Source organism: Lutimaribacter degradans (genome assembly GCF_023703375.1).
Classification (GTDB): Bacteria; Pseudomonadota; Alphaproteobacteria; order Rhodobacterales; family Rhodobacteraceae; genus Lutimaribacter; species Lutimaribacter degradans.
This window is the reverse complement of sequence record NZ_JAMQGO010000001.1, coordinates 450,380-506,213: the sequence shown is the minus strand read 5'-3', so window position 1 is coordinate 506,213 and position 55,834 is coordinate 450,380. Positions and strand designations below refer to the sequence as shown.

Annotated in this window: 58 protein-coding genes and 1 tRNA gene (2 of these 59 cut by a window edge); 31 read left to right on the top strand and 28 right to left on the bottom strand. The window is 64.0% G+C overall.

From position 1 onward, the window contains the following. From M8744_RS02500 to M8744_RS02475, 6 genes are all read right to left on the bottom strand, one after another. Positions 1–1,131: the 5' portion of a hypothetical protein gene (locus M8744_RS02500; RefSeq protein WP_251408894.1), read on the bottom strand. It extends 1,005 nt beyond the left edge of the window; the window shows 1,131 of its 2,136 coding nt (coding positions 1–1,131); the start codon lies at positions 1,129–1,131; the stop codon falls past the left edge of the window. A 176-nt stretch (positions 1,132–1,307) separates the two neighbouring features. Further along, entirely contained in the window at positions 1,308–1,730 is a 423-nt protein-coding gene (locus tag M8744_RS02495; protein WP_251408891.1) for a hypothetical protein, read from the bottom strand. Next, on the bottom strand, positions 1,730–1,879 hold the full coding sequence (locus M8744_RS02490; RefSeq protein ID WP_251408888.1) for a hypothetical protein: 150 nt from the start codon (positions 1,877–1,879) through the stop codon (positions 1,730–1,732). Before M8744_RS02490 ends, M8744_RS02495 begins: the two co-directional genes overlap by 1 nt. Before the next feature lie 230 nt (positions 1,880–2,109). Further along, positions 2,110–2,394: a hypothetical protein gene (locus tag M8744_RS02485; protein WP_251408885.1), complete on the bottom strand. Its 285-nt coding sequence runs from the start codon at positions 2,392–2,394 to the stop codon at positions 2,110–2,112. Continuing rightward, positions 2,381–2,854: a hypothetical protein gene (locus tag M8744_RS02480; protein ID WP_251408882.1), complete on the bottom strand. Its 474-nt coding sequence runs from the start codon at positions 2,852–2,854 to the stop codon at positions 2,381–2,383. The genes M8744_RS02485 and M8744_RS02480 overlap by 14 nt, the downstream gene beginning before the upstream one ends. 608 nt (positions 2,855–3,462) lie before the next feature. Then, a tRNA-Leu gene (locus M8744_RS02475) sits at positions 3,463–3,547 on the bottom strand. Between the two features lie 198 nt (positions 3,548–3,745). On the opposite strand from M8744_RS02475, the gene M8744_RS02470 reads away from it, so the two are divergent. After that, entirely contained in the window at positions 3,746–4,243 is a 498-nt protein-coding gene (locus M8744_RS02470) for a Hint domain-containing protein (protein ID WP_251408879.1), read from the top strand. A 64-nt stretch (positions 4,244–4,307) separates the two neighbouring features. Here the strand turns inward: M8744_RS02470 and M8744_RS02465 are convergent, their stop codons facing one another. Then, complete coding sequence (locus M8744_RS02465) at positions 4,308–5,846, bottom strand: NAD(P)H-hydrate dehydratase (RefSeq protein WP_251408875.1); 1,539 nt, start codon at positions 5,844–5,846, stop codon at positions 4,308–4,310. A gap of 172 nt (positions 5,847–6,018) precedes the next feature. Here M8744_RS02465 and M8744_RS02460 point away from each other — a divergent pair, with 172 nt between their 5' ends. From M8744_RS02460 to M8744_RS02445, 4 genes are all read left to right on the top strand, one after another. Next, positions 6,019–6,357 carry a P-II family nitrogen regulator gene (locus tag M8744_RS02460; protein WP_251408872.1) on the top strand — a complete coding sequence of 113 codons (339 nt, stop codon included), beginning with the start codon at positions 6,019–6,021 and terminating at the stop codon, positions 6,355–6,357. A 77-nt stretch (positions 6,358–6,434) separates the two neighbouring features. Continuing rightward, positions 6,435–7,838, top strand: a complete 1,404-nt coding sequence (glnA, locus tag M8744_RS02455; protein WP_251408868.1) for a type I glutamate--ammonia ligase — start codon at positions 6,435–6,437, stop codon at positions 7,836–7,838. Positions 7,839–8,008: 170 nt separating this feature from the next. Continuing rightward, the gene (locus M8744_RS02450; RefSeq protein ID WP_251408864.1) at positions 8,009–9,070 is read left to right on the top strand and encodes a hypothetical protein; all 1,062 of its coding nucleotides are present in this window, start codon (positions 8,009–8,011) and stop codon (positions 9,068–9,070) included. A 91-nt stretch (positions 9,071–9,161) separates the two neighbouring features. After that, on the top strand, positions 9,162–9,953 hold the full coding sequence (locus M8744_RS02445) for a lytic murein transglycosylase (protein WP_251408861.1): 792 nt from the start codon (positions 9,162–9,164) through the stop codon (positions 9,951–9,953). Positions 9,954–10,004: 51 nt separating this feature from the next. Here M8744_RS02445 and M8744_RS02440 read toward each other — a convergent pair whose 3' ends face one another. Beyond that, on the bottom strand, positions 10,005–10,730 hold the full coding sequence (locus M8744_RS02440) for a heme-dependent oxidative N-demethylase family protein (RefSeq protein WP_251408857.1): 726 nt from the start codon (positions 10,728–10,730) through the stop codon (positions 10,005–10,007). A 185-nt stretch (positions 10,731–10,915) separates the two neighbouring features. Here M8744_RS02440 and M8744_RS02435 point away from each other — a divergent pair, with 185 nt between their 5' ends. From M8744_RS02435 to M8744_RS02410, 6 genes are all read left to right on the top strand, one after another. Beyond that, positions 10,916–12,127 carry a bifunctional alpha/beta hydrolase/OsmC family protein gene (locus M8744_RS02435; protein WP_251408854.1) on the top strand — a complete coding sequence of 404 codons (1,212 nt, stop codon included), beginning with the start codon at positions 10,916–10,918 and terminating at the stop codon, positions 12,125–12,127. Between the two features lie 147 nt (positions 12,128–12,274). Further along, positions 12,275–13,582: an adenylosuccinate lyase gene (gene purB / locus M8744_RS02430; RefSeq protein WP_251408851.1), complete on the top strand. Its 1,308-nt coding sequence runs from the start codon at positions 12,275–12,277 to the stop codon at positions 13,580–13,582. A 143-nt stretch (positions 13,583–13,725) separates the two neighbouring features. Then, positions 13,726–13,884, top strand: coding sequence for a carbohydrate-binding module family 14 protein (locus M8744_RS02425; RefSeq protein WP_251408848.1), 159 nt, complete (start codon positions 13,726–13,728; stop codon positions 13,882–13,884). 71 nt (positions 13,885–13,955) lie between these two features. Continuing rightward, positions 13,956–15,023 carry a flagellar motor switch protein FliG gene (locus M8744_RS02420; protein WP_251408845.1) on the top strand — a complete coding sequence of 356 codons (1,068 nt, stop codon included), beginning with the start codon at positions 13,956–13,958 and terminating at the stop codon, positions 15,021–15,023. A 77-nt stretch (positions 15,024–15,100) separates the two neighbouring features. Further along, positions 15,101–15,979: a DMT family transporter gene (locus tag M8744_RS02415; RefSeq protein ID WP_251408842.1), complete on the top strand. Its 879-nt coding sequence runs from the start codon at positions 15,101–15,103 to the stop codon at positions 15,977–15,979. 26 nt (positions 15,980–16,005) lie between these two features. Continuing rightward, positions 16,006–16,878, top strand: a complete 873-nt coding sequence (locus M8744_RS02410) for a lysophospholipid acyltransferase family protein (protein WP_251410013.1) — start codon at positions 16,006–16,008, stop codon at positions 16,876–16,878. 4 nt (positions 16,879–16,882) lie between these two features. Here M8744_RS02410 and M8744_RS02405 read toward each other — a convergent pair whose 3' ends face one another. Further along, positions 16,883–17,596 (bottom strand): DUF1223 domain-containing protein, encoded by a 714-nt coding sequence (locus tag M8744_RS02405; RefSeq protein WP_251408839.1) that lies wholly within the window; start codon positions 17,594–17,596, stop codon positions 16,883–16,885. A gap of 204 nt (positions 17,597–17,800) precedes the next feature. On the opposite strand from M8744_RS02405, the gene acnA reads away from it, so the two are divergent. Then, on the top strand, positions 17,801–20,551 hold the full coding sequence (gene acnA, locus M8744_RS02400; RefSeq protein WP_251408836.1) for an aconitate hydratase AcnA: 2,751 nt from the start codon (positions 17,801–17,803) through the stop codon (positions 20,549–20,551). Between the two features lie 159 nt (positions 20,552–20,710). Here acnA and M8744_RS02395 read toward each other — a convergent pair whose 3' ends face one another. The 8 genes from M8744_RS02395 to M8744_RS02360 all read right to left on the bottom strand — a co-directional run bounded on the left by M8744_RS02395 (position 20,711) and on the right by M8744_RS02360 (position 27,074). Continuing rightward, positions 20,711–21,253, bottom strand: a complete 543-nt coding sequence (locus M8744_RS02395) for a DsbE family thiol:disulfide interchange protein (RefSeq protein ID WP_251408833.1) — start codon at positions 21,251–21,253, stop codon at positions 20,711–20,713. After that, a complete protein-coding gene (gene ccmD, locus M8744_RS02390; RefSeq protein ID WP_251408830.1) occupies positions 21,246–21,404 on the bottom strand; it encodes a heme exporter protein CcmD in 159 nt (52 codons plus the stop codon). Before ccmD ends, M8744_RS02395 begins: the two co-directional genes overlap by 8 nt. Beyond that, the gene (locus M8744_RS02385) at positions 21,401–22,132 is read right to left on the bottom strand and encodes a heme ABC transporter permease (RefSeq protein WP_251408827.1); all 732 of its coding nucleotides are present in this window, start codon (positions 22,130–22,132) and stop codon (positions 21,401–21,403) included. Before M8744_RS02385 ends, ccmD begins: the two co-directional genes overlap by 4 nt. A gap of 48 nt (positions 22,133–22,180) precedes the next feature. Next, entirely contained in the window at positions 22,181–22,837 is a 657-nt protein-coding gene (gene ccmB / locus M8744_RS02380) for a heme exporter protein CcmB (RefSeq protein ID WP_251408824.1), read from the bottom strand. Continuing rightward, positions 22,834–23,451: a heme ABC exporter ATP-binding protein CcmA gene (gene ccmA, locus M8744_RS02375; protein WP_251408821.1), complete on the bottom strand. Its 618-nt coding sequence runs from the start codon at positions 23,449–23,451 to the stop codon at positions 22,834–22,836. The genes ccmB and ccmA overlap by 4 nt, the downstream gene beginning before the upstream one ends. A gap of 135 nt (positions 23,452–23,586) precedes the next feature. Next, positions 23,587–24,822, bottom strand: a complete 1,236-nt coding sequence (locus M8744_RS02370; protein ID WP_251408818.1) for a sigma-54-dependent transcriptional regulator — start codon at positions 24,820–24,822, stop codon at positions 23,587–23,589. Next, positions 24,819–26,558: a sensor histidine kinase gene (locus M8744_RS02365; RefSeq protein ID WP_251408815.1), complete on the bottom strand. Its 1,740-nt coding sequence runs from the start codon at positions 26,556–26,558 to the stop codon at positions 24,819–24,821. The genes M8744_RS02370 and M8744_RS02365 overlap by 4 nt, the downstream gene beginning before the upstream one ends. Before the next feature lie 54 nt (positions 26,559–26,612). Continuing rightward, a complete protein-coding gene (locus M8744_RS02360; protein WP_251408812.1) occupies positions 26,613–27,074 on the bottom strand; it encodes an Lrp/AsnC family transcriptional regulator in 462 nt (153 codons plus the stop codon). Between the two features lie 298 nt (positions 27,075–27,372). Between M8744_RS02360 and M8744_RS02355 the strand changes: the two genes are divergently transcribed. Beyond that, positions 27,373–28,203, top strand: a complete 831-nt coding sequence (locus tag M8744_RS02355) for a ferredoxin--NADP reductase (protein ID WP_251408809.1) — start codon at positions 27,373–27,375, stop codon at positions 28,201–28,203. Positions 28,204–28,275: 72 nt separating this feature from the next. On the opposite strand, the gene M8744_RS02350 is transcribed toward M8744_RS02355, so the two are convergent. Further along, positions 28,276–29,109: a prolipoprotein diacylglyceryl transferase gene (locus M8744_RS02350; RefSeq protein ID WP_251408806.1), complete on the bottom strand. Its 834-nt coding sequence runs from the start codon at positions 29,107–29,109 to the stop codon at positions 28,276–28,278. Positions 29,110–29,362: 253 nt separating this feature from the next. On the opposite strand from M8744_RS02350, the gene infC reads away from it, so the two are divergent. After that, complete coding sequence (infC, locus tag M8744_RS02345) at positions 29,363–29,857, top strand: translation initiation factor IF-3 (RefSeq protein ID WP_251408803.1); 495 nt, start codon at positions 29,363–29,365, stop codon at positions 29,855–29,857. Positions 29,858–29,920: 63 nt separating this feature from the next. Continuing rightward, entirely contained in the window at positions 29,921–30,514 is a 594-nt protein-coding gene (locus tag M8744_RS02340) for an SAM-dependent methyltransferase (RefSeq protein WP_251408801.1), read from the top strand. A gap of 234 nt (positions 30,515–30,748) precedes the next feature. On the opposite strand, the gene M8744_RS02335 is transcribed toward M8744_RS02340, so the two are convergent. From M8744_RS02335 to M8744_RS02300, 8 genes are all read right to left on the bottom strand, one after another. Further along, on the bottom strand, positions 30,749–31,024 hold the full coding sequence (locus M8744_RS02335; protein ID WP_251408798.1) for a hypothetical protein: 276 nt from the start codon (positions 31,022–31,024) through the stop codon (positions 30,749–30,751). 15 nt (positions 31,025–31,039) lie between these two features. Further along, positions 31,040–31,828, bottom strand: a complete 789-nt coding sequence (locus M8744_RS02330) for an FAD binding domain-containing protein (protein ID WP_251408795.1) — start codon at positions 31,826–31,828, stop codon at positions 31,040–31,042. A 102-nt stretch (positions 31,829–31,930) separates the two neighbouring features. Then, positions 31,931–34,297, bottom strand: a complete 2,367-nt coding sequence (locus M8744_RS02325; protein ID WP_251408792.1) for a xanthine dehydrogenase family protein molybdopterin-binding subunit — start codon at positions 34,295–34,297, stop codon at positions 31,931–31,933. Between the two features lie 47 nt (positions 34,298–34,344). Then, positions 34,345–34,830 (bottom strand): (2Fe-2S)-binding protein, encoded by a 486-nt coding sequence (locus tag M8744_RS02320; RefSeq protein WP_251408789.1) that lies wholly within the window; start codon positions 34,828–34,830, stop codon positions 34,345–34,347. A 114-nt stretch (positions 34,831–34,944) separates the two neighbouring features. Beyond that, entirely contained in the window at positions 34,945–35,964 is a 1,020-nt protein-coding gene (locus tag M8744_RS02315) for a molybdopterin-binding protein (RefSeq protein WP_251408786.1), read from the bottom strand. Continuing rightward, a complete protein-coding gene (locus M8744_RS02310; RefSeq protein WP_251408783.1) occupies positions 35,961–36,920 on the bottom strand; it encodes an XdhC family protein in 960 nt (319 codons plus the stop codon). Before M8744_RS02310 ends, M8744_RS02315 begins: the two co-directional genes overlap by 4 nt. A gap of 99 nt (positions 36,921–37,019) precedes the next feature. Next, positions 37,020–37,613, bottom strand: a complete 594-nt coding sequence (locus M8744_RS02305) for a YeeE/YedE thiosulfate transporter family protein (RefSeq protein WP_251408780.1) — start codon at positions 37,611–37,613, stop codon at positions 37,020–37,022. A gap of 3 nt (positions 37,614–37,616) precedes the next feature. Next, entirely contained in the window at positions 37,617–38,168 is a 552-nt protein-coding gene (locus M8744_RS02300) for a YeeE/YedE thiosulfate transporter family protein (RefSeq protein ID WP_251408777.1), read from the bottom strand. Positions 38,169–38,278: 110 nt separating this feature from the next. Between M8744_RS02300 and M8744_RS02295 the strand changes: the two genes are divergently transcribed. After that, positions 38,279–38,884: a class I SAM-dependent methyltransferase gene (locus M8744_RS02295; protein ID WP_251408774.1), complete on the top strand. Its 606-nt coding sequence runs from the start codon at positions 38,279–38,281 to the stop codon at positions 38,882–38,884. A 26-nt stretch (positions 38,885–38,910) separates the two neighbouring features. On the opposite strand, the gene M8744_RS02290 is transcribed toward M8744_RS02295, so the two are convergent. Both M8744_RS02290 and M8744_RS02285 read right to left on the bottom strand, forming a co-directional pair. After that, on the bottom strand, positions 38,911–40,161 hold the full coding sequence (locus M8744_RS02290) for a vWA domain-containing protein (RefSeq protein ID WP_251408771.1): 1,251 nt from the start codon (positions 40,159–40,161) through the stop codon (positions 38,911–38,913). 79 nt (positions 40,162–40,240) lie between these two features. Further along, entirely contained in the window at positions 40,241–41,149 is a 909-nt protein-coding gene (locus M8744_RS02285) for an AAA family ATPase (protein WP_251408768.1), read from the bottom strand. A 209-nt stretch (positions 41,150–41,358) separates the two neighbouring features. Here M8744_RS02285 and M8744_RS02280 point away from each other — a divergent pair, with 209 nt between their 5' ends. From M8744_RS02280 to radA, 15 genes are all read left to right on the top strand, one after another. Beyond that, the gene (locus M8744_RS02280; RefSeq protein WP_251408764.1) at positions 41,359–42,390 is read left to right on the top strand and encodes a glycosyltransferase family 2 protein; all 1,032 of its coding nucleotides are present in this window, start codon (positions 41,359–41,361) and stop codon (positions 42,388–42,390) included. Next, positions 42,387–43,034, top strand: a complete 648-nt coding sequence (locus tag M8744_RS02275) for a sulfotransferase family protein (RefSeq protein ID WP_251408761.1) — start codon at positions 42,387–42,389, stop codon at positions 43,032–43,034. Before M8744_RS02280 ends, M8744_RS02275 begins: the two co-directional genes overlap by 4 nt. Beyond that, positions 43,034–45,421 carry a glycosyltransferase family 2 protein gene (locus tag M8744_RS02270; protein WP_251408758.1) on the top strand — a complete coding sequence of 796 codons (2,388 nt, stop codon included), beginning with the start codon at positions 43,034–43,036 and terminating at the stop codon, positions 45,419–45,421. Before M8744_RS02275 ends, M8744_RS02270 begins: the two co-directional genes overlap by 1 nt. A gap of 17 nt (positions 45,422–45,438) precedes the next feature. Further along, positions 45,439–46,482, top strand: coding sequence for a glycosyltransferase family 2 protein (locus M8744_RS02265; protein WP_251408755.1), 1,044 nt, complete (start codon positions 45,439–45,441; stop codon positions 46,480–46,482). Between the two features lie 126 nt (positions 46,483–46,608). After that, positions 46,609–47,595 (top strand): phosphoadenosine phosphosulfate reductase, encoded by a 987-nt coding sequence (locus M8744_RS02260; RefSeq protein WP_251408752.1) that lies wholly within the window; start codon positions 46,609–46,611, stop codon positions 47,593–47,595. Positions 47,596–47,636: 41 nt separating this feature from the next. Continuing rightward, a complete protein-coding gene (pyrC, locus tag M8744_RS02255) occupies positions 47,637–48,677 on the top strand; it encodes a dihydroorotase (protein WP_251408748.1) in 1,041 nt (346 codons plus the stop codon). Positions 48,678–48,758: 81 nt separating this feature from the next. Then, a complete protein-coding gene (locus M8744_RS02250) occupies positions 48,759–49,436 on the top strand; it encodes an orotate phosphoribosyltransferase (protein ID WP_251408746.1) in 678 nt (225 codons plus the stop codon). A 181-nt stretch (positions 49,437–49,617) separates the two neighbouring features. Further along, complete coding sequence (locus M8744_RS02245; protein WP_251408743.1) at positions 49,618–51,114, top strand: replicative DNA helicase; 1,497 nt, start codon at positions 49,618–49,620, stop codon at positions 51,112–51,114. 60 nt (positions 51,115–51,174) lie between these two features. Next, entirely contained in the window at positions 51,175–51,969 is a 795-nt protein-coding gene (locus M8744_RS02240) for a DUF1194 domain-containing protein (protein ID WP_251408740.1), read from the top strand. 53 nt (positions 51,970–52,022) lie between these two features. After that, the gene (alr, locus tag M8744_RS02235) at positions 52,023–53,060 is read left to right on the top strand and encodes an alanine racemase (RefSeq protein WP_251408737.1); all 1,038 of its coding nucleotides are present in this window, start codon (positions 52,023–52,025) and stop codon (positions 53,058–53,060) included. Beyond that, positions 53,057–53,842: an MlaE family ABC transporter permease gene (locus M8744_RS02230; RefSeq protein ID WP_251408734.1), complete on the top strand. Its 786-nt coding sequence runs from the start codon at positions 53,057–53,059 to the stop codon at positions 53,840–53,842. Before alr ends, M8744_RS02230 begins: the two co-directional genes overlap by 4 nt. Positions 53,843–53,878: 36 nt before the next feature. Beyond that, the gene (locus M8744_RS02225; RefSeq protein WP_251408730.1) at positions 53,879–54,625 is read left to right on the top strand and encodes an ABC transporter ATP-binding protein; all 747 of its coding nucleotides are present in this window, start codon (positions 53,879–53,881) and stop codon (positions 54,623–54,625) included. A gap of 9 nt (positions 54,626–54,634) precedes the next feature. Next, a complete protein-coding gene (locus M8744_RS02220) occupies positions 54,635–55,021 on the top strand; it encodes a hypothetical protein (RefSeq protein ID WP_251408727.1) in 387 nt (128 codons plus the stop codon). Between the two features lie 10 nt (positions 55,022–55,031). Further along, entirely contained in the window at positions 55,032–55,478 is a 447-nt protein-coding gene (locus M8744_RS02215) for a paraquat-inducible protein A (RefSeq protein WP_434481344.1), read from the top strand. Positions 55,479–55,524: 46 nt separating this feature from the next. Next, positions 55,525–55,834, top strand: the start of a protein-coding gene (radA, locus tag M8744_RS02210; RefSeq protein ID WP_251408721.1) for a DNA repair protein RadA. The gene runs 1,055 nt beyond the window's last position; the window shows 310 of its 1,365 coding nt (coding positions 1–310); the start codon lies at positions 55,525–55,527; the stop codon falls past the right edge of the window.

Genomic DNA, 55,834 nt, shown 5'->3' with positions numbered 1-55,834 from the left:
GTTCCGCGAAAGCGGCGGACGCAGGTCCGTCTTTCCGTCAATTACAAGCTGGCAAGCCTCTGCCAGCAGTGATGCACCCGTGCCGGGGGCGGGCTTCGTCAGAAGGTGCGCGGGCACCACGTCGTCAATGATCGGGGAGACGAAGGGGGTAAGCAACAGGCCAATGAAGTTGGTCAATGATGCACCGGGATTGGCGATATTCTCAGCACGCGAACAACCATCAAACGGGAAGTCTGCGAACAGGTCCACCAGATAGGCCGCCGCGTCCTTCGCCGCCGCCTCATCCACCTTATCCACGGCGGGCACCGTAAGGTTGGGGTCCGGACAATAAAGCAAGCCCGATGCCTTATCATATCCCGGCGTCTGGATGAGCTTGCCGTCCTTGGTAAAGGTCGGAACCGTGACAATCTTTTCCAGCGGCGAAAGCGGCAACGCCGGGTCCGCAAAAAGATGCTCCGCAACTTCCTTCGGTGCTGCGGCGCTAACGTAATCGCTATCCCCCCGCGTCTTCCGGAAGGGGGCATGCATATTCAGTTCGTGATTGAACGACTTCTGAGTCAGAATCTCGATACGCGCCTCGCCCGTGGGCATTTCAGGAATACGGACGATTTCGGACCCATGGCGGAACAGTCGGGGCTTGCTACCCCGGTTGCCCTTTTCAAGACAATCGCGCCCATAGGACCAAAGGTCGTCAAAGCCGTTCACATCAATGACGTTATCATCTTCGCTCTTCATGCGCTTGCGACGCCGCGCCGCTGCCCGCTCGCATTCTGCAAGGTTACGCGCAGCGTCAAGAAAGTTGGACGTATACTCAGGCCAGTTTTCCTTGAGAATGCGCTTAACACGGCCCTTTTCAATGTCGCTCGCGCCCGCCGCATCAAGCTGGGCAAAAAGCAGCACAAGCTGATTGTCTGCCAGAGCCGTGATCTTCAGACGGCCCTTGGAGTCCCGCTTCGTCAGCCGTTCCATCGCGGCTTCCGGGTCCATCGCTTCTGCGTTGCTAACCTTCATAGCGTCGCTGCCAGTCAGCCGCTCGCGCAGCTTCCTCGCACCGGGCGACATACGCACCTTTCCAAGTGAAGGAAGCGGCGTCCCATCATCTTCGATCACGGAGTCTTCAAAATCACTCATACTGTCTTCTCCTTGCAGTCATTTCATTTTTCGGTCTCCTTTCTGGACTGTTCATTCGGCCCCATCCTGTGAGGCGACGGGCGGTGACAGAACAGACAACGTCACGGCCCCGTCCACGTTTTCGGTGGATTGATATGTGTAGTAGTTGCCCGCTAACGCGGGCCTTCACTAGTTCGCTAAGCCCCAGCGGCGCGCCATTCGCGCACAGCAGTTTCTGCCGCGCGCTCGGCAACGTTCCACGATGCGTCTTCATCCCAGCCACTGTGTAAGGCCATAAATGCCGCATCCCATGCAGCCGACTCCCCTGCACCCCTTAGGTCTTCTTCGTGCTCCTCTTCTGTCTCATTTGGATATGAGGGAAGAGCATAAGTCGCTGCGCCACCGGCAATGTCGGAGAGTGTGTCGCGGTAGGTATCGGCGGTGCGATAGAGGTCCTGCACCCATTCCACCGCACCCGGTGACATGTGGGGAAGCATGGCACGCCGCCACCACGGTCCTGCGTCAAACAGACTTGCCGCGAGGGGCATATCACCTTCGGCAAGCGCCGCTTCGATCTCTGCGGCGCGGGCCTGTACGCGCTTGGGATTACGACCGCCCATTATCCCGCCTCCCCAGCCAGTTCGGCAACCTTCCCGGCGAGGTGGCGCAAGGTTTCTGCCCGTTCCCGCGTGAGCGGGTAGAGTGCCAGATTTGCCATTTCATCGGTCAGGCGGATCAACCGCACTTCGTGTTCTTCGTTTGTCAACATTTAGTATGCCTCCTTCGATGTGGTGCCCCTAAATATCAGCGATTCTTCGTCTGGCAAGTGGGCATGGAATTCCGCACATCATACTGAAACTGAACTGAAATTCCCGTTTCCGCTTGAAGCTGAAAAAGCCACTTTCACGAAGCGCAGCTTCAAGCCGAATTTACACAAGATGTAGGCGGTTGGCGGGCGGCGTAACCTACGGACTGTCGCTGACTTGGAAACGGACCGTTCTAAGAGTAGTCGTCCACGACCTCTTCCATCTGTTCCGCGAAAACCTCCGGAAAGGTGAACTCGCCGGGGCGGCTGTTTCCAGCACCAATAGCCCACTGTTCGGGACAAGGCTGGAATCCTGCGCGCTTCAGGACGGCACGGGCGAGATGCGTTCCGAGAGTATCGGACAGCCATTCAAACGAAACGCGCATACCGCGACCGCGCGCCCGGCGGGCAAGGTCGCTGAGCTTATCGGCAAGCTCCTGTACGAGGTCATCATCGAAGGTGGCGTCAGACAGCGCCATGTCCATATCCCTTTGAGATTTCCCACTCAAAGCGCTGGGCAACCTGTTCCAAAACGAAGCTGTCTAGAGTGCCCGCGTCCCGCGCCATTGCCATCTTTCGTGCGCGGGGAATTTCTGCCAGAACCTCGTTCTTCAACCGCTCGCGCAGGTCGTCATCAGATGCTGCCAACGAGCGCTGCGACAGTTCGCAACGGCTGACCGCTTCGCGCGCCCAGCGCCCCCAACCGTTTGCGTCGGAAGGCAGTTCTACCACCGTAGCGCCCTCAAGATGCGCCAGCACTTCAGGACGCAGGATTACCTCCCGCACCAGCTTTTCTGCCATGATGGTTGAGAGACGGCTTCCATACTCCCGCGCAAGCGACAACGCCAAATTCTGCCGCACCTTTTCCAGCCTTTCAGCCTGCGGCTGCGTAAGGCCGCGCTCCAGATTTTCAACGTGATTCAGGTCGTAGGTGCCCATGGATAATTTCCCTTTTCAAAAAGTGAGCGGATGTAGAAAGTGTCCGTGAATCCCGCGTCCTTGACGCGCGGAAGGACAACGCTGATCGTGTAGAGCTTCTCCCTGCCACCGCCGTTAGCGCTAGGTGAAGCGAAGGCGCAAGGAAGCGGATAAGGTCGGTTCAGAAGGCGTCTCGCCGCATGATAAGAGATGCCAAGAGCCTCGCCGACCTGACTCGTGCTGAGCATGTCAGGCCTCATGTTTTATTGATGAAAGAAAGCGCCCCCGGCGCTTTGGACAGCACCCCCGATGCTGGCCTACTCTTCTATGATACCATAGGTTCGATGCCCGACCAAATCTGAGCGGTCAAACGGTTCAGGCCATTTGCAATGCTATTTGCGTGATGCGGCTTGTCTTGCCTTGGGAAGAAAAAGGCCCGCCGTTAGGTCGGAAGGCCTTTCCGCTGACGCAGGCCTAAGAAGCTCAGATGACGAGCGCCGCTACAGTCACGAGTCGGGGGCAACCATGCTGCTACAGCACCTGACTTTCGCGTAGCATAATTGTAGCAGTAGCAGATTTTCCAAAGAATCCAATACTCAGAGAGCCTGATTTTTTATTTTATTTCAACTTGGTGCGGGTGGAGGGACTTGAACCCCCACGCCTTGCGGCGCCAGAACCTAAATCTGGTGCGTCTACCAATTTCGCCACACCCGCACGACGCGCCGCCAGGCCCTTGATTTACAGGGCACAACGCTTGCGCCGCGCCCTCTTAGCAAACCGTGACGCGCGATGCGAGTGGAAAAATTGTTGCACAACCGGCCGGGGCAAAGCCCAGAAAAATCGCGACAACGGCGCAATTCTGCCTTAATGTGATGAAAAAAATCGAGGCAGTAACATAGCAGGATTAAGCCCATGGAACCGAAAACGGTCGGGCGTGAAACGGTCATTGACCGTTTGGCACGCGAAATCGAATTCTCTGGTCTTCTCGCAGGCGCCATTGTCATGACGCTCGACGGTGAAATACCCGTCGAACACTTGGCAGACGGTGACCGCATCATCACCCGCGACACCGGAATGTCGGTCATACGCAAATTGCGGTACAAGACCATCACCTGCGATGTCGTGTCGATCATGGCCGGATCGCTGGGGCACACCCGCCCCGAGCGTGATGTGACCATGCCGGCCGACCAGCGCATGCTGATCCGCGACTGGCGGGCCGAGGCGATCGCCGGCCAGAAACAGGCGCTGATCCCGGCGCGGCAACTGGTCGATGGCGAGTTCGTCTGCCTGCATGAAAAGCAGACCGTCACCGTCTACGAGATCGAGCTGGACCGCGCGCAGGTGATCTATGCCGACGGGCTGGAAATGGTCAGCTACATCCGGGCAGAAGAGTTGTCGCGCGTCGCCTGACCCCCGGCAGATTCACATGCGTTACCCGGGGCCGATGACAGGCACCGGGCTGCTCCCTTTCCGATCAAAGCCCCAACGCGCGGAACACTTTCGGCAATTGCTCGGGCAGATCCTCGGCGATCAGGCCGGGGCCGAAAACCCGCGCCGTTTCCACGTGCAGCCAGGCGGCGGTTTCCGCGGCCTCCATCGGGGGTAACCCCCGGGCCAGCAACCCGGTGATGAACCCGGCCAGCACATCGCCCGACCCGGCCGTGGCCAACCATGGCGCGGCGCGGTCGTAACAGGCGGCGTTCACGCTGCACGCCCCATCGGGCGCGGCGATCACGGTGTCGGGCCCCTTGAGCACCACCACGCAACCGGCGCGCCGGGCTGCCGCACGCGCGGCATCGAGCCGGGAAAAGACCGTGCCCTTTTCGCCTTGGGCGGTCAGCCTTTCGGCCAGGTCAGGAAACAGCCGTGCGAATTCGCCCGCGTGGGGCGTCAGCACGCAGGTTTCGTGCAACAAGGCGAATAACGGCGCGTGCTTCGCGACAAGCGTCAGCGCATCCGCATCCAGCACGCAGGGTCGCGCACTGGCCAAAGCCGCCCCTGTCAGCGCGGCCTTTTCATCACTCAAACCCAACCCCGGGCCAAGGCACAGCGCGTTGAGCCGCCGATCGTTCAGCATCCGGTCAAGCCCGGCGGCATCCTCGATCCGGCGCAGCATGACCGCGGTGACCTGGCTTGCCACTTCCATCTGCGCCGCACCGGGCACGCCCAGCGTGACCAGCCCCGCCCCGATCCGCAATGCGCCTCGCGCCGCCAGCCGCGCCGCGCCCGTGCGGCCTGCGCCGCCCGACAGGATAAGCGCGTGACCGCTGGTGTACTTGTGGCCGTGATCCGCCTTTCCAAGGCGACCACGCGGCCCTTGCACCAGGGTGGGCGCCGGTTCCACCACACCGGCCGCAAGGCCGATATCGCATACCACCAGTGCACCGCATGTTTGCGGCCCGTCCGCAAGGTAGTGACCGATCTTGGGCTTGTGAAATGTCACGGTCAACAAGGCCGGGAAGGCGCCGCCCAGGTCGCGGCCCGTCTCGGCCTCGATCCCGGTGGGAATATCCACGGCAACCGCCGGTTTTCCGTTCGTGATACAGTGCCGGGCCAGGCTGCGCCTGACCCCCTCCGCGTCTTGGCCGGCCATTGCGCGTGACAGGCCGATGCCAAAAACCGCATCAACCACCAGGTCGCAGCGCCCCCCGATCGCATCCGCGATTTCCCTGACATTCCAGGGGGCAGTCGTGCCAAGGGTTTGCCACCGCGCGTGGTTGCTGCGCGCATCCGGCGGCAGCTTTTCGGGGTCGCCATAAAGAAACAACGTGACCTGCCAGCCATGATCCGACAGCAACCGCGCCACCACGAAACCGTCGCCGCCATTGTTGCCCGGCCCGCACAGTACCACGGCGTGACCGGAGGCCGCCGCCAGCGCGGGCCATGCCTCGAACACCGCTTCGACCACGCCTCGCCCGGCACGTTCCATCAACTCCAGCCCGGTCACGGCGTCGCTGTCGATGGCGGCCCGTTCGATGGCGCGCATCTGCGCCGCGCTCAGTAATTCCGTCATGCCTGGCCCTTCCCGATTCAATAACGCCAACTTCCTGGGCGGTGCGCACAAAATTTAAGCAACTGCCTTGCCCGAAACGCACGCACCCGGCTGCCCGTGGCATATCCGATTGTCGCCCCAGACCGGAAGTGATCTGACCCTAACCCAAGACACGAGGGGCGAGGAGGCCGCGATGAAGAAAATCGAAGCGATCATCAAACCGTTCAAGCTGGACGAGGTGAAAGAAGCCCTGCAAGACGCAGGCATCCAGGGTCTGAGCGTGATCGAAGTCAAGGGCTTCGGCCGCCAGAAGGGCCACACCGAGCTTTATCGCGGCGCCGAATATGTCGTGGATTTCCTGCCCAAGGTGAAGATCGAGGTTGTCCTCGACGACGACCAGGTCGATGCCGCGATCGAGGCGATCATCGACGCCGCCAAGACCGACAAGATCGGCGATGGCAAGATCTTTGTCAGCCCGGTTGAACAGGCGATCCGCATCCGCACGGGCGAATCCGGCTCGGACGCCCTGTAACCGCTGCAACAGAATGTGGCGTAGGGCCAAGGGCCCCGCGCGCAACCCCAACTATCCAATGAAAGGGAAATACCGGTATGAGCAACACTGTTCTGACCATGATCAAGGAAGAGGACATCGAGTATGTCGACATCCGCTTCACCGACCCGCGCGGCAAGCTGCAGCATGTGACGGTGATGGCCGACCAGGTCGACGAGGATTTCCTCGAAGAGGGTTTCATGTTCGACGGCTCCTCCATCGCGGGCTGGAAGTCCATCGAGGCCTCGGACATGAAATTGATGCCCGATTGCGATAGCGCCTATATTGATCCGTTCTACGCCGAGAAAACGCTGTGCGTGCATTGCTCGGTTGTCGAGCCCGACACCGGCGAAGCCTATGACCGCGACCCGCGCGGCACCGCCGAAAAGGCCGAGGCCTACCTGAAATCTTCAGGCGTCGGCGACATCTCGTACTGGGGCCCCGAGGCCGAATTCTTCCTGTTCGACGACGTGCGTTTTTCCAACAGCATCAACAAGGTGTCCTACGAAGTCGACGCGCTCGACGCGTCGTGGAACACGGACACCGAGTACGAGATGGGCAACACCGGCCATCGTCCGGGCGTCAAGGGCGGCTATTTCCCTGTGAACCCGATCGACGACGGCCAGGACATCCGCAGTGAAATGCTCTCCACCATGAAGCGGATGGGCATGAAGGTCGACAAGCACCACCACGAGGTGGCCTCGTGCCAGCACGAGCTGGGGCTGATCTTCGGGTCGTTGACCCAGCAGGCAGACGAGCTGCAGAAATACAAGTACGTGATCCACAACGTGGCGCAGGCCTACGGCAAGACGGCCACGTTCATGCCCAAGCCGATCTACGGCGACAACGGCACCGGCATGCATGTCAACATGTCGATCTGGAAAGACGGCAAGCCGCTTTTTGCCGGCGACAAGTATGCCGACCTGAGCCAGGAAGCGCTGTGGTTCATCGGTGGCATCCTGAAGCACGCCAAGACGCTGAACGCCTTCACCAACCCATCGACCAACAGCTACAAGCGCCTGATCCCCGGTTTCGAGGCCCCCGTGCTGCGCGCCTATTCTGCCCGCAACCGCTCGGGCTGCGTGCGTATCCCGTGGACGGAAAGCCCCAAGGCCAAGCGCGTCGAGGCGCGTTTCCCCGACCCTTCCGCCAACCCCTACCTGTGCTTCGCGGCGCTCTTGATGGCCGGGCTTGACGGTATCAAGAACAAGATCGACCCGGGCGAGGCGATGGACAAGAACCTTTATGACCTGCCCGCCGAAGAGCTGGAAGGCATTCCCACCGTCTGCGGCTCGCTGCGCGAGGCCATTGACGCGCTCAAGGCCGATCACGAGTTCCTGCTGGCCGGCGACGTGTTCACCAAGGACCAGATCGACGGCTATATCGACCTGAAAATGGAAGAGGTCGAACTGTACGAGCACACGCCGCACCCCGTCGAGTTCGGCATGTATTACAGCTGCTGATCGCCGCACCGGCATGATTGGAAAGGGGGCGCCCGTCGGGGCGCCCCTTTTTTCTTGAACGGCGCGGGCAAATTCCATGAAAATGCGCCCGGTCTGCCACGCCGCCGCCTCGGTTGTGCAGCAGTCTTGCCAAACAAGAGCTGACCGAACGAGGGGCCCAGAGACTCGCAATGAGCCACGAACCCGATGCGGCGCTGACCGCACATCTGTTATACCCGCCACGGGCCGCGCTGCCCGAGACCGCCGCCTTCGCGGGGCGCCTGTCGCGCGCGGTGGAACGCTTCGGGCTGTCGCTGGACCACGAGACCGGCGATGAACCCGGCCTGCATTGGTTTCGAAATGCGCGGGTGTGCCTGTCACTGTGGCGTCACCAGCACCCCTGCCCGCCCGAGGCCCTGTCCGAGGCGCTGGACGCGCCCTACCTGGCCGTGAAATCGCCGCAACTGGCCGCCGATGTTGCAGCCCATGGCCAGCATATCGTGCTGCGTGTCGCCCCTGCGGCCGCGCCCGCGGACCCGCTGCCGTGGCATTTGCAACTGCTGTTGCTGCACCGCGCCCTTCTGGCGTTGAGCGAAACCTGCCCGCCCGCAGCGGTGCATATGGGCCTGTCCCGCATGTTGTTCACGCCCGACGAGATCGCGCAAACCCGCGACATGGCCCTGCCCCTGCCCCTGTGCCTTGCGCCGCTGCCCATCGCCGCGCCCGACGTGCCCGTGGTGGCGGGCATCCTGCCGCCGCTGGGGCTTGTTCTGCAGGGGGCCGAACGGTTTTGCGAAAAGCCGCTGGTGCTGGCCCCTTCGACCTTGGCGCTGGCCGACGGGTTCGCTTTGGCCGCGCGGCTTTTGCGCGATCACGCCGCGGGCCTGGCCCCGTTGCACGATGGCACGGTTCTGCACGATCCGCAGGCCGGCCCCATCCACCTGCGCCACAGCCCACCCGACACTGGCGCCGAGAAGGGCCGCATCCTGATCGGGCTGGGCGCGCCGCCGGATGACAGCGCATTGCGCGCCCGCCCCCTTTCGGCACAGGCCCTGCGACCGCAAGGGCCAAAGGCCCGTTCGTCGCCCCCCCGGCCCGGCGACAACCTGTTGAACAAGGCGGTTGGCCTGGCGCTGTCGCCCAACGGGCTGGTGGTGATTTTCGGCATTGCCGCGTTCCTTGCCATCAGCCACGGCGCCGCAAGCTGGATCGACTCACAGTCAGAAATGCTGCGCATGTCGCTGGAGCGTTAGCGGCCGACCGAACATCTTTGCGTGAAAGCGGGATTGGCGCTACCCTTGCAAGGTCAGTTGCCATTTTCCTTTTGCACAAGGGTTTTTCCACATGCGCCGATTTTTGTTTTCACTATTCCTGGTCGGCTTGTCATTGCCCGCGGCAGCCGCGCCCTGTGGCAACAGCGCGGCCGGGTTCGACGCCTGGAAGGCTGACTTTGCCACGACCGCGCAACGCGCGGGCGTCGGGCAACGCGGGCTGCAGGCACTGGCCAGCGCACGGTATGCCACCGGAACCATCGCGGCCGATCGCAACCAGAAAAGTTTTCGCTACAGCCTGGAAAAGTTCATGCAGATCCGCGGCGCGGCGACGATCGTCAGGCAGGGCCGTCAACGCAAGGCGCGCGACGCCCGTTTCTACGACGCGCTGGAAAAACGGTTCGGCGTGCCGGCGGGCGTGATCATCGCCATTCACGGCATGGAAACCGGGTTCGGGGGCTTCATGGGCGATAGCGCGGTCGTGTCGGCCATCGTGACGCTGGCCTATGATTGCCGCCGCTCGGATTTCTTCATCCCGCACGCGCTTGGTGCGCTGCAACTGGTCGACAAAGGGTCGATCACCGCGACGACACGCGGCGCCAAGCATGGCGAACTGGGCCACACCCAGTTTCTGCCGGGCAACGCGCTGAAATACGGGGTCGATGCCAATGGCGATGGCCGTGTCGATTTCTACGATCAGTCCGATGCGCTTGCCTCGACCGCGCATTACCTGCGTCAGAAAGGCTGGCAGCCCGGGCAACCCTATCACAAGGGCACGCATAATTACCGTGTGCTGAAGGAATGGAACGCCGCCTCGGTCTACCAGGAATCGCTGGCCATCATGGGCGCGCAGATCGACGGCTAGGCCCAGCTGCCCTGCCCCGCTCAAGGCTTTGGCGCCGCACCAGGCGCCCCGCTATCGCGCGACCACGATCGTATGGATGCCGAACACCACCGCGCGCGTTTCGTCCAGGCGCCAAAGGCTTTGCCTTTCGCTGCGCAGGAATTTCGCGTCAGCGCTGTGCCGTTCGGCGCGGCGGTCATTGGCGCTGCGCGGCTGGAACAGGGCGGGATCATCGTAATTCAGCGCGTTGCACCGCCAAAGCGGCCGCCCCGGGCGGATACCATCGAACAGCCGCTGCACCCGGCGCGCGATATTGTCGTCATAGACCGCCACGGGCTGGTGTATCGCGACGAGGGGGCGCATGAATTTCTCGGACAGTTTCCAGCTTGAGGGAAAGCACAGAACCGCGCCGGTCAAGAGGTGCTCGTCCTGGCCTTCCGGCTTTTGCATCAGGCAGAAATCCTGCTGCACCAACATCCCCAGCGTGCCAAGCGGATCGGCCCGGTTGATCGGCACCTCGACACCGTCGGGCCGGGTCACCCGGCTGGCGCCGACGGTATAATCGGCGCGCGCCGCCAACAGGCCCAGCACCACCTCAAGCAGTTCATCCGCCGCCGGCCTTGCGCTGTCATCGAGGGCCAGAACCTCGGCGCGGCGCGTGCGCAACAGGCGCGCCCGCTCGGCCATCTGCGCATCGAATGCATCGTCCACGATGATCCACTCATCGGGGGAAAGCGGCGCCACGCCCGGCAAGGGCTTGGGCGGCATTTCATGGGGGATATGGCTATTCAGGATCATGTCAAATGGATAGCGCCCCACCAAGGCAAGTGAAAGACCCAGCTTGTTCCAATTCTTGCCAAGCGCCCGGCGCGCAACGGGTGATCATTCCGGCTCACCATGGCGTGACGCGGCTGACACATGGGTTGCGCGCCATTGGTCCGCACCGCAGGTTGACCGCGTGGATGCAATCACAGGGGTCAGGCATGACGACAGAACGTATCAATTTCGAAGGTCATGGCGGGCACGACCTTGCAGCGCGGCTGGACATGCCCGATGGGCCGCACCTTGCCACCGCGCTATTTGCCCATTGCTTCACCTGCGGCAAGGATATCGTGGCCGCACGTCGCATCGCCACGCGCCTTGCGGCCATGGGGATCGCGGTATTGCGGTTCGATTTCACCGGGCTGGGCCATTCCGAGGGTGAATTCGCCAATACCTCGTTCAGCTCGAATATCGACGACCTGTTGCGGGCGGCCAATTACCTTGAAGGGCGCGGCATGGCACCTGGGCTGCTGATCGGTCATTCGCTGGGCGGAGCTGCGGTGATCCGCGCGGCCAGCCAGATCGACAGCGTAAAGGCGGTTGTGACGCTGGGCGCGCCGCATGATCCGGCCCACGTAACCCATAATTTCTCCGACGCCCTGCCCCGGATTGCCGAACAGGGCGCCGCCGAGGTCGATCTGGGCGGGCGAAAGTTCTGTATCGGCCGCGAATTCATCGAAGACGTACGCGCCGGGCCGCTCGACCAGGCGCTGGCAGGGATGCGCGCGGCGCTTTTGGTGATGCACGCCCCGCGCGACGCCGTGGTGGGCGTCGACAATGCCACGGCCATCTTCTCCGCAAAGAAACACCCCAAGAGCTTTGTCACGCTGGATGATGCCGACCACCTGATCACCCGGGCCGAGGATGCCGAGTATGCCGCCGGCGTGATCGCGGCCTGGTCCGGGAAATACCTGAACCTGCGCGCGCCCACCCCGCCACCGGGTGCGCCCGAAGGGATCGTGCGCGCCTCCGAGGCCGACGCGAACGGCTTTTTGCAAGACATCCAATCCGGCCCGCATCACCACGCCCTGGCCGATGAGCCGGTGGCCTATGGCGGCACCAACCGGGGCATGTCGCCCTACGGCTTCATGGCCGCGGGCCTTGCGGCCTGCACCTCCATGACGATCCGCATGTATGCGCGCCGCAAGGGCTGGCCGTTGGAGCATGTCTCGGTGGATGTCAGCCATGACAAGGTACACGCGCAAGACGCGGGCGGTGCCACGGGCGACAAGGTCGACCGCTTTACCCGGCGCATCAGGCTTGACGGCGAGCTGGACAAGGACCAACGCGCAAGGCTGCTGGAAATCGCCGATCGGTGCCCGGTGCACCGCACGCTCGAACGCGCCTCGTCCGTCAAGACCGAACTGGCCTGACGCGGCGCGGTCCGGCCTGTCTGCCCGGTGCAAACGGCAGTTTGGGCAACGGCGATATCGGCGGCAGACCGCCTTGTTGGCTTGTGCCCGCGCGGGCCGGGCGTTATGACGCACACGCATGAAACGTCCAAGCAAAGGCCGCTGCACATGATCCCCCGCTATTCCCGCCCCGACATGGTTGCCATCTGGGAGCCCGCCACCAAGTTTCGTATCTGGTACGAGATCGAGGCCCACGCCTGCGACGCGCAGGCCGAGCTGGGCGTGATCCCCAAGGAAAACGCCGAAGCCGTCTGGAAGGCCAAGGATGTCGAGTTCGACGTGGCGCGCATCGACGAGATCGAGGCCGTGACCAAGCATGACGTGATCGCCTTTCTCACCCACCTGGCCGAGATCATCGGCAATGACCAGGCGCGGTTCGTGCACCAGGGCATGACCAGCTCGGATGTGCTGGACACCACCTACAACATCCAGCTCACGCGCGCCGCCGACATCCTGCTGGCCGATATGGATGATCTTCTTGACGCGCTCAAGCGCCGCGCGTTCGAGCACAAGATGACCCTGCGCATCGGGCGCAGCCACGGTATTCATGCCGAACCCACCACCATGGGGCTGACCTTTGCGCGCTTTTACGCCGAGATGGACCGCAACCGCCTGCGCCTTCAATTGGCGCGCGAAGAGATCGCCTCGGGTGCGATTTCCGGCGCGGTCGGCACCTTCGCCAATATCGACCCCCAGGTCGAGGCGCATGTCTGCTCGATGATGGGGCTCAAACCCGAACCCGTCAGCACCCAGGTCATCCCGCGCGACCGGCACGCCATGTTCTTTGCCACGCTCGGCGTGATCGCCAGCAGCATCGAAAATATCGCGATCGAGATTCGCCACATGCAACGCACCGAGGTGCTGGAGGCCGAGGAATTCTTCTCCAAAGGGCAGAAAGGCAGTTCGGCCATGCCCCACAAGCGCAACCCCGTGCTGACCGAGAACCTGACCGGCCTTGCACGGCTGGTGCGCATGTCGGTTATTCCGGCGATGGAGAACGTGGCCCTCTGGCATGAGCGCGACATCTCGCACAGTTCGGTCGAGCGGGGCATCGGGCCCGACACCACCGTGACGCTGGATTTCGCGCTGACGCGCCTGACGCAGGTGATCGACAAGCTGGTGGTCTATCCCGACAACATGCTGGCCAACATGAACAAGTTCCGTGGGCTGGTGATGAGCCAGCGGGTCTTGCTGGCGCTGACGCAAGCGGGCGTCAGCCGCGAAGATGCTTATCGGCTGGTGCAGCGCAACGCGATGAAGGTCTGGGAAGACGGGAAGGATTTCAAGACCGAGTTGCTGGCCGATGACGAGGTGACCGCCGCGCTGTCGCCCGCCGAGATCGAAGAGAAATTCGACCTTGGCTATCACACCAAGCATGTCGACACGATCTTTACCCGCGTGTTCGGCGAGTGCTGAATTGACGGGCGCTTGCCGGGCCGACCCGGCCCTTTCGGCACGAAAGTTGCGCCGAAAATCGGCAAGCGCCCGGCGCATGTTTTGACGCGGGGGAAACCCGTGCTACTCTCTTTCCCGTTGCAAAAGCCAACAGGAGAGAACCCATGAAGATCAAGACCACCCTTGCCGCACTGGCCCTGATCACCGCGCCGGCGCTGGCCTCGGCCATGTGCTCCGACAAGACGCACCAGGCTATGTCCTGCGCCGAAGGCACCGTATGGGACAGCGCAAGCCAAGCCTGCGTGTCCCAGGTCAACAGCTGATCTGAGAACGCGACAAGGGTTTCTTTACGCCTGCACGCTTAACTGGCCCCCACAGCCAGTTAGGGACAGGCATGACCCAGTTGACGCCTTTCAAGACAGCGGCGCCCGGCCCTGAACGGCGGGCGCCGCACCTGACCCGCCGCCAGAAGGCGGCCATCGTGGTGCGTTTCCTTCTCAGCGAAGGCGCGCCCCTTACCTTGTCCGGTTTGCCCGACGACCTGCAAGCCGCGCTGACCCAGCAATTGGGGCGGATGCGCGTGATCGACCGCAAGACGCTGGCCGATGTAATCGCGGAGTTCGCCGACGAGCTTGAACAGATCGGGTTGAGCTTTCCGCGCGGCCTGCTTGGCGCGCTGAGCGAGCTTGACGGCAAGATCAGCGACCAGACCGCCGCGCGGTTGCGGCGCGAGGCCGGGGTGCGCCAATTGGGCGATCCCTGGGACCGGATCCGCGCGCTGGACGTCGCGCAGATCCAAGACCTGATCGACCGCGAAGCGACCGAGGTTGCGGCGGTCGTTCTGTCCAAGCTCGACACGCCGAAGGCGGCCGAACTGCTGGGCACCCTGCCGGGCGACCGTGCGCGGCTGCTGACCTTCGCGATTTCGCAAACCGAGGCGGTCACGCCCGACGCCGTCTACCGCATCGGCCTGTCGCTGGCCACGCAGCTTGACGACACGCCGGAAAAGGCGTTCGGCCTTTCGCCCGAGCGGCGCATCGGCGCGATCCTGAACCTGTCGCCCGCCGCCACGCGCGATGCGCTGCTGGATGGATTGGCCCAGGATGACAGCGCCTTTGCAGACCAGGTGCGCAAGGTCATCTTTACCTTTCCCGACATCCCGCAGCGCGTTGCCCCCATCGATGTGCCCGGTATCCTGCGCAGCGTCGACCAGCCCATCTTGCTGACCGCGCTGCGTTTTTCGACCGACCTTGACGGCCCGAACCAGGCCGCGGCCGCGCATTTGCTGGAAAATATATCGAAACGCATGGCCGACGGCCTGCGAGACGAGATGGCCGAGCTGCCCCCTGTCAGGCAAAAACCCGGAGAAGAGGCACAAAACGCCGTCATCGCCACCATCCGCCGCCTTGAAGATGCCGGTGAAATCACCTTGCTCGCCTCCGAGGAAGAGGAAGAGAGCTGACAGCCCACCGGCTGGACAGCCCCGGCCCGGCCCCGTAAAGCGTGGGGCATGACGCCAACAATTCAATCCAGCGCGCGATGACACGGATCGGCCCGAACGGTCAGGCCATCGCGCTGATGATCACCGCGATTTTCTTTTTCTCGGCGATGGATGCCACCGCCAAGGAACTGGCCCGCCATACCGGGCCGGTTCCGGCGATATGGGCGCGGTACGCGGGCCAGGCGACGGTGGTTCTGATCCTGGTGGCGCCGCGCCTGGCCACCGTGGCGCGCACACGCTACCCGTGGCTGCAACTGGCGCGTTCGGTTTTCCTGATGTTCGGTACCACTTTCTTTTTCTTCGGCGTGGCCAATATCGGCCTGGCCGAAGCCACGGCGATCATGGATATCAACCCGGTTCTGATAACCCTTGGGGCGGCCCTGTTTCTGAACGAAAAGATCGGAATGCGGCGCGCCGTCGGCATCGCCGTATCGCTGGTGGGGGCGCTGATCATCATCCGCCCCGGATCGGACGTGTTTTCCCCCTACGCGATCCTGCCGTTGGTGGCCGCGGTCAGTTATTCAGCCTACAACATCACCACGCGCTTTGTCGGCCGCAACGAAAGCCCGTGGACCTCGCTGTTATACACGGCGCTGTTCGGGGCGGTCATCTTCAGCGTCATCGTGCCCTTTTACTGGCAATCGCCCGGCCCCGCCGGATGGCGCCTGATGGCGATGCTGGCGCTTTTCGGCACCTTGTCGCAACTGTGCCTGATCAAGGCGTTGGGGCTTGGCGAGGCCAGCATGCTGGCGCCGTTTGCCTATGCCGGCCTGTTGTTCGCAACGATCTGGGGTATCTTGTTCTTTGACGAGTTTCCCGATCTCTGGACAATCCTTGGCGCCCTGTTGATCGTGGTGGCGGGTATTTATGTCTGGTATCGCGAAACATTCGGAAAACAAGCCCCTGACCGGTCATGACCTTGCCTGACACGCCCCCCCTGCGCATGCGACTGCGCTATTTCGTGACGAACCTCGCCCTGCGCGGGTTTTTCGGGCTGGCACTGGCGCTGCCTTATAATCGGCGCGTGCCGCTGATGGGTTGGCTGGCCGCGCGGGTGATCGCACCGCTTGCCGGCTGGCGCCGCCGGGTGCGCGACAACCTGGCCCATGTGCGGCCCGACCTTCCAAGGGCCGAGGTGTCGCGCCTGGCCCGCGCGGTACCGAACAATGCCGGGCGCACCCTGATCGAGATCTATTCGGGGGAAGAATTCGTCACGCGTGCCGCCCGCGCCCCGATCGAGGGGCCGGGGTTGCAGGCATTGGAGGACGCCCGCGCCACGGGACGCCCGGTGATACTGGTGACGGCCCATTTCGGCAATTACGACGTGGCCCGCGCGGCACTGATCGCGCGCGGGCATGACATGGGCTCGCTTTACCGGCGAATGCGCAACCCCTATTTCAACGCCCATTACGTGCGCTCGATCAGCGCCATAGGCACGCCGATGTTCGAACAGGGGCGGCGCGGCATGGTGCAGATGGTCAAGCATCTAAAGGCGGGGGGCGTTCTGGGTGTGCTGACCGACCTGCACGTCTACGAAGCGCCTGAACTCATTTTTTTCGGCAAGCCGGCGCGCACATCGCTGGTGACCGCGGAGTTGGCCCTGAAATACGACGCTCTGCTGATCCCCACCTTTTCGATCCGGCAGCCGAACGGGTTGGATTTCATCGTGCGTTTGGAGGCCCCCATACCGCATTCGGATGCCAGGACCATGACGCAAGAGGTCAATGACCGGCTTGAGGCGCTGGTACGCGCGCACATGGATCAATGGTTCTGGATACACCGCCGCTGGAAGAACGCCGGCGACACCGCACCCTGACAGGTTAGCGCAGAATCGCCGCCGCCTCGATCGGGCCCGGCCCCTTGCGCTGGATCAAGACCACCGCCGGGTGATTGCCCGGCGCCGGCACGCTGAGCGTCAGGGGGGTGTGCCCGTCCCATTCTGCCAGTTGTTCCCATTCATCCACGATATTGGAATAGGTCAGGCGCTTGCCCGTGTTTTCGCCGCGGGTGATTTCCACCGTTTTCTCGGGAAGGTAGCGCACGAGTTGCACAACGAAATCCGTGCGTGCCGCCGTCGTGGCGTGGGCTTCTATGCGCAGGTCGCCGTTGCTGTTGCGGCTCAGGTTAAGCTGGACGGGCCGCGCGCGCTCGGCATGGGCGCCGATCAGGTCGGCCACGTCCATCGGATGGGTACCCACCACGTGATCGCTGCCATCTATGATCATTTGCGGCGTGTAGACGCTGCGCCGCCCCCCGGCCACGGCATAGGCCTTTTGCCGGGCGGAAAAGCGCGGATCGGCGAACACGTCTTTCCAGCCGATGTAGTCCCAGTAATCGACATGCAACGCCAGCGCGATGACATCGTCGCGGGCCGACAGTTCTTTCAGCAGCTTGTCGGCGGGCGGGCAGGATGAACACCCCTGCGAGGTGAACAGTTCAACCACGACAGGGTGTTCGGATGATTGCGCCGAGGCACCCGTAGCCCCCAGCGCGGCCAGTGCCGCGACCGCGAAAGCTTTTAACGTCAGTCTCATGCCAATCCCATAGTTGCCTGCTTGCGCGACATTAGGCAAAAGCATCTGAAATAACCAATCAAGCCTTTGCGAGAGCAAGGTGACAGCTTTTCGCCGTTTTTTGTGTGCAATGGTATACATTTTACCGCATCCCCTCTTGATCGGGTCCCCCCGATGCGGCAGAAGCAAGCCAGCCAAGTTTTCGCCAAGAGCACGGAGGCGCATATGCCCATCACTGTCGGACAAGACACCGCCAAGACCCGCAAGACCCTGACCGTCGGCGACCAAAGCGTTGCCTATTACTCGATTCCCGCCGCCGAGGCCGCCGGCCTTGGTGATTTTTCCAAGCTGCCCGCCGCGCTGAAGGTGGTGCTTGAGAACATGCTGCGCTTCGAGGATGGCAAGACCGTCAGCGTCGACGACATCAAGGCCTTTGCCGAATGGGCAGCCAAGGGCGGCAAGAACCCCCGCGAAATCGCCTATCGCCCGGCGCGCGTGCTGATGCAGGATTTCACCGGCGTTCCCGCCGTGGTCGACCTGGCCGCAATGCGCGACGGCATCAAGGCGCTGGGGGGCGACGCACAAAAGATCAACCCGTTGAACCCCGTCGACCTGGTCATCGACCACTCGGTCATGATCGACGAGTTCGGCAACCCCCGCGCCTTCCAGATGAACGTGGACCGCGAGTACGAGCGCAACATGGAACGTTACCAGTTCCTGAAATGGGGCCAGGGCGCGTTCAACAATTTCCGGGTGGTGCCGCCGGGCACCGGCATCTGCCACCAGGTGAACCTTGAATACCTGTCGCAAACCGTCTGGACCGACCAGGACCAGAACGGCGAAACCGTGGCCTACCCCGACACGCTGGTAGGCACCGACAGCCACACCACCATGGTCAACGGCCTGGCCGTGCTGGGCTGGGGCGTGGGCGGCATCGAGGCCGAGGCCGCGATGCTGGGCCAGCCCGTGTCGATGCTGATCCCCGAGGTCGTCGGCTTCAAGCTGACGGGTGCCATGACAGAAGGCACAACCGCCACCGACCTGGTGCTGAAGGTCGTGCAGCTGCTGCGCCAAAAGGGCGTTGTCGGCAAGTTCGTTGAGTTCTACGGTGAGGGGCTGGATCACCTGCCGCTGGCCGACCGCGCGACGATCGCGAACATGGCCCCCGAATACGGTGCAACCTGCGGCTTTTTCCCGATCGACGATGAAACCCTGCGCTACCTTCGCCAGACCGGCCGCGACGAAGACCGGATCGCCCTGGTCGAAGCTTATGCCAAGGAAAACGGTTTCTGGCGCGCGGCGGATTACGACCCGGTCTATACCGACACGCTGGAGCTGGACATGGGCGACGTGGTGCCGGCCGTTTCCGGCCCCAAGCGCCCGCAGGATCACACGCCGCTGACGCAGGCCGCGCAAAGCTTTTTCAACGTGGTTGCCGAATACCGCGGCGAGGACGAGGGCCGCGCCGCCAACGAAATGGCCGCCGAGGGCCCCACGCCCGACGCGCTGATCGACCCGCGCAAATCGTACCCCGTCAAGGGCGAGGACTACGAGATCAAGGATGGCTCGGTCGTGATCGCCTCGATCACCTCGTGCACCAACACCTCGAACCCCTACGTGATGATCGGCGCCGGCCTGGTGGCCCGCAAGGCGCGTGAACTGGGCCTGAACCGCAAGCCCTGGGTCAAGACATCGCTGGCTCCTGGCAGCCAGGTGGTCAGCCAGTACCTCGAGGCCGCCGGCCTGCAAGAGGACCTGGACGCCATCGGCTTCAACTTGGTGGGCTACGGCTGCACCACGTGCATCGGCAACTCGGGGCCGATCCAGCCCGAGATTTCCGAAGCCATCGCCGAGGGCGATATCGTTGCCTGTTCGGTGCTGTCGGGCAATCGCAACTTCGAAGGCCGGATCAGCCCGGATGTGCGCGCCAACTACCTGGCCTCGCCGCCGCTGGTGGTGGCCTATGCGCTGGCCGGCGACATGAATGTCGACCTCACGACCCAACCGCTGGGCGAAGACAGGAACGGCAACCCCGTCTACTTGAAAGACATCTGGCCCACCCAAAAGGAAATCGCCGACCTGGTCGAGCAAACCGTCACCCGCGAGGCGTTCCGCTCGAAATATGCCGACGTCTTCAAGGGCGACGAGAAATGGCAGGCGGTCGAAACCTCCGAGGGCGAGACCTATGACTGGCCGGCCGCCTCGACCTATATCCAGAACCCGCCCTATTTCCAGGGCATGGGCCGCGATGCCGGCACCATCAGCAACATCGAGGGCGCCCGCATCCTCGCGGTTCTGGGTGACATGGTCACCACCGACCACATCAGCCCGGCGGGCAGCTTCAAACCCGACACGCCGGCGGGCAAGTACCTGACCGAGCACCAGGTGCCCGTGCGCGAGTTCAACTCCTACGGTTCCCGCCGTGGCAACCACGAGGTGATGATGCGCGGCACCTTCGCCAATATCCGCATCAAGAACGAGATGCTGCACGGCGTCGAAGGCGGCTATACCAAGGGGCCCGACGGGCAGCAGACCTCGATCTACGACGCCTCGATGGCCTACCAGGAACAGGGCACGCCGCTGGTGGTGTTCGGGGGCGAGCAATACGGCGCCGGCTCCAGCCGCGACTGGGCGGCAAAAGGCACCAACCTGCTGGGCGTCAAGGCGGTGATCGCCGAGAATTTCGAACGCATCCACCGGTCGAACCTGGTGGGCATGGGGGTCATCCCCTTCGAGTTCACCGGCGGTGACACACGCACGACCCTGGGTCTGACCGGCGATGAAACCGTGTCGATCAGCGGCCTCGACAATGTCAGCCCGCAAGACGAGGTGCCGTGCGAAATCACCTATGCCGACGGCACGGTCAAGACGATCACGCTGAAATGCCGGATCGATACGGCGGTGGAAAAGGAATACGTGGAAAACGGCGGCGTGCTGCATTTCGTATTGCGCAACCTGGCCAAATCCGCGGCCTGATCGCACCGAAACCGGGCCATGCAAGGGGCGCCCCGAACGGGCGCCCCTTTTCGCTTGCCTGCAACCCGCCGGTTTCCGGTGCGCCCGAGCCCCACCCCTTGCGGGATGGCTGGCGGGGCGCGCCCTGGCGCAGCCAACAGCGCCGCGTGCCCTCCAGGCTCAGTTGCCGGCGCGCGCCGCCTCGATGGCCGGCATCAGCGTTGTCTCCATCACCCGCTGGGTGACGGGCCCGGCATGGCGCGCCACGATCACGCCGTTGCCATCGATCACATAGGTTTCGGGCACGCCGTAAACACCCCAGTCCAGCGCCATGCGCCCCTGCGCGTCAGCGCCGATCGCCGTGTAGGGATCACCCAGCTCTTCCAGAAATTTCAACGCGTTGCCGGGCTTGTCCTTGTAATTGACGCCATAGATCGTCACCCCCTGCTGCGCCAGTTGCTCGAGGTTCGGATGCTCAACCCGGCAGGGCGCGCACCAGCTGGCCCAGTAATTTACCAAAACGACCTCGCCGCTGCGCAGGTCGGCATCGCCAAAACCAGGCTTGCCCTCCAGCGGGGTCATCGCCACCGCCGGGGCCGCGCGGCCCGCCAGTGCGGTTGGCAACTGGTCGGGGTCTTCGCGGCCCATGCCAACATAGAACATCACCGCCAGCGCCGCGAAAATCAGCGGCGGTGCCAGCATCATCGGTTTCAGGTTACCCATTGCGACGTATCCGTTTCTCGACCTCGTCCAGTTCGGCGCGCACGCGGCGCGCGCGCATTACCGACATGGCGACCAGCGCCACCAGCAGCACGATCGACACCGCGTAGGACGACAGAACCGCCTCGGCGTATTTTCCAAGCTCAGGCATCATTGCAGACGCTCCCGTGCCAACAAGGCGCGCATCCGGCGCGCGCGGATTTCGGTCTGGGTACGCAGGAAAACCAGCGCGATGAACAAAAGCACGAAACCCGCGATGCTGACCAGCAGCGGATGATAGAACACGTCGGCCACGTTCTTTTCCTTGTCCAGGCTCAACGAAGCCCCCTGGTGGAGCCCCTGGTTCCAGAAATTCACCGCGTAGCGTGACAGCAGCGCAAAGACCGACCCGACAAGGCACAGCACGCTGGTCAGATCGGCGGCAGTGTCGTCATTCTCGATCGCCGCCCACAGCGCCATGTAGCCCAGGTAGAACAGGAACAGGATCAGGAACGAGGTCAACCGCGGGTCCCACGCCCACCAGGTGCCCCACATGGGCTGTCCCCAGATCGCGCCGGTGGCCAGCGCGATCACCGTCATCACCGCGCCGATCGGGGCGGCGGCGCGCGCGGCCAGCGCGCTCACATGGTGGCGCCGCACGATCCAGATCAGCGAGGCGACCAGCATCATCAGCCACGCGTTGATCGCCATCAGCGCGCTTGGCACGTGCAGGTAGATGATCTTGACGGTCGATCCCTGCCGGAAATCCTCGGGCGTGAAGAAAAAGCCCCAGATCAGCCCCACGGCCAGGCAAACCACCGCCATGCCGGAAATCCACGGCAGCACCCTGTCCGTGGTTTGGATGAACTTCTTGGGGTTCGCATATTGCCAGATCGACGCCATCTTTTCCTCTCCTACCCGCGCACCGTGGGCGCGCAAGTCACATCTGTGTCACCGCAGGTTCACCCGCAATACCGCAGCCGACGCAAAAGGCAAAAGCGCGATGGTGCCGCAGGTGATCCCGGCCAGCATCAACAAGGGCGTGCCATTGTCCATGCCCTCTGCGCCGCGCCGCGCGGCCTCGGCCCCGAAAATCAGCGTTGGCACGTAAAGTGGCAGCACCAGCAGGCTCATCAACAGCCCGCCCCGCTTGAGACCCACGGTCAACGCCGCGCCGAAAGTGCCCACCACGCTCAACGCCGGCGTGCCCAACAGCAACGACAGGATAAGCGGGGCATAGCCCTCGAACGGCAGGCTCAGCAGCACGCCCAGAACCGGCGCCGCCAGAACCAGCGGCAGCCCCGTGGTCAGCCAATGCGCCAGCGCCTTGATGCTGACCGCGGCTTCCATCGGCAGGGGCGAGGTTACCAGCAGGTCCAGGCTGCCATCTTCCCAATCCAGCGCAAAGATGCGGTCCAGCGACAACAGGCAAGCCAAAAGCGCCCCCAGCCACAAGATGCCCGGCGCGATCGCGGCAAGGCGCCCGGTCTCGGGGCCGACGCCGAAGGGCACCAGGACCACCACGATCAGGAAAAACGCCAAGCCCAGGCCAAACCCGCCGCCCGCCCGCGTGCCAAGGCGCAAATCGCGTATCAGCAGGGCCTTCACAGGAACGCTCCATCGAAATCGTCGGCGGCGGGGGCCTTTGCGCGGAACCCGCCCAGTTCCAGCAGCCGCGCCTCGGCCAGGCCAAGCTCGATATGCGTGGCCAGCAGCGCCATTCCCCCCTCGGCCAGGTGCGCGCGCACCGCGGCCGCGAACATCGCCACTGCATTCACGTCGAGCGACACGGTGGGCTCGTCCATCACCCAGACCGGCCGCCCCGTCACCACCATCCGCGCCAGGCCCAGCCGCCGCTTCTGCCCGGCCGACAGGTTCCCCGCCAGGCGGTCGGCCAGCGGCCGCAGTTCGAACGCCGCCAGCGCCGCGTCCACGCGGTCGGTGGCAAAGACATCGGCCCAGAATGTCAGGTTCTCGCGCACGCTCAACGTGGCCTTGATGCCATCGGAATGCCCGGCATAGGCCATCGCCTCGCGGTCCAGCCCGACGGTTCCGGCCAGCGGCGGCTGCAGGCCGGCCACCGTGCGCAACAGCGTGGTCTTGCCGATGCCGTTGGGCCCGCGCAGAACCAGCGCCTCGCCCGACGCGACGGTAAAGCTCACGCCCTCCAGAACGGGTACGCCGCCGCGCGCGACGGCCAAGTCTGTTACATGCAAATCCATGCAGCCCGCTTACCCCATCCCGCGGCCAAGGCAAAGCGACAAGGCGGCGCAGACCGCTCTTGCGCTCTCGGGGACGCGTCGAAAAGGTCAAAGACCAGCACACCCGCCTCGCGCGGCCCCCGCAGCACGGCCATCCTAGCGGAAATTCCCCGGCTTCAGCCCATGGCGCGCCAGCTTGTCATAGAATGTCTTGCGCGGCAGTTTCAGCCGCTTGGCGGCCTCGGCGGCGCGGCCCTCGGCGCGGCGCAGCGCCTCGATCAGAAGCGAGCGTTCGACCTGTGCCATCTGTTCGGCCAGGCCCAGCCCGGTGTCGGCCTGCGCGCCGTCATCATCGCCCTCGAGCCCCAGGGCAAAGCGCATCGCCGCGTTCATGAGCGCGCGTGCGTTGCCGGGCCAGTCGCGCGCCATCAGCCGCGCGATCACCTCCTGGCCGATCTCGGGCGGGCGCAACCCCGCCTGCTCGCAGGCCTGCGCGACGTAGTGGCGAAACAGCACGGGGATGTCATCGGGCCGTTCCGCCAGGCTGGGAATGCGCACGCGCATCACGTCGAGCCGGTAAAACAGGTCGGGCAGGAACTTTCCCTCATCGCTCAGAGCCTGGAGATTGGCGGTCGAGCCCGCCACCAGCCGCGCCTCCAGCCCTGCCTCGATCCGCTGGTAGGCGGCGAATTGGGTGGCGCGCGGCAGGTTGCCCACCTCGTCAAGGAAAAGCGCGCCACCCACGGCCTCGGCGCAGGCCGCGTCAAAGCCCCGCGCATCCAGCCCCGCGGCCGCGCGTTTGACAAAAGCCCCCTTGGCCCGCGACGAACACAGGTGCACCACCTCGGCAACCTTGGAAATGCCGCTGCCCGGCGGGCCGCTGACCAGAACTTCGGCTTCCGATTGCGCGACCAGCCGCACGCGGGCGCGCAGATCTTCGGCCAGGGCGGAATGGCCGAACAACATGCGTGCCGCCGCATCGCCCGAATCGAGCTGGGCCTTCAGGCGGCGGTTTTCCAATATCAAGGCGCGGGTCTGCAACGCGCGCTCGATCGTCGCCAGAAGGTCGGCGGGCGGGCATGGCTTTTCAAGGAAACCGAACGCCCCCTGCCCCATCGCGCGCACCGCCATGGGGATATCGCCTTCCCCCGTCAGCAAGATCACCGGCAGATCGGCATCCACCTTGTGCGCATGATCCAGCAGGTGAAACCCGTCACGCCCCGGCATGCGGATATCCGACAGAACGATCCCGTCGAATTCGCGGGTGATGGCATCCTTTGCCTCGATGAACGAGCCGGCGGTAATCGGCGCCAGGTCCGCCAGTTCCAGCGTCTGCGCCAGCGCCGCGCGCACCGATGCGTCATCGTCAACCACCAGCACCGAGCGGGTCATGCGGCTTGCTCCTTTTCGCTCCAGGGGTCGAGCTCGACCGTGAATACCGCGCCATCTTCGGCGTTCGCGCCGCGAATGTTGCCGCCGAAACTTTGCACCAGCCCGTAAGAGATAGACAGGCCCAGCCCCATACCTTGCGCCGCGCCCACGGCCTTGGTGGTATAGAACGGCTCGAATATCCGGTCGGGATCGGCGATTCCGGGCCCTGTATCACGGATCTCAACGCAGACCGGGCGGCCCGAATACAGGGTGATGCGCACCCTTTTTTCGGGGCTTTCGGCCATGGCATCGGCGGCGTTGCCGATCAGGTTCACGATAACCTGGCCCAGCCGCACCTCGCCGCCGCGGACCCAGACCGGCCCGTCGGGCGCGGCCCATTCCAGCGCGATGCCATCACCGCGCAGGCGCGCCGCGCTCAGGTCGATGGCGCTGTCGATGACGGCCTTGATATCGACGCGGCCCATCGGTTCGCTTTCGTTGCGTGCAAAGGCGCGCAGGTTGCGGATGATCCGCGCCATGCGTGCGGCCAGGTCGCTGATACGGCCCAGATTCTCGGCGGCCACCTGCGGTTTGCCACGCGCCACGAAGGCCGCACCGTTATCGGCATATTGCTGAATCGCCATCAACGGCTGGTTCAATTCGTGGCTGATTCCCGCGCTCATCTGCCCCAGCGCCGATAGCTTGCCCGCCTGCACCAGTTCGTCCTGTGCGCGTTTCAACGCCGCCTCGGCGGCCACGCGTTCGGCCACTTCGCGGCGCAGCCGATCGTTGGCGGCGCTCAACGCGCTGGTGCGCGCGGCCACGCGCGACTCCAGCCGCCGGTTCGCCACCGCCAGCACCCGCCGCCGGCCCACCAGCCAGAACAGGATCGCGCCAAAGGCCAGCAGCATCGCCGCAAGCGACGCCGCTTGCAGCGCCGCCAACCGCCGCGCCGGCCCCACGTCGATCAGCGCCTGTGCAGTCATGCCGATCACCGGCAGGTCGCGCGACAGGTGCAGCGCGCGGGCAGGCACATAGGGCGACCAATCCTCGATCCAGACGGTGTGACGCCCGACCGAACGGGTGGCAAAGCTGGTCGCCTCGCCACTGGGCGGGCGCAGCCCGTCGGTGCCGTCACGGCCCGCCTTTTGCCAGAACAGCAGTTCCGAGCGGTTGGTGATGAAGACCTGCCCCGCGCGATCGGTAAAGAACACCGCCGGGCGCGCGCCGCGCCACTCGGCCTCGACCCTGTCGATATTGGCCACGACCACCAGCGCCCCGCGGGTCTTGCCATTCGTGTCGAACCGGGGGGCGCCAAAGTAGTAGGCGCGGCGCCCGGTGCGGGTGCTGACCCCGTGCTCTTCGCCCAGGGCGCCCTGTCGGGCGCGGCGAAACACCGGCCGGTTCGCCATGTCGGTGGGCTCGGTTTCGTGGGCCGAGGCGACGATCTGCCCGGCCTCATCCAGCAGCAGAACGTCCAGCGCGCCGGTCTTGTCGGCTGCCTTGAGCAGCAGGTCGCGCGGCGCCGGCCCGTCAAGCGCGGGGTGGTCGGCGGTGAGGGCCGCCATCTGCTGGTATTGCTGCAACTGCCCGGTCAGGCGGTCGGCGGCCAGTGTCAGGTCGGCCATACCCCGCTGCGCCAACTGGTCGAGCGCCTGGCGATAGCCATAGGTCCAGGCCCCAACCGTCATCCCGGCGACGATGGTCAGGAACAGGCCCAGGGCAATATTCGTCTGGACAGGGCGGCGTGCGGTCATGGCCTGTCTTTACCCCCTGCGCAGGCCCCTTGACCAGAGAGGATGACACCCGCCTCAGACCGGCAGGATGGTGGTCGACTTGATTTCCTCCATCGACAAAAGCGCGGTGACATTGTGCACCTTCACCTCGGAAATCAGCGCCTGGTAGAAGGCGTCATAGGCACGGGCATTGGCCACCCGCACCTTCAGGATATAGTCGATATCCCCCGCCAGCCGGTGCGCCTCGAGCACTTCGGGGCGGTTTTGCAGCGCGCGCAAGAAATCGGCCTGCCAGGCCGCGTCATGTTCGGCGGTGCGGATCAGGACGAAGAAACACGCGTCGAACCCAAGTTTCTCGGGATCCAGGACAACCGTCTGCGGCCCCATGATCCCGGCTTCGCGCATCTTGCGAATCCGGTTCCAGACCGGCGTTTTGGACGAGCCGACCTGCCGGGCGATCTCGTCGAGTGACTGGCCCGCATCCTGCTGGAGGGCGCGCAGGATCTTCTTGTCGGTGTCATCAAGCCTGTGCGACATGTGCGATCTCCGCTACCGGGGCATGCGATCTGCATGCAACGTGTTTCCAAGGGTTTACGGGTTTCACGGCCCGCTCAAGAACCTTGTTCCGCATATAGCCACGCAAAGACAGGAAATACAGAACGATTTCCCGGTGACAGCACGATGAATGTCACCCACCAAGAGCCACGCGGAAAAATTTATGTTTGCATACAAACAATTTTCTGCCACGTTAATGGCCGAAACCGCTTTCTTCTGATATGGATCAAAGCTAAGCCCCGAATATCGGTTTAGCCCGCGATCAACCGCAACGAATGAGATGAGTGCCGTGACAGACACCGCAGCAGCGCCCGCCGCAAAAACTCCGACCCTGCCCGACGCCCAGACCGTGACCGAGGTCAAGCACTGGACCGACCGGCTGTTTTCCTTTCGATGCACGCGCCCCGCATCGTTGCGCTTTCGCTCGGGCGAATTCGTGATGATCGGCCTGATGGGCGACAATGGCAAACCGCTTTTGCGGGCCTATTCCATCGCCTCGCCCAGTTGGGACGAAGAGTTGGAGTTCTATTCGATCAAGGTGCCCGACGGGCCGCTGACCAGCAAGTTGCAACACATCGAGCCCGGCGACCAGATCATCCTGCGGCCCAAGCCTGTGGGCACGCTTGTGCATGATGCGTTGCTGCCGGGCAAACGCATCTGGTTCTTTGCCACTGGCACGGGCTTTGCGCCCTTCGCCAGCCTGCTGCGCGACCCGCAAACCTACGAGGACTACGAAGAGGTCATCATCACCCACACCTGCCGCGAAGTGGGCGAGCTGGAATACGGCAAAGAACTGATCGACAGCATACGCCAAGACGAGTTGCTGGCCGAACTGATCGGTGAAGGCTTTGCCGACAAGCTGCGCTATTACCCGACTACGACCCGCGAAGAGAGCCCCAAGATGGGCCGCATCACCGACCTGATGCGCAAGGGCGAAGTGTTCGAGGACCTGGGCGTTGCACCGCTCAGCCCGGAACACGACCGGGCCATGGTGTGCGGCAACCTGGCGTTCAACCTTGAAATCAAGGACATGCTGGAAGAGTACGGCTTGCAGGAAGGCGCCAATTCCAACCCCAAGCACTACGTGGTGGAAAAAGCCTTCCTGGACTGATCCAAAGGCCCCAGGCATGAAAAGGGCCGCCCCATGGCGGCCCTTTGCCGTTTCACCCGTTGGCGTTTGGGGTTACAGGCCCATCGCGTTGCGGACCTGGTCCAGCACGTCTTTCAACGTGTCCGGGTTGCCCTGCGCCTGGTCCAGCGCGTTTTTCAGCAGCGTTTTCTGCGCATCGCCAATCGAAGAATTGTCGATCATCTCGGCCACGCGCTCCATGTCGAAGCCGTCAACCGTCAGCAGTTCTTCGGCTTCGCTGGCGGGCGTGTCGGTCGCGGCCTCGACATCGCTTCCTGTTTCGGCCGCGGCATCGCCTGCCTGTTCCATGCTGTCAGTGGCGCTTTCAACCGCGTCGCCGGTAGTTTCGGCCGCATCGCCCGCCGTTTCGGTGGCCGTGTCCAGGCTTTCTTCCATGGTGTCCTGCGCGGCCTCGGTGGCGGTATCGACGGTTCCAGTCGCGGCATCGGTTGTCGCGTCGGCGGCATCGCCGGCAGATTCCGTGGCTTCGCTGGCAGCGTCCTCGGTGGCGTTCATCGCGTCTTCGGCAGCGTTTGTCGCGCCTTGCGTGGCCGCGTCGACAGCGTCCTGCGCGGCCTCGGCGGCGTCCTTTGCGGTTTCGGTCGCCGCATCGACGGCATCACCCACGGCCTGCCCGGCGGCCTCGGCCGCGGAATCGACCGCCTCGCCTACGGTTTCGGCAGCGTCGCTTGCGGCATCTGTCGCGCCTTCAGCGGCCTCTTCGGTCGCATCCGCAGCGTCGTCAGCGGCGCTGGCCGTTTCGTCCACTGCTTCGCTTGCCGCTTCGCGCCCGGCATCGGCGGCCTCCTGCGGGCTCTGCCCGGAAAAAAGGAAATACCCGCCTATCGCGACGACCCCTGCCAGCACGATCCAGATCACGTTCTTCATTGCTTTACCCCTTCGATGTCGCATTCGCGGCAAGTGGCCGCGATCCATACAAGTGCCAGATGTGTCCCATAGCTCAAAGCCACAAGGCGAAAAGACACGAATTTCGGCCCAGATTGGCCGATTGCTGCTTGCAGAGAGCCCATGCCAAGGCTACTTTCTGAGTTCGAAAAATATGACGTGAACAGCCGAAAGGACCAACACCATAGCCCGCAGACCTCACAACGCGCCGCCCACCCGTGACACCGGCCCCCGGGTGAACGAGCGCATCCGCGCCCCCGAGATACGCCTGATCGGCGCCGATGGCGACAATGTCGGCGTCGTCAGCCCCGAGCAAGCGATGCAAATGGCCGCAGATGCCGGTCTGGACCTTGTCGAGATCTCGCCCAATGCCAACCCGCCCGTGTGCAAGATCATGGATTACGGCAAGTTCAAATACGAACAGCAAAAGCGGGAATCCGAGGCGCGCAAGAAACAGAAGGTCATCGAGGTGAAGGAGGTGAAGTTCCGCCCCAACACCGATACGCATGACTACGAAGTGAAGATGCGCAACGTGGTGCGGTTCCTGGAAAGCGGCGACAAGGTAAAGGTCACGCTGCGGTTTCGCGGACGCGAGATGGCGCACCAGGGCCTTGGCCGCGAACTGCTGGAACGCGTGGCCGAGGACGTCAAGGAAATCGGCAAGGTCGAGAACATGCCGAAAATGGAAGGCCGCCAGATGATCATGATGATCGGTCCGGTGACCAAGTAAACCTGCCACGATCGGCAAACGCGCCCCGCCCCTTGGCGGGGCGTATGCGTTAAGGGGCACGCCATGTGGGAAGACCGCTTCAACACGCCCGATTACGTTTTCGGGACAGCGCCCGCGCAATTCCTGCGCGATCACCAGGATTGGCTGGTGACCGGGCACAGCGCGCTGTCCGTGGCCGATGGCGAAGGGCGCAATTCGGTGTTCATGGCCCAACAGGGGCTTGACGTGACCGCCTTGGAATACGCGCCCTCGGCCATCGAAAAGGCGCGAAAGCTCGCCGCCCGGCACGGCGTCCGCGTCGATTTCCAACAGGTTGACGTGCTGGCCCATGACTGGCCCGACAGCTATGACCTTGTCGTCGGTATCTTCATCCAGTTCGTCGGCCCAACCGACAGGGCCCGCCTTTTCGACGGGATGCAGCGTAGCGTCAAACCCGGGGGCGTGATCATGCTGCACGGCTACACGCCCAAGCAGCTTGAGCATGGCACAGGCGGCCCGCCCCATGCCGAGAACATGTATACCCCCGAAATCCTCGCTGCCCATTTCGATGGCTGGGAGGTCACGGAAAACCGCACCTACGAACGCGAGGTGCAAGAGGGGCGCGGCCATTCCGGCATGTCGGCGCTGATCGATTTCATCGCGCGCAAACCCGGCTGATCCGCGTCACGCCTTCCAACCGGGCACATGCAGGTCACGGCCGGAACGAGCTTTCTTTATTCGGTCGCCATGCGCTCTTTCCCGTCACCGGCAACGCGCACCCAGACAAGTACGCCGCCATGCTCGAGCTGTTGCGGGTGATGGTCCTTGGGATGCGCTCCACGCGCCGGGCCAGTAGCCTGGCCACGACGGCAGCCGGATCACGGCCAATGGCAATCGCCGCAACCGACGCGATCAACCAAACAGCGTATCGTCGCAACATACGAGCCATGACAGACCCCCTCCCGCAATCGCGCCCTCGAATTTACTCATCGCTTCTTCCAACATGAAAGAGGCGCGCGGCGCGCAGGGATCATCCTTAAGACCCCTGCCCTGCCAAAAGGCCAGCCCCGGCTTTGCCTCGATCGCCGCGCGACTGCCGCGAAGGCTGATGCCATGCCTGGTCCGGCCCACGCCGCCCCGGTAACGGAAAACCCGGCGGAAAAGCCCGCCGGGTTCGGTTTCTTCCATCGGTGTGACGTGCCGTCAGGCCGCAGCCTCGACCGCCCTTTTGGTCATAACCACCACCAGGTGCGCGCGATAGGCGCCCGATCCGTGCAGATCGCCGATCATGCCATCGGCCGGTACGCTCAACCCGTCCAGCGCCGCGGCCGAGAAATCGCCCGAAAGCGCCTGTTCAGCCTCGGTCCAGCGGAACACACCCTCCTCCGACGCGCCGGTGACGGCCACGCGCACGCCATCGGCAAATTTCGCCACGAACACGCCCACCAACGCGAAACGCGAGGCCGGTTGCTCGAACTTCATGTAGGCGGCTTTTTCCGGCACGGGAAACCGCACCTCGGTGACGATCTCGCCCTCGTCCAGCGCGGTGGTGAACATCCCCTGGAAGTAGTCATCCGCCGCGATCTCGCGGTGATCGGTCACGATGGTCGCGGCACTGGCCAGCGCCGCCGCCGGGTAACAGGCGGCCGGATCGTTGTTGGCCAGGCTTCCGCCGATGGTGCCGCGATTACGCACGGCCGGGTCGCCGATGCCCGCGGCCAGCGCCGCCAGCGCCGGATAGTCACCCGCCTCTGCGGCCACCACCGCGTGCGGCGTCGCGCCACCCACGCAAACCGCGCCGTCATCGCCCCTGCAGACGCCCTGCATTTCCGAAATGCCTGTCAGGCTGACCAGCTTCGACGGCATCGCAAGCCGCTGTTTCAACGTCGGGATCAGCGTCTGCCCGCCTCCCAGTGCCTGCGCGTCCTCGTCCTTGAGCGCGGCGACCGCGTCGGCGATGCTGCCCGGTTTCTCGAAATCGAATGCGTACATTCCGTTCTTCCTTGTCCTCGAAAAGAAAGACCTGCGGCCTTCCTCTTGCTGAAAATACCCCGGGGAGCGCGAGGGGCTGGCCCCTCGCTCCCCGCCATGACCTTAGCCGTTCATCACGGCCCAGACGCGCGACGGCGACAGCGGCATGTCGATATGTGTGACATCCGTCTTGCCCGCGCGTTGCAGCGCGTCGACCACCGCGTTGACCACCGCGGGCGGGCTGCCGATGGCCCCGGCCTCGCCACAGCCCTTCACGCCCAGCGGGTTGTGGGTGCAGGGCGTCTGGCACGAATGGTCCACCTCGAAGAACGGCATGTCATCGGCGCGCGGCATCGCGTAATCCATGTACGAGCCTGTCAGAAGCTGGCCGTTCTCGTCATAGGCCGCACCTTCCAGCAACGCCTGGCCTATTCCCTGGGCCAGCCCGCCATGGACCTGCCCCGAAACGATCATCGGGTTGACGACATTGCCGAAATCGTCGGCTGCCGCGAAGCTTTCGATCGTGACCTTGCCGGTTTCCGGGTCCAGCTCGATCTCGCAGGCATAGGCGCCCGCCGGGTAGGTAAAGTTGCTAGGGTCGTAGAAGGCGGTTTCCTCCAGCCCCGGCTCGATATCCTCCAGCGGGTAGTTGTGCGGCACGTAGGCTGCCAGGGTCACGTCGCCCCAGGCCACCGATTTGTCGGTGCCCGCCACGGAAAACGCGCCGTCTTTCAGCTCGATATCCGCCTCGGACGCCTCCAGCAGGTGGGCCGCGATCTTCTTGGCCTTGTTGATGACCTTTTCGGTCGCCCGCACCATGGCCGAGCCGCCCACCGCCAGCGAGCGCGACCCGTAGGTGCCCATGCCCATGGGCACCTTGGATGTATCGCCATGCACGATCTCGACCATCGATTCGTCGATGCCCAGCATCTCGGCGATCACCTGTGGAAAGGCGGTTTCATGGCCTTGGCCGTGGCTGTGGCTGCCGGTCATCACGGTGATGCCGCCGGTGGCGTTGACCCGCACGGTGGCGCTTTCGTAAAGCCCCGCGCGCGCGCCAAGCTGGCCAACCAGGTTAGACGGCGCGATGCCGCAAGCCTCGATATAGCAATTGACGCCCAGTCCACGCAGCTTGCCGCGCTTTTTCGATTCTTCGGCGCGCGCCTCGAACCCGTCGCGGTCGATCATTTCCAGCAGCTTGTCCATCGTGGCGTTGTAATCGCCGGTGTCATATTCCACCGCCACGGGCGTGGCATAGGGGAACTCGGTGATGAAATTCTGCCGCCGCAGCTCGATCGGGTCCACGCCCAGCTCGCGCGCGGCCTTGTCGATCACGCGCTCCAGCTGGTAGGTGGCCTCCGGTCGGCCCGCGCCGCGATAGGCATCGACCGGCACCGTGTTGGTAAACACCGCCTTCACGTTCACGTAGATCAGCGGCGTCTTGTAATTGCCCGCCATGAGCGTGCCGTGCAGCCATGTGGGCACCGAGGGCGCGAAGGTCGAAAGATAGGCGCCCATGTTCGCGTAGGTTTCGGTGCGCAGGGCGGTAAAGTTGTTGTCCGCGTCCAGCGCCAGCTCGATCTTGGTCACGTGATCGCGGCCATGGGCGTCGGACATGAACGCCTCGGACCGGCTTGCCGTCCACTTGACCGGCCGGGCCAGTTGCCGCGCGGCATAGGTGCAAAACGCCTCTTCTGCATAGTGAAAGATCTTGGTGCCGAAACCGCCACCCACGTCAGGGGCCACCACGCGCAGCTTGTGCTCGGGGATGCCCAGAACGAAGGCCCCCATGAGCAGGCGGATCACGTGCGGGTTCTGGCTGGTGGTGTAAAGCGTCGAATCGTCGGTCGATCGGTTGTAATCGCCAACGGCCACGCGCGGCTCCATAGGGTTGGCGACAAGGCGCTGGTTCACCAGCTCCAGCGTCGTGACATGCGCGGCCTTATCGAAGGCCTCGTCAACGGCTGGCTTGTTCTCCTCGACAAAGCCCCAGTCGTAGCAAAGGTTGTTCTTCAGGTCGTCATGCACCTTGGGCGCACCGTCCTGCAAGGCGGCCTTCATGTCGACGACGGCGGGCAGGTCCTCGATATCCACCTCGATCGCCTCGGCGGCATCGCGGGCCTGTTCATAGGTTTCGGCCACCACGGCGGCGATCGGGTCGCCCACGTGGCGCACCTTGCCCTGCGCCAGCACCGGGTGCGCGGGCTCCTGCATCACCTCGCCATGCTTGTCGGTCACCTGCCAGCCGCATGGCAACCCCCCCATGCCTTCGAAATCGGCGCCGGTAAAGACGCGCACAACGCCGGGCATCGCCGCGGCGGCCTCGGTGTCGACCTTGTTGATGCGCCCATGCGCCACGTCGGAGCGCAGGAAATGCACATAGGCTTGGCCATGAATGTTGATGTCGTCGGTATAATTGCCGTTTCCGGTCAGGAACCGCACATCTTCGCGCCGCTTTGGGCTGGCGCCGATACCATGATCTTTTGGCATGGTTGTCTCCTCCCTTGGAGTGCCGGGCTTCAGCCCGGCTCTTTCAATCACTCGGCGGCGATAGCGCCCACATCCTGGCCGGATGCCGCCATGATCGCCTTGACGATATTGTGATAGCCGGTGCAGCGGCAGATATTGCCCTCGAGGTAATCGCGCACCTCGGCTTCGGTCGGCTTGGGGTTTTCCTTGAGCAGCGCCGCCGCCGACATCACCATGCCGGGCGTGCAGAATCCGCATTGCAGGCCGTGATGGTCCTGGAACGCCTGCTGGATCGCGTTGAGAGAGCCATCGGCATCGGCCTGCCCCTCGATGGTCGCAACCTCGGCGCCCTCGGCCTCGAGCGCAAGCATGGTGCAGGCTTTCACCGCCTGCCCGTTCACATGTACCACGCAGGCGCCGCATTGGCTGGTGTCACAGCCGACATGCGTGCCCGTCAGCCGCAGGGTATCGCGCAGAAAATTGACAAGCAGCGTGCGGCCTTCCACATCGCCTGACACGGCCTTGCCATTCACCGTCATGGTGAGCTGGGTCATCAGGATCCTCCCAAGGAATTGTCGTTATGGTCCATATGCTAGCGAGTTAAGCACGCCGATCCAGAGTTGAGAACCGCAAATCTCGACGGGCGGCAACTTTCTGCAATCGCAAGGTTATTTCGCATTCGCAGCATTTTCGCGGGCGCGGCGCGGCCGGGGGCGCGTCGGCATTTCCTTGAGCAGGCCGCCCACGCCCATGGCGGTGATGTCCTCGCTGGTGACATCAAGCCCGCACAGCACCCGCTCCAGCACCCAGTCCGCCCCGTTCAGCGCCGGGCTGCGCGCACAGCCCGGCAGGCCGATCACCGGCCTTGCATCGCCCATCCGGCCCAGGAAAAGCAGGTTGCCCGGATCGACCGGCATGCCGAAGCGCGTCACCTGCCCGCCAGCGCGGCGCAGCGCGGCCGGCGCCACATCGGCCACGTCCGAGGTGGCCGAGGCGGTAAGGACCAACACCATGTCCCCGGGCGCGGATTCGATGGCGCGGGCCAGCGCGGGTTCGTCATGCGGCACGACAACGCGGGGGGTCAGCCGCGCGTCAAGCCGGGCCAGCCGGTCGGCCATGGCGCGTCGGCCCTTGTCGGGCGGAGCGCTGTCGCCCACCCGCGTTTCGATCAGCGTCGCGCTGGCGATTTGCGGCGGCACCCGTCGCATCGCCGCGCGGGCTACGTCGCAGGCTGTGGCAAGCCGCCCCTCGGGCACGGCGTAGGAAATGATCTTGACCGTGCCGACCATCGTGCCGCCCGTGACGCGTTTCAAAGGCGGCAGGGTGGCCAGCGTGATCATCGGGTCAACCCGGTTCAGCGCCGCCACCGCCGCCACGTCGATATCAAGCAAGCCCGGCCCGTCGGATAGGAGGTTCACCCGCCCGGCCCCTGCACCCGACAAGCGCAGGCCCTGCCCCGCCGGGTCTGGCACCAGCGCCTGCGCCAGCGCCCGCGCAGCGTCATCCTCGGGCACGTCACCGGCCTCGAGCCGCGCCACCGTGACCTCGGCGATACCGGCCGCGTGCAGCCGGGCCGTGTCATCGCCGGTCAGCACGCGGCCCTTGGCCAGCTTCCCGTCGGGCAGGTGCAGCGAATGGGCCAGCACCGCGCCCGCGGCCTGATCCAGGGAAACGGGGCCGAACCTCATGCGCCGCGCCGCAGAACGCGAGTGATCTCGGCCATGATCGACACCGCGATCTCACCCGGGTTGGCCGCACCGATATCCAGCCCCACGGGGCCATGGATGCGCGCGATCTCGGCATTGGAAAACCCGGCTTCGGCCAACCGTTCGACACGCTTGGCATGTGTCCGGGTCGAGCCGAGCGCACCGATGTAGAACACGTCCGAGCGCAGCGCCTCGGCCAATGCCGGGTCGTCCAGCTTGGGGTCATGCGTCAGCAGCACAAGCGCGGTGCGCGCATCGAGGCCAAAGGCGCGTACGCCATCGTCGGGCCATTCGTTGACGATGGTTTCACCCGGGAATCGGTCTTCCGAGCCGAAGGTTTCGCGCGGGTCTATCAACACCGGCTCATACCCCGCGACGCGCGCGATGGGCACCAGGCCCTGCGCGATATGCACCGCGCCCACGACAAGCATCCGCAGCGGCGGGTTGTGGATGGTGACGAACAGGCGGTCATCGTCTTCAAAACCCGAGCGATCCATGCGGAACCGTTCGCGATAGCCATCGCGTAAAAGGCGGCGGCTGCCGTTTTCCAGGTCGGCCTCGATCGCCACGGCCTGCCGCGCGGCGCGGGCCTCGACAAGGTCGGCCAGCACATGCTCGGGCAGAACGCTGCCCACGGGTTCGACCAGCACGCGGATGGTGCCGCCGCAGGCCAGCCCCACGGCAAAGGCGTCGCCATCGCTGACCCCGAATTCCAGCAGGCGATGGGCGCCGTCCTCCAACGCCTCCAGCGCCTCGACGATCACCGCGCCTTCGACGCAACCGCCCGAGACGCTGCCCTGGATCTCGCCCAACCCAGATACGACCAGCTGGCTGCCCACGCGGCGTGGCGCGCTGCCCCATGTCTGCACCACCGTGCAAAGCGCCGCGCCCTTGCCCGCCCGGTGCCAGTCCAGCGCGATTTCCGGTATCCGATCCATGACACGGCCCTCCCTGCCGCAATGATGGGGCGATCCTGCCAGAAAAAAACGGCCACCCCAAGGGGATGACCGCCAGTTTCGCAGGCATGTCGCCAATGGTTATTCGGCCGGCACGTCCGAAAGCCGGCCCTCGCCGCTCAGCCGTTCGGGCAGCGCAAAGGCAATGGCGATGAACACAAGGCCCAGAACGATGCCCAGGATGTCACCCGACATGGCCCAGATTCCATCGAAGCCAGACCCCGGAACCGTGCCCAGCGTCACCTTGCCACCGGCGATGTCATCCAGCATGCCGCTGGCTTTCCACGCCGGGTAGGTGGCCATGTAGGCGGCCGCGCCCAACAGCCCACCAGCGATGAAGAACAGCGCATCCTTGCGCCCCGAGGCCGCCGCGCAGACGCCCGTGCCCGGGCAATAGCCCGAGGCCGCCCAGCCTGCGCCCAGCAGCAGGCCGCCGATGAAGACGCCCACATAGGCCGCCTTGACGCTCATGTGGCCCACGTCGACCAGGCCCAGCATCTGGCCGCCAAACATCAGAACCGCGCCGGTGCCGATGGCCAGAAGGATGGTTTTCATCAGGTGCAGATGCTTGAGCGCCAGCATCTTGCCGATCCAGTTGGGGTTCGTGGCGCCGACGCGGTCAAGCACCGCGCCAAAAGCTGCGCCGATGATAAGTGCGAGAATGATCGAGGACATGGGTTACGCCTCCTTCTTGTACATCATGAGGGCAACGGGCACCGCCGCGGCAAAGGCACCGAGGGCAAAGATATACCCCGACAGCGAGGTCTGCATCATGCCCGACATCATGTGCCCCGAGGTGCAGCCGCCCGCCAGGCGCGCACCGTACAGCACGACGAAACCGCCAAGGAACGCCATGGCGTAGCGTTTCCACTGGTTTTCGCCGAAATTCGCACGCCAAAGCGCCGGCATCGTGCGCTCGTCGCGGCCCACGCCGCCGCGCGCCTTGGCCGACAGGAATGCGCCCAGCATCATGGCGAGCACGAAAACAAAGCTGTAGTTCAGGGGGTTGGCCGCGTTTTTCGCATACTTGCCATCGGATTTGGCCATGTAGGCGTTGGTCGAGGTCCAGCCCTCTTCGGTTTGCGTGATGAAGTCTGAACTCACGGCATCCGCCACGATCCCGTCAAGGATGACGAATTGCGTGCTGACACCAATGGGCTTGACCAGTAGCACGGCCAGGAAGAAGACAAAGCCCAACAGAACCCCGCCGATTTTCCAATTGAGTGGCATTGCGCGCCTCCTTACTCAGTTGCATTCTAAGTCCTGAATATAACAAGCTGTGGCCATCCTTGATTTGAGATGGATCAAGTGGCAGCGTTTTGCGCAAGACGGAGAATTTGATGGGACACTGGGATGAAACCTATGCCGCGCGCCCCGAAACCGGGCTGACTTGGTTCGAGGATCGGCCGGTCACGTCGCTTGCGCTGATCGACAAGGCCGAGCTGCCCAAAGGTGCGGCGGTGGTGGATGTGGGCGCGGGTGCCTCGCGTCTTGCCGGTGCCCTGATCGCGCGCGGCGCGGGTCATGTCACGCTGATCGACCTGTCCGAGGATGCGTTGAACATTGCGATGCGCCATGTGCCAGCCGGTGCTTCGCTGTCGTGCGTGGTCGGCGATGTGACGGAATGGGTGCCCGACAGGGCCTATGACCTGTGGCATGACAGGGCGGCCTTTCATTTTCTGGTCCAACCAGAGCAGCAGGACAGGTATATTGCCGCGCTGCACAAGGCATTGAAGCCCGGTGGCCTGGTGGTTCTGGCAACCTTCGCACCCGATGGGCCCGCGACATGCAGCAACCTGCCCGTGATGCACTATGATGACACGGCGCTGGCCGCGCGTCTTGGCGCGCGGTTCACGGTTCTCGACAGCCTGCGCCACGTGCATGTCACGCCCAAGGGCAACGAACAGCCCTTTACCTACCTGTTGGCGCAGCGGCGCGAGGACTGACCGCATCCCGGCAAAGGCGGCGCGCGCTAAAGCATTGCTGCCAAGCGGTCCTTTTCGCCGCTGTCGCCCGCATCCGACAGGGCCCGGCCCAGTTCTTCGAGGCTTTGGATATTGTGGCCTGCGCGAAACGCATCGACATGGGGCAGCATGGCGCGGATGCCCTCGGCCTTGGGGGTGAACCCGTCCCAGCGCAATAGCGGGTTGAGCCATATCAGGCGCCTGGACGACAGGTGTAGCCGCTCCATCTCGCGCGAAAGATCATGATCGGTATCGCGGTCAAGCCCATCGGTGATCAACAGCACCACCGCCCCCTGCCCCATGACCCGGCGTGTCCAGTCGCGGTTGAACGCGCGCAGGCTGGCGGCGATGCGCGTGCCGCCCTCCCAATCCTGGGCCTCGGCGCCGGCAGCGGCCAGCGCCTGATCGACATCGCGGGTGGCAAGATGGCGGGTGATGTTGGTGAGCCGGGTGCCAAAGGTAAAGGCATGCACCCGCGCCCATCCCGCGCCCTTTTCATTCGCGACGGCATGGAGAAAATGCAAAACCATCCGACTATATTGCGACATCGAGCCGGAAATATCGCAAAGCACTACCAGGTTGGGCCAGCGCGTGCGATGGGTTTTCAACGAAAGTGCGCGCAGTTCGCCGCCATGGCGCAGGGTGCCCCGCATGGTGCGGCGCCAATCCAGCGCGTGCCCGGCCAGGCTGCTGCGTGTGCGGCGCGACCGCAGCGGCTTCACGGGCAGCTTGAGCCGCGCGATCATGCGCTTGGCCTCGGCCACCTCGGCGGTGCTCATCTGTTCGAAATCCAGCGTCTTGAGCCGTTCCTCACGGCTGATGGTCATCGAGGCGTCGATCTCGATCTGGGTTTCTTCCTCACCGGCCTCCGGGGCGTCGATCTCGTGGTCGACCCCGTCAAGCAGCGCCTCGGCCGCGCGTTTCTCGGCCGCTTGCGCGGCCCGCTCTTCCTGCACGCCGCGCACAGCGGGCAGCATCATCGCCATCATGTGTTCCATGTAACGCGGATCGCGCCAATAAAGGCGAAACACCTGTGCAAACACCCGCGCCTGTTCGGGCCGTGAGACGAAACAGGCGTGCAACACCCAGTAGAAATCGCGTTTCTCGGTGAACCCCGCGGCTTGCACCGCGCGGATCGCGTCGATCACCCGGCCGGTGCCGATAGGCAGCCCGGCCTTGCGCAGGGCGCGGGCGAAATGGGTGATGTTATGGGTGAGCCGAGGGTTCTCGGGCAGATCGAGGGGGATATGTTCAGCCATGAGGGCGCTTGTCAGCCGTCTCGACGGAGGGCCGCCTGCCCGCCGCATCGCCGGGAGATATTTTTCGACACCGGATCCATCAAGCCGGCTCCAGGCTGGCCTTCGCCTCGTCGAGGATGCGTTTCGCCTCGGAGCCTTGCAGGCGGGCGATGTCGTCCTGGTATTTCAGGATCGCGCCCAGCGTGTCGGCGATGACCTCGGGCGAGAGGTCGATCACGTCGAGCGCCAGCAGGCACTTGGCCCAGTCGATGGTTTCAGCCACGCCGGGTTTCTTGAACAGGTCCTCGGTGCGCAGGGCCTGCACAAAGGCGACCACCTCGCGGCTGAGCGCCGCCGCCGCCTCGGGGGCGCGGGCCTGCAGGATCTCGATTTCACGGTCGAACGTGGGGTAATCGACCCAGTGATACAGGCAGCGGCGCTTGAGCGCGTCATGCACTTCGCGCGTGCGGTTCGATGTCAGGATGACGATGGGCGGCTCGGGCGCCTTGACGGTGCCAAGCTCCGGGATCGTGACCTGAAAATCTGAAAGCGCCTCGAGCAGGAACGCCTCGAACGGTTCATCGGTGCGGTCGATCTCGTCGATCAGCAACACGGGCGCGCCGCCATCCTGCGGGCGCATGGCCTGCAAAAGCGGCCTTTCGATCAGGTAGTCCTGTGTGAAAAGCTCGGTCTTGAGCGCGTCACGATCGGCGCTGCCAGCGGCCTCGGCTGTGCGGATCGCGATCATCTGTTCGGCGAAATTCCATTCATAAACGGCCGATGCGGCATCGAGCCCCTCGTAGCATTGCAGGCGGATCAGCCGACGGCCCAGGGCCGCGGCGATGGACTTGGCAATTTCCGTCTTGCCGGTGCCCGCCTCGCCTTCAAGAAACAAAGGCCGGCCCAGGCGCAGCGACAGGAAAACAACGGTGGCCAGGGCCCGTCCGCAGACATAACCCTGCGACGCCAGCCCCTTTTGCACGGCATCTATCGATGAAAAACCTGACATCGCGATCCTCCCTGCCGGACAGAAGTGCATTTGCCGCGCAACAGGTCAACCACCGCTTTGGTGCAACCCCGGCGGCACGTTGACGTTTTTTCCCTGACCTGCCATGTTTTCTGCAATAAAATTGCGGTCTAACGGGGTGCAACCCGACAGGCCACCGGGGCAGTGAGACGAGTAATGACAGTGAAAATGACAGCCAAGGGCATGGTGTGATGCGCATCACCGCTGTGACCTGCGTCAAGAACGAGGGGCCGTTCCTGCTGGAATGGATCGCCTTCAACCGGCTGATCGGCGTGACCGATCACCTGTTTTATTCCAACGATTGCACGGATGCGACCGACCGGCTGCTGGATGCGCTGGCCGCGCGCGGGCTGGTGCAGCACCTGCCGAACCCCGCGCAGGGGCGAAATTACCAGATGGAGGCGCTCAAGGACGCGGCGAAACAGCCGATAGTGCAAGAGGCCGACTGGGTCTGGGTGGCCGATGTCGACGAGTTCCTGAACATTCATGTTGGCGATCACACGATCCCCGGCCTGATCGCGGCCTGCAACAGCCCGCAGGCCATAAGCGTGACGTTCCAGTTCTTTGCCAATGACGATATCGACGCCTTCGAAGACCGCCCCGTGATCGAACAATTCACCCGCAGCCACAACCCCGACCTTTGGTGCGGGCAATCCGCGATCGAGGTCAAGACTCTGGTACGAAACGATTTTCCGTTGCAGTATTATGGCGCGCACCGGCCTTTCTTCAAAAAGAACCTGCCGCCGCGCAAGCGCCCCTTCTGGACGGATGGGTCGGGCCGCAAGGTGCAGCACAAGTTCCTGGTGGCCGCCAACCCGCGCCGCATTCGAAAGTTTCCCAGCAAGGGCGCGCGCGATTTCGCCACGTTGAACCATTACGCGCTGCGCAGCCTGGACAGTTACCTGGTCAAGAACGACCGCGGCGACGTGAACCGAGAACATCGCGCGTTCGACGACACCTATTGGCGCGAACGCAACGACCCCGCCTATCGCGACACGTCGATTCACCGCTACCTGCCCGCGTTGAAGAAAGAGCTGGCCAAACTGAAAGCCGACCCGGAAATCGCCGCGCTGCATGACGAGGCGGTGGCGCTGCACATCGCCAGGCGCGACGCATTGCTGGAGCAGCCCGAGTACCGCGCGATGCGCGACCAGTTGAAAGCCGCCAGCAAGCTGCCGCCCGAGGAAGAGGCGCTGCTGGCCGAGCTGGGACTGTCAGCATGAGCAAGCGGCTGCGCGTCATCAATCTCGGGCTTCCCAAGTCGGGCACCACGACACTGGGCCACGCGCTGAAGGTATCGGGGCTGAAAACGGCCGATTACCGTATCCGCCCGCACCAGACAGGCGATGAAAGCCTGCACCGGCAATTCGTGGGAAAGCTGATGTATGACGGCTATTTCCACGTGGGCGACCCGCTGGCGCGGATGGCCGCGTTCGATTGTTTTACCGAAATCAGCGTATTGCGCGGCGAAACCTCGCTCTGGCCACAAATGGATTGGGGCCTGATCGACGCCATCCGCCACCATCATCCGGGCGCGCGCTTCGTGTCCAGCTGGCGCGACCCGCGCGCGATTTCAGACAGCATGTTGCGCTGGTCGAACCTTGGCACGGAGCGGTTGCCCAAGGGAAATATTCCGGGCTTGCCGAACGGTTTCGGCGAAACCACGAACGAGCGTATCCGCTGGATCGAGGCGCATTACGCCCACCTGGAGCGCCTGTTCGCGGGCGACGATGCCTATCTTTGCTTTGACATCGCCCGCCCCGACGCGGCCGCGCAGATCGGTGCGCATCTGGGGTTGACCCTGAAATGGTGGGGCCGGCGCAACGCCAACAAGCCGCGCAAACAAAAGAAGACGGAGAGCGCCTGATGCGCATCTATCTACATATCGGCCTGGCCGCGATGGGCGCCGCACGGCTGCAGGACGTGTTGGCCGACAAACGCGAGCAGTTGCTGCAAAAGGGGTACCTGTTTCCGCGGGCGGCGGGCGGCAAGAACCACACGCGGCTTTTCATGGCCGTCACCGACCCCGACCACATCGATACGCTTCGTTTCAACCGCGGTTACATCACGCCCGAGAAACAGGCCGCCCTTTACAACGAACTGGCCGCGTCGCTGGCCCGCGATGTCGAGACGCACAAGCCGCGCGCGCTGATCCTGTCGGCCAGCCAGTTGGGCCCATCGCTGGCGCGCGACTCCGAGTTGGCGCGGCTGCGCGCGATGCTGGCGCCCCTGTCCGACGATATCCGTATCATCGCCCATGTCGATGAACAGGGCCGCGCGCTGAGCCGCCACTACACCCAACAGGTGATGGAGGGGCGCGGCGCCTCGCTAGACCTGGAGCTTGAGATGGCAGGCACGCGGGACTGGTGGGATGACGCGTTGCTGGACGGCCACGTGATCGAGCCGGACAAGGGCCAGTTCCTCGAAGTGCAGTGCCCGGCCTTCTGGCTGGATTATCAAAGGCTTGTCACCCATTGGGAAGGTGTGTTCGGGCCCGGCAGCGTAACCTTGCGCCCCTATGACGAAGCGCGGTTTTACGGCGAGGACGCGACCGAGGAACTGCGCGCGATGTTCGATATCGACGACACGCTGGGCCGCGCGCAGCCCGGCCGCCCCGATGCCCAGCCCTCGGCTGCGTCACTGGCCCGCTCGCGCCAGTTGAACGAATTGATCCTGCGCCTGCTGGCCAGAACCGACAACGTTCTGCCGCGCCAGCTATGGCGCAAGTTCCATGGCGAGATCGCGGTGCCCGGCGACCCGATAGAACCGGGCGAGCTTGCCGAGGTGTCGAAATCCTTCGAGGCGCAGAACAAGCAATTGCTCAAGGATCACCCTGCGCTTACGCCCGCAACGCTCAAGCGTGACAGGGCCCGCCCCGGCGGCTGGTCCGAGGCCGACCCGGGCAACGGCTATCGCGCGTCGCAATACCTGCTGGCGTTCAAATGGCGGATCGACAAGGCCACGCGCGAGGAACGGAAAACAAAGCTCGCCGACCTCAAGGCGCTGAACGGCAAGACGATGACGGGCGATGCGCCCACGGCCGCACCCGCCCCAGTGGCCGAGGACGGACCGAGCGCGGCGGCGCAGGCCATCATGCCCCCGCTGGCGGTGCAGAATTTCCACAAGCTGAAAGACAGTTCGTTTCGCCCGCACAACAAGTTGGGCCGCGTGAACGACGAAGAGTCGGCCCCCCCCTATGACCCGATGCCGCCCCGGAACCTGCCCAAAGGCTCGACAGGCAACGTCATCGTGGGCTGCATGAAGAACGAGGCCCCCTATATCGTTGAGTGGGTCGCCTATCACCGGGCGATGGGTGTCGACACCTTCCTGATCTACACCAATGATTGCAGCGACGGCACCAGCGAAATCCTGGACCGTTTGCAGGAAATGGGCGTGCTGCAACACCGCAACAACGACAACTGGAAAGGCAACTCGCCCCAGCAATACGCACTGAACCAGGCGTTGAAGGAGCCAGTGATAAAGAACGCCGACTGGATCATTCACATAGACGTGGATGAATTCATCAACGTGCGCTGCGGCAACGGCACGCTGGATGACTTTTTCGCCGCCGTTCCCGACGCCACCAATGTCGCCATGACCTGGCGATTGTTCGGCCATAGCGGTGTGCACCGGCTGAGCGACGAGTTCGTGATCGCGCAATTCGATGCCTGCGCGCCGAAATACTGCCCCAAGCCACACACGGTCTGGGGCTTCAAGACCATGTTCCGCAACATCGGGGCCTATGCGAAAATCAGTTGCCACCGCCCCAACAAGCTGGGCGAAGCTTTCGAGAACCAGGTAAAATGGGTAAACGGATCGGGCAAGGACATGACCCGCGAGGTCGCCAAGAACGGGTGGCGAAGTTCGAAAAAATCAATTGGTTACGATCTTTTACAGCTCAATCATTATGCGTTGCGCTCGGCCGAGTCCTTCCTGATCAAGCGGCAGCGCGGCCGTGCGTTGCATGTCGATCGGTCAATCGGGCTGAACTACTGGATCCGGATGGATTGGGGCGATGCGCGCGACGTCACGATACAGCGCAACATTCCCCGCCTGCGCGCCGAGTACGACAGGCTGATGCAAGACAAGGTGCTGGCCAGGTGGCACGCCAAGGGCCTGGAATGGCACCGTGCCAAGGCCGAAGAACTGCACGCCATGCCCGAGTTCGAAGACCTGTATCAACAGGCGGTAAAGATCAACCTGTCAGGGATGGAGCGCGTGGCCTATGCGCTCGCGCTTGACATGGAAAGTTAGAAAAGGCGTGTAGCCCCTTGAATTTCCTTGCTGTTCTGACAGTTCGAAACGAAGCCGCCTTTCTTCTGGAATGGCTGGCGCATCACCGCGCCGTGGGGTTCACCGATTTCCTGGTGTTTTCAAACGACTGCCAGGATGGAACCGACGCGTTGCTTGACCGGCTGGATGTGATGGGTCTGATCACGCACAAGCGCAACGATGGACCCTATGACAAGCGCGGCATCCAGTTCACCGCGCTCAAGGCCGCCGAAAAGTTGCCCATCGTGCGCCGGGCCAATTGGATCATGGCGCTGGATGTCGATGAGTTCGTGAACATCCACGCAGGCGACCGCACCCTGCCCGCGCTGCTGGCCGCCCTGCCCGAGGCCACCGCCATCACGCTGACATGGCGGCTTTTTGGCAATGGCGGCGTGGTGCATTACACCGACGCCCCCGTCACCCGGCAATTCACCCGCGCCGCGCCGGTGGTGATGCGCTGGCCCTGGCGCGCGGCCATGTTCAAGACGCTTTACCGCAACGATGGCACCTATCGCAAACTGGGGGTGCATCGCCCGCGCAACCCCGACCCCGGCAAGCTGCCCGCGGCGCGCTGGTTCGATGGCGAGGGGCGCGCGCTGGACGACAAGTTCAAGACCACCCGGATATTTTCCAACTTCGGGCGGTCGAATTATCGCCTGGCGCAGTTGAACCACTACCCGCTGGGCGCGATGGAAAGCTATGTCGTCAAGGCCGATCGCGGTCGCGCGGTTCATTCCGATCACATGCTGGACGTGGATTACTGGGTCGAGCGGAATTTCAGCACGGACGAAGACACAAGCATTCAGGCGCTCGACAGCGGGGCCGAGCTTGAGATGCTGAAATCAGACCCCGAACTGGCCCGCCTGCACAACGCCGCCGTGGCCTGGCGCAAGGCACGGTTCGATGAGCTGATGCTGCACGAACCCTATCGCGCATTGTTTGGCCGCCTGCTGATGACACCGCCCAGCCGCCCCGTGCCGGCCGGCGCCGCGCGCTTCATGATCCAGTATGCCAACAAGGCCCGTGACGCGCAGGATGGTTAGCGCGAAATTCGCACGTTCTTACCAAAATCTTGCCGCAAATGACGCCTAGGCTCGTTCTCGAATGACGACTCGCGCCCAGCTTTCCCAATCGGGTGCGTCCGACTGTAAATCTTGAGGACGAGTTATATGCAGGACACTGGCCCGCGCAGCCTTGAACAATCGCTTGAAGACAGCCTGGAGGGGCTGAAGAAGGGTGAATGGATCCGCAAGGTGGCCACCATCGCAGACGCGCACGGGCATTTCCAATCCTGCGGGCATCGCCATTTCGGCGCCTTCGTCGAACGCGGCGACACGTTGCTGGTAACGTTTGAATCGATGGGTGGCGCGCAGGTCAATCCCGATGGGGGCCGGCCCATCGGCTGGGATTTCGTGCTGGACCAGGGCTGGTCGACCCTTGGCTTGTTTGCCGATGGCGACACCTGGTTTCGCGACAGGCATGTATATGGATATTTTGATCGCCTCATCGACGACGGATTTTTCGAGGATTTCGAAAAGGTTATCTTTTACGGTGCCGGGCCGGCGGGCTATGCGGCGGCGGCCTTTTCGGTGGCGGCGCCGGGCGCGCGGGTGGTTGTGCTGCAACCGCAAGCCACGCTGGACCCGCGCGTGACCGAATGGGACGACCGCTTTACCGAGATGCGCCGCACATCTTTCACCGATCGTTATGGTTATGCGCCCGACATGCTGGATGCCGCGCAGGCTGCTTACGTGCTTTACGACCCGTCCGAGGAGCTGGACGCGATGCACGCCGCGCTTTTCACCCGTCCCAACGTCACCAAGTTCCGTATGCGGTTCTTTGGCTCTGCCCTGCAGGGCGACCTGCAAAAGATGCAGATCCTGGCGCCGCTGCTGGAACAGGCCGCCGATGATCGCCTGACCACCCGGAGTTTTGCCCAGCTGCATCGCGCGCGCCGCGACTATGGCGGGTTCCTGCGCAACATGCTGGGAACCCTGGATACAAGCGACCGGCCCTACCTGGCCGCGATGCTGTGCCGGAACGTGACAAGCCGCATGAACGTGCCCCGCTTTCGTCGCCGGCTTGATGCGCTTGAAAAGGCCGAGGCCGAGGGCAAGGTTACCCTGCCGCCACGCCCCGAGGACAGCGACGGCTAACAGCACTGGCGCAAACCCGCGCGATGCGCTAATCGCCGGTCATGACCCAGACGCTGACCATCGCCCGCCCCGACGACTGGCACCTGCACCTGCGCGACGGCGCAATGCTTCGCGCCGTTCTGCCTGAATCCGCGCGCCATTTCGCCCGCGCCATCATCATGCCCAACCTCATGCCGCCCGTCGTCACGGGGGCCGAGGCTGCCGACTATCGCGCGCGCATCCTGTCTGCGCTGCCCGACGGCATGACGTTCGACCCGCTGATGACGCTTTACCTGACCGAAGACACGGACCCGGAGGACATGGCCGCGGCCCATGCCAGCGGGCTGATCAAGGCGGTCAAGTTGTACCCGGCCGGGGCCACCACCAATTCGGCCAGCGGTGTGCGCGATTTCGAAAAGGTGCGGGCGGTGTTGGAAAAGATGGCCGAGATCGGTCTGCCGCTTTGCGTGCATGGCGAAGTGACCGATAGCGAAATCGACATCTTCGACCGCGAAGCCGTGTTCATCGACCGCGTGCTTGACCCGATCCGCCGCGCGACGCCGGGCCTGCGCGTGGTAATGGAGCATATCACCACCCGCGACGGGGTGGAGTATGTCAAATCCCACGACCGTGATCTGGGCGCGACCATCACCACCCATCATCTTGTCATCAACCGCAACCACATCCTGGTGGGTGGCATCAAGCCGCATTACTATTGCCTGCCCGTGGCCAAGCGCGAAGAACACCGCCTGGCCTTGCGCGCCGCGGCCACCGGCGGGGACGCACGGTTTTTCCTGGGCACCGACAGCGCGCCGCATACCGACGCGAACAAGGAAACCGCCTGCGGCTGCGCGGGATGTTTTACCGCGACCAACACGCTGTCGATCCTGGCGCAGGTTTTCGAGGACGAGGGGGCGCTGGACCGGCTTGAAGGGTTCACCTCGCGGCACGGGCCGGCCTTTTATGGCCTGCCTGTGAACGACACCACCGTGACCCTGACCCGAGGCGACGCGGTGCGCTATCCACGCAAGATCATCACCGGCGAGGGCGAAGTAACCGTTTTCGACCCCGGTTTCCCGCTGTATTGGAGCGTTGAAACCTGACCGCTCATCGGGCCGCGCGGCCCGCTTTGCCATGCCAACCCCGAACGGGCTGGATGAGCGCCTGATCCGAAGGACAAGACCATGATCCCCACCACCTATCCCACCCGCGAGGAAATCGCCCGCCTGACCGCGCGTATGCTACTGGAAATCAAGGCGGTCAATTTCAACACCGAAGAGCCGTATACGCTGGCGTCGGGTCTGCCCTCGCCCAGCTATATCGACTGCCGCAAGCTGATTTCCTATCCGCGCATCCGGTCAACCTTGATGGATTTCCTTGCCATCACCATCATGCGCGACGCCGGGTTCGAGGCGTTCGACAACATCGCCGGTGGTGAAACCGCCGGTATTCCATTCGCCGCGCTGGTGGCCGAACGCATGGGCCTGCCGATGACCTATGTGCGTAAAAAGCCCAAGGGCTATGGCAAGAACGCCCGGATCGAGGGCGAGATGACCGAAAGCCAGCGCGTGCTTCTGGTCGAAGACCTGACCACCGATGGCGGCAGCAAGCTGTCGTTCGTCGACGCGATTCGCGACACCGGCGCCACCTGCGCGCATACGGCTGTGATTTTCTACTACGGTATCTTTCCCGAAACCGAAAAGACGCTGGGCGATCATGGGGTTGCGCTGCATCACCTTTGCACCTGGTGGGATGTTCTGGCCGAAGCGAAAGAGCAGGGCTCCTTCTCCGAGGAAACGCTGGCCGAGGTCGAGTCGTTCCTGCGTGCCCCACGCACATGGCAGAAATCGCGGATGAACTGATACGGCAATCGGCCGGGCCTTGCCAAGGCTCGGCGCCGACAGCCACTAAATGTTGACGTAGCCACCCCTGGCACCGCAAGATGCCGGGGCGGTCATTGTATACACAGCTTATCCACAGAAACATACAAGTTGCCGGGAATCGCCCGTGTTTCTATGACATCGACCCAGCCGGGGGACGACCATGAACGAGATCACGACATTCAATCCCACCGGGGCCGAGGTGCAGGATGCCGACACCATGCCCCATTCCATCGAGGCCGAGCAGCAATTGCTGGGCGCGATCCTGACCAACAACGATGTCTACGACCGGGTGGCGAGCATAATCAGCGCCACTCACTTCTACGATCCGGTGCACGCCCGTATCTTCGAGGTGGCTGCCGCGCGTATCGCCAAGAACAACCTGGCCAGCCCCGTCACGCTCAAGGCGTTTTTCGAAGATGACGAAGGGCTGAAGGAATTGGGCGGGCCGGCCTACCTGGCGCGCCTGGCCGGCGCGGCGATCAGCGCCTATGCCGTGCGCGACTATGCCCAGATGATTCATGACCTAGCCGTTCGGCGCGAATTGATCCGCCTGGGGCATGAAATCGTTGACCGCGCGAAAAAGGTCGATATCGACAGCGAGCCCAAGGAACAGATCGTTGCTGCCGAACAGTCGCTTTATCGCCTGTCCGAACAGGGCCAGAGCGAAACCGGCTTTCAATCGTTCCTGCGCGCGGTCACCGATGCGGTGAACGTGGCCAATGCCGCCTATCAACGCGACGGCGGGCTGGCCGGCGTATCGACCGGCCTGATCGACATGGACAAGAAACTGGGCGGCCTGCATAAATCCGACCTTCTGATCCTCGCCGGTCGTCCGTCGATGGGCAAAACCTCGCTGGCCACCAACATCGCCTTCAACATCGCCAAGGCATATCGCAAGGGCACCCTGCCCGATGGCACCGAGGGCGCCGTCGAAGGTGGCGTGGTGGGCTTCTACAGCCTGGAAATGAGCGCCGAGCAATTGGCCGCGCGTATCCTGTCCGAGGCAGCCGAAGTGCCCAGCGAACAGATCCGCCGCGGCGACATGACCGAGACCGAGTTCCGCCGCTTCGTCGATGCGGCCAAAAGCTTGGAATCCTGCCCGCTTTTCATTGACGACACGCCGGCCCTGCCCATCGCGCAGTTGGCGGCGCGCGCGCGGCGGCTCAAACGCACACACGGCCTGGATGTGCTGATGGTCGACTACCTGCAGCTTGTGCGCGGCGGGGGCAGGTCGGAAAACCGGGTCAACGAGATCTCGGAAATCACCATGGGGCTGAAAGCCATCGCGAAAGAGCTGAACATTCCCGTGGTCGCCCTGTCGCAGTTGTCGCGCCAGGTTGAATCGCGCGAGGACAAGCGCCCACAGCTCAGCGACCTGCGCGAATCCGGCTCGATCGAGCAGGATGCCGACGTGGTGATGTTCGTGTTCCGCGAAGAATATTACAAGGAACGCGAGAAACCCGGCGATCACGACCTCGAGGCCATGGCAAAGTGGCAAGAAGAGATGGAACGCCTGCATGGCAAGGCCGAGGTGATCATCGGCAAGCAACGTCACGGCCCGATCGGCACGGTCGAATTGAGCTTCGAAGGCCAGTTCACGCGCTTTGGCAACCTTATCAAGCCCTGGCAGCAGGGTGATGCCAGCGATGGGTTCTGATCCGGCGGTTTTCGATTTTGTGAATGGACAGGCAATGGGACTTTGTGGCGCTATGCAGTCATGCGTCGGTTGCTTGCCCTCTGCCTGGCTTGCCTTGCCACGCCCCTGCCCGCCCAGACCCCGGTCGAGGTTGACGTGGAACTGGTGCTGGCGGTCGACGTGTCGCGTTCGATGCAGCCCGCCGAGCTGGAACTCCAGCGCCGGGGCTATGCCACCGCCCTGACATCGGATGCCGTTCTGGGCGCGGTGGGCCGGGGCCTTCTGGGGCGTGTCGCCATCACCTACGTCGAATGGGCGGGCTCCCGCAGCCAACGCGTGATCGTGCCGTGGACGCTGCTGGAAACGGCAGAAGACGCGGAATGGATCGCGGCACAGATCCTGACTCAATCGGGCGGGGCGATGCGGCGTACCTCGATCTCCGGGGCGCTTGAGCTTGGCGCGCAATCCATTGACGCGAACGAGTTCCAGGGGCTGCGTCGGGTGATCGACATATCCGGCGACGGCCCCAACAACGCCGGCCGCGCGGTGGATGCGGCGCGCGACCGCGTGCTGGCACAGGGCATCACCATCAACGGCCTGCCCTTGATGACGCGCGATGCCTTGTTGGCGCGCTGGGGGATACCCGACCTGGATGCCTATTACGCCGCCTGCGTGATCGGCGGGCCCGGCGCCTTTCTGATTCCCGTCACCCGTTGGGAGGATTTCGGCGATGCCGTACGGCGCAAGCTGGTGATGGAAATCGTCGGCGCGCCGGCGCGGCTCTTGCCCGCTCAAATGCCGGCGCACCCCGATTACAATTGCCGCATCGGCGAAGAGATATGGCAACGCAACATGGATATCTTCATGGAGCCTTAGCCCCTGCCCGCCTTTTCGCTTGACCCCGCGCGCGCGTCTGCCAAAACCGCCCCATGACTGCCGCGACCCTTACAATAGACCTCGATGCCATCGCCGCGAACTGGCGCGCGCTGGATGCGAAAACCGCCTGTGAAACGGCTGCCGTCGTCAAGGCCGATGGCTATGGCTGCGGTGTGGGCCGCGTGGCCCGTCGGCTGGCGCACGAAGGCGCGCGGCGCTTTTTCGTGGCCGTCGCCGAAGAAGGCGCCGCCCTGCGCCAGGAACTTGGGCCGGGGCCGGAAATCAATGTGTTCTCAGGGCACATGCCCGGCGACACCGACATGATCGGCGACCTGGCACTGACGCCCATGATAAACTCGCTCGATCAGATGCTGCGCCACCTAGAGGCACTGCCGGGCGCGCCGTTTGGCATCCAGCTGGATTCGGGGATGAACCGCCTGGGGATGGAACCCGCCGAATGGGGCGCCCTGCGCGACCTGGCCGTGCAACAGAACCTGACCATGGTGATGTCGCACCTGGCCTGCGCGGATGAGCCCGACCACGCGATGAACGCGCAGCAGGTGCGCACGTTCCGCCAGATGACCGATGGGCTGTCGGTGCCCCGCTCGCTGGCGGCGACAGGGGGTATCCTGCTTGGCCCCGACTATCACTTCGAGCTGACACGCCCCGGCGTGGGTCTTTACGGCGGCCGGCCCTTTGCCGAGGCGCAGCCGGTGGCGCATGTGCAGGTGCCGGTGATCCAGATCCGCGATGTCGAGCCAGACGAGACGGTCGGCTACGGCAACACCTGGGTGGCCCGAGCCCCTGCCCGTATCGCCACCATCGCCGCCGGTTACGCCGATGGCATCATCCGCGGCATGGGGGCACAGGCTTATGTCTGGGTGGGTGACACGCCATGCAAGGTGGTGGGCCGCATCTCGATGGACCTGATCGGCGTCGATGTCACCGGCGTCACACCCGACCCCGAGGCGGTGGAACTGCTGGGCCACCACAACGGCGTCGACACGCTGGCCGACGCGGCCGGCACGATCGGTTATGAAATCCTGACATCGCTGGGCGCGCGCTACCGGCGCCGCTATCACAGCACATGAGCCTGCTGCTGTCCCCCCTCGGCGCGCTGGGACGCACGACGCTGGCCGCGCTGGCCATGATCGGGCGGGCAGCGCTTTTCGCGCTGGATGCGGTGGGCCACCTGGTCCGCCCGCCCTTCTACGCCCGCGAATTCCTGCATGCACTGTTCCAGATCGGCTGGCTGTCGCTGCCGGTCGTGGGGCTTACGGCAATCTTTACCGGCGGCGCGCTGGCGCTGCAGATCTACTCGGGCGGGGCGCGTTTCAACGCCGAGGCGGTGGTACCCCAGATCGTGGCCATCGGCGTGGTGCGCGAGCTGGGCCCGGTGCTGGTGGGCCTGATGATCGCCGCGCGCGTGACCTCCTCCATCGCGGCGGAAATCGCCACGATGAAAGTGACCGAACAGATCGACGCGCTGGTCACACTGTCGACCGACCCGATGAAATACCTGACCGTGCCGCGCGTGCTGGCCGGGCTGATCGTCGTGCCGCTGCTGGTGGGCGTGGGTGACGTGATCGGTGTTTTCGGCGGCTACGCGGTGTCGGTGAACAGCTTGGGCTTCAACCCGGCGGCCTACCTGAAGAACACCGTCGATTTCCTTGAACCGCTCGATATCATCTCGTCGTTGGTCAAGGGCGCGGTGTTCGGCGGCATCGCCACGACGATGGGCTGTTTTTACGGCATGCATTCGGGCCGCGGCGCGCAGGGCGTGGGCGGGGCCACGAAGGGATCGGTCCAGGCGGCGGCTATCCTGATCCTGGCGGCGAATTTCCTGCTGACGGGGCTGTTTTTCTCGGTATGACGGGGTGCGCGCATATATGTCCGCCAAGGAGGCGCCATGATCACGCTTGACGATGTGCACAAGGCGTTCGGCGCGAACCGCGTGCTGCGCGGCGTCGACCTGACGATCGAAAGCGGCACCTCGATGGTGATCATCGGCGGGTCTGGCACCGGCAAATCGGTGCTGCTGAAATGCATCCTGGGCCTTGTGAAGCACGACGCCGGCACAGTCTCGCTTGACGGGCAGGATGTCACGAAAGTTGACCGTGACGCCTTTCTGGCGCGGTTCGGGATGCTGTTCCAGGGCGGCGCGCTGTTCGACAGTTTGCCGGTCTGGCAGAACGTGGCGTTTCGCCTGCTGCGCGGCCGGTTGAAACAACCCAAGGCACAGGCGCGCGAAATCGCGATCGAGAAACTGCGCCGCGTCGGGCTGTCGCCAGACGTGGCCGACAAGCTGCCGGCCGAGCTGTCAGGCGGCATGCAAAAGCGCGTCGGGCTGGCCCGCGCCATCGCCGCCGAGCCCGAGATCATCTTTTTTGACGAACCCACCACCGGGCTCGACCCGATAATGGCCGGCGTGATCAACGACCTGATCCGCGAAATCGTGACCGAGATGGGCGCAACCGCCATGACCATCACCCACGACATGACCAGCGTGCGCGCCATTGCCGACAACATCGCGATGCTGCACGATGGGGTCATCAAATGGACCGGCCCGGTGACGCAAATGGACAACAGCGGCGACCCCTACCTGGACCAGTTCATCCACGGTCGCGCCGAAGGCCCGATCGCGGCGGTACGGTGAGGCGCGACAATGGGCGCGTTTCAACCTGACCCGCTGCTGGTGAATTTCATATTCCTGCGCGAATTCCTGTACCTGCCGGCCTTGGCCTTTCTGGCCCTGGTGCGCGTGCTCTCGGCCCGCGGGGTGTCGCGGTGGGCCGCGGCATTGGCGCTGCTGTTGGCCCTCGCGGGGGCCGCGGCGTTGATCGGGCCCGCTGCAATGGGCCTGCGCGGCGGCGGCGTGCTGCGGATGGCCAGCGCGGCGGGCGACCTGGCCGGCGGCATGGCGCTGCCGCTGCTGGCAAGCCTGCCCATGCTCGCCTCGGGGCTGCTGCGCGGCGTGCGCTGGCGCTGGATCGATGTTCTGCACGTCCTGTTGCTGACGGCGCTGCTGGTGCTCTGGGTCATGGCCCGATAGATCCATGCAGATCGTTTTGCGATATCTCAACCTGTCGCTGCTGATCCTTTTTCCAATCGCGTGGTTCGCACCCTTGATGCGGGCGGGTTTGCTCCCGCTGTTCAGCCTGTCGGAAATCAGCGTGATCTCGGGGCTGCAAGCGCTGTGGCAAAGCGACATGCTTCTGGCGCTTGTCGTGACGTTTTTCGCCCTTTTCGTGCCCTACCTGAAAACCCTTGGCCTGGCGCTGGTGCAGTTCGGGCTGCTGGACATGCGCGCATTGCCGGTGCTGACGGTGCTGGGCAAGCTTGCCATGGCCGACATCTTTCTGGTCGCGCTTTACATCACGGTCGCCAAGGGGATCGGCGTGGGCCGGATCGAAACCGCCTGGGGGCTGTACATGTTCACGGGCTGCATCCTGGCCTCGCTTGTGATCGGGCTCCTGTCGCGACGGATCGCCGAGGCTCCGCCGCGCTAGGCATTTGCGGTTTGACCGGCCCCGTCCCATGCGGCACTAAGCGATCATGGCAAAGTCACCCAGTTTCACCTGCACGGCCTGTGGCGCGTCGCATAACAAGTGGTCGGGGCGCTGCGACGCCTGCGGCGAATGGAACAGCATCGTCGAAGAGGCGCCGTTAAGCGCCGGGCCGGCCTCGAAATCGCTCGGGGCCTCGCGGGGACGCGCCATGGTGTTGAGCGACCTGTCAACCGAGGAAGCCCCGCCACCGCGCACGCGATCGGGCATGGACGAGCTTGACCGCGTGCTGGGCGGCGGGCTGGTGCCGGCAAGCGCCATCCTCGTGGGTGGTGATCCGGGCATCGGCAAATCCACCC

What these genes read in the sequence shown, in the direction of transcription:
- M8744_RS02290 (WP_251408771.1), bottom strand. Translation starts at nt 40,161, where the DNA reads ATGGCTGAACATATCCCCCTCGATCTGCCCGAGAACCCTCGGCTCACC.
- M8744_RS02415 (WP_251408842.1), top strand. Translation starts at nt 15,101, where the DNA reads ATGACACGGATCGGCCCGAACGGTCAGGCCATCGCGCTGATGATCACC.
- M8744_RS02495 (WP_251408891.1), bottom strand. Translation starts at nt 1,730, where the DNA reads ATGGGCGGTCGTAATCCCAAGCGCGTACAGGCCCGCGCCGCAGAGATC.
- glnA (WP_251408868.1), top strand. Translation starts at nt 6,435, where the DNA reads ATGAGCAACACTGTTCTGACCATGATCAAGGAAGAGGACATCGAGTAT.
- M8744_RS02420 (WP_251408845.1), top strand. Translation starts at nt 13,956, where the DNA reads ATGACCCAGTTGACGCCTTTCAAGACAGCGGCGCCCGGCCCTGAACGG.
- M8744_RS02355 (WP_251408809.1), top strand. Translation starts at nt 27,373, where the DNA reads ATGAGTGCCGTGACAGACACCGCAGCAGCGCCCGCCGCAAAAACTCCG.
- M8744_RS02275 (WP_251408761.1), top strand. Translation starts at nt 42,387, where the DNA reads ATGAGCAAGCGGCTGCGCGTCATCAATCTCGGGCTTCCCAAGTCGGGC.
- acnA (WP_251408836.1), top strand. Translation starts at nt 17,801, where the DNA reads ATGCCCATCACTGTCGGACAAGACACCGCCAAGACCCGCAAGACCCTG.
- M8744_RS02470 (WP_251408879.1), top strand. Translation starts at nt 3,746, where the DNA reads ATGGAACCGAAAACGGTCGGGCGTGAAACGGTCATTGACCGTTTGGCA.
- M8744_RS02385 (WP_251408827.1), bottom strand. Translation starts at nt 22,132, where the DNA reads ATGGCGTCGATCTGGCAATATGCGAACCCCAAGAAGTTCATCCAAACC.
- M8744_RS02295 (WP_251408774.1), top strand. Translation starts at nt 38,279, where the DNA reads ATGGGACACTGGGATGAAACCTATGCCGCGCGCCCCGAAACCGGGCTG.
- pyrC (WP_251408748.1), top strand. Translation starts at nt 47,637, where the DNA reads ATGACCCAGACGCTGACCATCGCCCGCCCCGACGACTGGCACCTGCAC.
- M8744_RS02260 (WP_251408752.1), top strand. Translation starts at nt 46,609, where the DNA reads ATGCAGGACACTGGCCCGCGCAGCCTTGAACAATCGCTTGAAGACAGC.
- M8744_RS02435 (WP_251408854.1), top strand. Translation starts at nt 10,916, where the DNA reads ATGACGACAGAACGTATCAATTTCGAAGGTCATGGCGGGCACGACCTT.
- M8744_RS02410 (WP_251410013.1), top strand. Translation starts at nt 16,006, where the DNA reads ATGCGACTGCGCTATTTCGTGACGAACCTCGCCCTGCGCGGGTTTTTC.
- M8744_RS02350 (WP_251408806.1), bottom strand. Translation starts at nt 29,109, where the DNA reads ATGAAGAACGTGATCTGGATCGTGCTGGCAGGGGTCGTCGCGATAGGC.
- M8744_RS02490 (WP_251408888.1), bottom strand. Translation starts at nt 1,879, where the DNA reads ATGTTGACAAACGAAGAACACGAAGTGCGGTTGATCCGCCTGACCGAT.
- M8744_RS02225 (WP_251408730.1), top strand. Translation starts at nt 53,879, where the DNA reads ATGATCACGCTTGACGATGTGCACAAGGCGTTCGGCGCGAACCGCGTG.
- M8744_RS02280 (WP_251408764.1), top strand. Translation starts at nt 41,359, where the DNA reads ATGCGCATCACCGCTGTGACCTGCGTCAAGAACGAGGGGCCGTTCCTG.
- M8744_RS02330 (WP_251408795.1), bottom strand. Translation starts at nt 31,828, where the DNA reads ATGTACGCATTCGATTTCGAGAAACCGGGCAGCATCGCCGACGCGGTC.
- M8744_RS02250 (WP_251408746.1), top strand. Translation starts at nt 48,759, where the DNA reads ATGATCCCCACCACCTATCCCACCCGCGAGGAAATCGCCCGCCTGACC.
- purB (WP_251408851.1), top strand. Translation starts at nt 12,275, where the DNA reads ATGATCCCCCGCTATTCCCGCCCCGACATGGTTGCCATCTGGGAGCCC.
- M8744_RS02300 (WP_251408777.1), bottom strand. Translation starts at nt 38,168, where the DNA reads ATGCCACTCAATTGGAAAATCGGCGGGGTTCTGTTGGGCTTTGTCTTC.
- M8744_RS02365 (WP_251408815.1), bottom strand. Translation starts at nt 26,558, where the DNA reads ATGACCGCACGCCGCCCTGTCCAGACGAATATTGCCCTGGGCCTGTTC.
- M8744_RS02285 (WP_251408768.1), bottom strand. Translation starts at nt 41,149, where the DNA reads ATGTCAGGTTTTTCATCGATAGATGCCGTGCAAAAGGGGCTGGCGTCG.
- M8744_RS02230 (WP_251408734.1), top strand. Translation starts at nt 53,057, where the DNA reads ATGAGCCTGCTGCTGTCCCCCCTCGGCGCGCTGGGACGCACGACGCTG.
- M8744_RS02240 (WP_251408740.1), top strand. Translation starts at nt 51,175, where the DNA reads ATGCGTCGGTTGCTTGCCCTCTGCCTGGCTTGCCTTGCCACGCCCCTG.
- M8744_RS02305 (WP_251408780.1), bottom strand. Translation starts at nt 37,613, where the DNA reads ATGTCCTCGATCATTCTCGCACTTATCATCGGCGCAGCTTTTGGCGCG.
- M8744_RS02440 (WP_251408857.1), bottom strand. Translation starts at nt 10,730, where the DNA reads ATGATCCTGAATAGCCATATCCCCCATGAAATGCCGCCCAAGCCCTTG.
- M8744_RS02450 (WP_251408864.1), top strand. Translation starts at nt 8,009, where the DNA reads ATGAGCCACGAACCCGATGCGGCGCTGACCGCACATCTGTTATACCCG.
- M8744_RS02310 (WP_251408783.1), bottom strand. Translation starts at nt 36,920, where the DNA reads ATGGATCGGATACCGGAAATCGCGCTGGACTGGCACCGGGCGGGCAAG.
- M8744_RS02445 (WP_251408861.1), top strand. Translation starts at nt 9,162, where the DNA reads ATGCGCCGATTTTTGTTTTCACTATTCCTGGTCGGCTTGTCATTGCCC.
- M8744_RS02360 (WP_251408812.1), bottom strand. Translation starts at nt 27,074, where the DNA reads ATGTCGCACAGGCTTGATGACACCGACAAGAAGATCCTGCGCGCCCTC.
- M8744_RS02485 (WP_251408885.1), bottom strand. Translation starts at nt 2,394, where the DNA reads ATGGCGCTGTCTGACGCCACCTTCGATGATGACCTCGTACAGGAGCTT.
- M8744_RS02425 (WP_251408848.1), top strand. Translation starts at nt 13,726, where the DNA reads ATGAAGATCAAGACCACCCTTGCCGCACTGGCCCTGATCACCGCGCCG.
- M8744_RS02340 (WP_251408801.1), top strand. Translation starts at nt 29,921, where the DNA reads ATGTGGGAAGACCGCTTCAACACGCCCGATTACGTTTTCGGGACAGCG.
- M8744_RS02325 (WP_251408792.1), bottom strand. Translation starts at nt 34,297, where the DNA reads ATGCCAAAAGATCATGGTATCGGCGCCAGCCCAAAGCGGCGCGAAGAT.
- M8744_RS02245 (WP_251408743.1), top strand. Translation starts at nt 49,618, where the DNA reads ATGAACGAGATCACGACATTCAATCCCACCGGGGCCGAGGTGCAGGAT.
- M8744_RS02320 (WP_251408789.1), bottom strand. Translation starts at nt 34,830, where the DNA reads ATGACCCAGCTCACCATGACGGTGAATGGCAAGGCCGTGTCAGGCGAT.
- M8744_RS02405 (WP_251408839.1), bottom strand. Translation starts at nt 17,596, where the DNA reads ATGAGACTGACGTTAAAAGCTTTCGCGGTCGCGGCACTGGCCGCGCTG.
- ccmD (WP_251408830.1), bottom strand. Translation starts at nt 21,404, where the DNA reads ATGATGCCTGAGCTTGGAAAATACGCCGAGGCGGTTCTGTCGTCCTAC.
- M8744_RS02270 (WP_251408758.1), top strand. Translation starts at nt 43,034, where the DNA reads ATGCGCATCTATCTACATATCGGCCTGGCCGCGATGGGCGCCGCACGG.
- alr (WP_251408737.1), top strand. Translation starts at nt 52,023, where the DNA reads ATGACTGCCGCGACCCTTACAATAGACCTCGATGCCATCGCCGCGAAC.
- M8744_RS02315 (WP_251408786.1), bottom strand. Translation starts at nt 35,964, where the DNA reads ATGAGGTTCGGCCCCGTTTCCCTGGATCAGGCCGCGGGCGCGGTGCTG.
- M8744_RS02465 (WP_251408875.1), bottom strand. Translation starts at nt 5,846, where the DNA reads ATGACGGAATTACTGAGCGCGGCGCAGATGCGCGCCATCGAACGGGCC.
- ccmA (WP_251408821.1), bottom strand. Translation starts at nt 23,451, where the DNA reads ATGGATTTGCATGTAACAGACTTGGCCGTCGCGCGCGGCGGCGTACCC.
- M8744_RS02220 (WP_251408727.1), top strand. Translation starts at nt 54,635, where the DNA reads ATGGGCGCGTTTCAACCTGACCCGCTGCTGGTGAATTTCATATTCCTG.
- M8744_RS02370 (WP_251408818.1), bottom strand. Translation starts at nt 24,822, where the DNA reads ATGACCCGCTCGGTGCTGGTGGTTGACGATGACGCATCGGTGCGCGCG.
- M8744_RS02460 (WP_251408872.1), top strand. Translation starts at nt 6,019, where the DNA reads ATGAAGAAAATCGAAGCGATCATCAAACCGTTCAAGCTGGACGAGGTG.
- M8744_RS02335 (WP_251408798.1), bottom strand. Translation starts at nt 31,024, where the DNA reads ATGGAAGAAACCGAACCCGGCGGGCTTTTCCGCCGGGTTTTCCGTTAC.
- M8744_RS02395 (WP_251408833.1), bottom strand. Translation starts at nt 21,253, where the DNA reads ATGGGTAACCTGAAACCGATGATGCTGGCACCGCCGCTGATTTTCGCG.
- M8744_RS02480 (WP_251408882.1), bottom strand. Translation starts at nt 2,854, where the DNA reads ATGGGCACCTACGACCTGAATCACGTTGAAAATCTGGAGCGCGGCCTT.